A 56,899-nucleotide genomic window follows, 5' to 3' on the forward strand; every position below is an offset into this window, starting at 1 on the left:
GGACGACCAGGACATACCTACCGCGTGGCTGGCTCGGGTGTGATCGCTGCATTCCGGGCGCCTGGCGGCCACCACACCCGCCGCCAGGCCACGCCGGGCCAGCCACTCCCCCCCCCCGCGCGCATCCCGGCCGCCTCGACGGCTTCCCACAGATCCAGTGCCAGCCGCGAACCGCGCAACTCCGACCAGGCGTCCGCGTCCAGCGTCAGGACGTCGTCACCCCCCAGCTCCTCCTCGGCGATCTCGTCATCCGTGCGCTCCCGGCCCAGCCCCGCCAGCGCGCGCAGGTCCCGCGACCCACCCGACCACGTCAGCTGGCGCCGATCCCTCGACCCGCGCTCGTACTCCCACCAGCGCTCGATCGCATCCGCCTCACCCTCCACCGCGTCGGCCAGCAGCTCGAACGGCGCCCGGCCACCCGCGCGGCCCTCCTTCGCGTGCGACCCCGTCACCTCGTAGGCCAGCTTGGTGATGTAGTCCGCCAGGCTCGCGTTGCGGACGTTCAGCCCACCCGTCGCCTCGTCGAACTCGTCGGCCGGGACCACACTGTCGAACCCGCGCCGCGCCAGCGCCCGCGACCAGCGAGCCCACATGCGCGCTCCGGCGCGACCGGCGAACGCCTGCGACACCGGTCGATCCCAGCAGACCAGGACGTGCACGTGGACGAACCAACCCGGCACCCGGTGCGGACAGCAGCGCCACACCCGGCAACGCGGTGGCGTGCTCGGCGGCCGCGGTGGACCCAACAGCGCTGCTCGCGCGTGGTCGGGAAGACCTCGCGCAGGCCGCCCCAGAACCCCAGCGCGCCGTCCCCGACGGGAGCGCGCATGCCGCGCCGGGCGCAAGCGCGCAGCAGGTCCGCCCACGACTCGGCCGCTTCGCGGTAACCGTGGGCGAGGGTGACGAGTTCCGTTCGGCCGTCCGCGCGAACCCCGATAAGCACGAGCAGGCACAGCTGGTGCTCATCGAGGCGGATGTTGACGTGGATCCGGTCTGCACACAGGTACCTGTAGTCCACCGTGGACAGGTCCCGGCGGGAGAGCGCCTGCTGCTCGGTCTTCTAGGTCTCGGTCAGCTTGGTGACCGTCGAGGTCGACAGGCTCGCGGTGGAGCCGAGGAACTGCCCAGCGCGGGTGCGAAGTCCCCCGAGGACAGGGGCGTGTAGGTAGAGCAGCGGCAGCACCTCGGTGATCGTCGGGGTCCGCCGGCACCAGGTTCGAACCCTGCCGTGCCACTCGTGACTTGTCATCTCGACGAGCAAGCGGGAAGGTCGGTGCATGCTCGACCCGGAAGCACTGCGACTCCTTGGAACCGACGTCGATGTGGCACGGCTCGACGATCTGTGCCGGCGCTACGGGATCGCGTCGCTGGCGGTGTTCGGCTCCGTGGCCCGGGGGCAGGCGGAATCGGCGAGCGACCTCGACCTCCTCTACGAACTCCGGCCCGGTGCTCGGCTGGGATGGGAGATCGACGAGCTGGTCGCCGAGTTGACGGTGCTGTTCGGGCGGCCGGTGGACCTGGTGGCACGTCGCGCGCTGCATCCGCTGCTGCGCGATTCGGTCCTGGACGAGGCCAGGCCCGTTTATGCGGCGTGATCTCCTGTTGCTGCACGAGATGATCGACGCGGCGGAGGAGGCATGTCGTCTCGCGGAAGGGCGGTCGGTCGCCGATGTCGAGCAGGACCGGCAGCGCCGCGACGCACTGCTGTGGAACTTCACGGTGCTCGGAGAGGCCGCGAACGCCGTGTCGGACGAGACCAAGCAGCGGTTCCCGGAGATTCCCTGGCGCAGCCCGGTCAGCCTCCGCAACCGGCTCGTCCACGGCTATTGGTCCGTTGATGTCGAACTGCTGCACACGACGGCAATCGAGCAGCTTCCTGACTTCGTTCGCCGCGTCGGTGCCGCACTGGCGGTCCTCCGGACGGATTCCTGAGCTGGCCGGCCCTGATCAGCTGCGTGACCAACGTGTTCGCGTGGGGCGACGGGTCGGGTGCCCGATTCGGACCCAGGGCAGCGCGCGTGCCGGTCAGGTGGACGGGGCCGGTCGACCTGGGCGCAGTGACGACGACGCGGGCACGGCTTCCCGACGGTGATCTCGGCTTCGAGACACCTTCATGATCACGACAGGGTCGTGCCGGTGCCTGCATCCGGGCCCGCGTGTCACGCAGCTCAACTGCCCGCCACCGCGGGTGTCCCGGGGCCCTGGGGCGTCGCCAGGCTGCGGAGAGCCGCGACGGCGGCGTCCTGGAGCGGGGAGAAGAACTTCGTCCGTCGGTAGAACAGCCCGATCCCCTCGGCCAGGTGCGCATCGCTGATGCGGATGCTGCGGAGCCTGCCGGCGTCGACGTCATCGGCGACGACGTAGGAGGGAGCGAGACAGTTCCATCCGTTCGCGGCGACCGCCCGCTTCATGGCTTCGGCGTGGCCGAGCCGCATGACGTAGGTCAGCTCGCCCGCCCCGTGGCTGCGTAGCTGGTCGTTGAGCGTCCGGTCGAACGTGACACCGGCGGGGACGCCGACGAGCGGGAGCGCGGCGAGTTCGGCGAGAGTGATCGTGTCGCCGTCCGGCGGGCCGTCCGGTGCGGCGGCGAGCACGAGCGGGTTCTCCCACAGCCTCTCCGCGTGCAGGGCCTCGGAATCGAGTTCGTCGGACCAGGTCGCGACGGCGAAGTCGGCGTCGCCGGTCGCGACGCTGCGCAGCGCAGCCGCCGGTTCGCTGATGTGCACGGTGATCTCTGCCCCGGCCCGCTCATGGAGCAGTTCGGTGAGCAGCGGCGGCACGAGGTAGGTCCCTATCGCCATGCTCGTCGCGACGGTCAGCGAGCCGGCGAGGCCTGCGCCGAGGTTCTCGATGTCCCGACGGACCTGGGCGCTGCCGGCCAGTACATCGGCGGCCCAGGCGTGGAAGCGCCGGCCCGCTTCGGTCAGCACCAGGCGTCGACCGTCCCGGACGAACAGCGGGGCGCCGGCCGCCTTCTCCAGGGTCCGGAGCTGCGCCGACACCCAGGGCTGGGACACGTGCAGCCGTTCGGCGGCACGGGTCACGCCACCCTCGTGGACCACGGTGCAGAGCAGGTCGAGGCGGCGCAGCTGAAGCTGAAGCATAGGAGAAATCCTATCGCTCCATCACAAGACTCGTAGTGGTGTTATGTGATTCGGATCCCTAGCGTCGCTGGCACCACCACGGACGAGGAGGTCTGCGATGAACCCGCTGTTCGGCGGCAACACCCTCAAGCTCGGACTGTTCTGCACCAACGGCCCCGGTGCGTCCCAGACACTGGCTCCCGAAGCGCACGAGACCTCGTGGGACATGTCGCTGCGGACCGCCCGGGCGGCCGACCGGGCCGGTTTCGAGGCGGTCGTCCCCTTCGCCCGCTGGAAGGGCTACCCGGAGAACCGCCCCCAGCACCGCTCCGGGCGCGTGCTGGACCCGTTCACGTGGGCGGCGGGTATCGCCGCGGCCACCGAGAACATCGGCGTCTTCGCCACCTCACACGCCCCGACGTTGCATCCGATCGTCGCTGCGAAGCAGGCGGCGACCGTCGACCACATCTCCGGGGGCCGTTTCGCGCTGAACGTCGTCGGCGGTTGGAACCGCCCGGAGCTGGAGATGTTCGGGGCTCCCATGCGGGAGCACGACGAACGTTACGACCACCTCGCCGAGTGGCTGCAGGTGATCCGCAGGCTCTGGAGCGAGTCCGACGAGTTCGACTTCCACGGCCGCTTCTTCGACGTCGTCGGTGGGGTCTCGGAGCCGAAGCCGGTCCAGTCCGCCATCCCGATCATGAACGCCGGGGGCTCTCCGCGGGGCATGCGGTTCGCCGCCGAGCACGCCGACCTGTGCTTCGTGATCGTGCACTCCGAGGACGAGGACGCGATCCGCGACCAGATCCAGGGATACAAGCAGATGGCCCGCGAGGAGTTCGGCCGCGAGGTCCGGGTCTGGACCCACACCGTGGTCGTCCAGAGCGACAGTCAGGCGGAGGCCGAGGCGTACTACCGGCGGTTCTCGGTCGAACAGGAGGACGTCGAGAGCGTCGACGCCTGGATGCGGTTGCAGGGGGCGAACACCGAGGTGATGCCGCCGGCCGTCCTCCAGGCCATGCGGCAACGCTTCGCGGCGGGGGCGGGCGGGTTCCCGCTGGTCGGCACCGCGGAGACGGTCGCCGAGCGGCTCGGGACGCTCAGCCGGGCCGGGATCGAGGGAGCACTGCTGACCTGGGTGGACTACGACACCGGGATCGCCGACTTCACCCGCGACGTGCTCCCCCTGCTCGAGGAGGCCGGCCTGCGCGCACCGGTCGGCCGATCCGCGCCGTCGATCGGGCGTACGGAGCCGGCGGTGATCGGATGAGGCTCGCCCGTTTCCGCACCGCCGCCGGCGAGGCCGGGTTCGGCGTCGTCTCCGGCGGCGGTGACGACGGTGACGGCGACGAGGTCGTCCGGCTCGACCACCGGGTCGCCTCCTTCGAGTCGGCGCTCGCCGATCCTCCGGAGATCCGCCCCGACGATCCCCGGGTCCCGGCGGGCGGCCTGCGGTGGGACCCGCCGATCGGGGACCACGCCAAGATCGTGTGCGTCGGGTTCAACTACGCCGCCCACGCCTCGGAGTCCGAGCGCTCGACCGTCGACGTCCCGGACCACCCGACACTGTTCACCCGCTTCGTCGACTCGTTCGTCGGCGCCGGGACACCCGTCGTCCGGCCGGCCGGCGACGACACGCTCGACTGGGAGGGCGAGGCCGGACTGGTGATCGGCACTCCCGGGCGCCGGATCGCCGCCGAGGACGCCTGGCACCACGTCGCCGGTGTGACCTGTGTGGCCGAGAACAGCGTCCGGTCCTGGCAGCTGCACTCGAACCAGGCCACCGCGGGCAAGAACTGGCACCACAGTGGAGCGATCGGCCCGTGGGTCACGACCGTCGACGAGCTCGGCACCGGCCCGTTGCGGGTCACCACCCGCCTCAACGGGACGACGGTGCAGGACGACACCACCGACCGGCTCACCTTCGGTTTCGCCGAGCTGATCGCCTACGTCAGCACCCTCACCCCGCTGCGGGCGGGCGACCTGATCGCGACCGGCACGCCGAAGGGCATCGGTTTCCGGATGGACCCGCCCCGGTTCCTGCGGCCGGGTGACGACGTCGAGGTGCAGGTCTCGGGCGTCGGGACGCTGCGCCACGGCGTGGTCGACGAGACGGCGGCCCCGCTGGGCCGCACGACGGTGGAGGCGAGCCGATGAAGATCTGGACCGAGGACGACGTGCGCTCCGGGCCGACCCTGCCCCAGGTGATCGACTCGCTGGAGGCGGTGCTCTCGCATGAGGCGGCCGGCACCGCCTGGAACCTCGACAAGACCATGACGACCTGGCCGCACGGTGACGCCCGTGGCAGCGCGCACGCGCTGGGCGCGCTCGACCGCGAGGCCGACCTGGCGATCTTCAAGACCTGGGTGAACACCCCTGCCGGCGCGAGCGCGCTGATCACCATGTTCACCGCGGGCGACGGTGCGACCCTCGGGGTCGCCGAGGCCGGAGCGGCGGGTGCGTTGCGGACCGCGTCGATCTCCGGTGTGGCCACCCGCCGGATGGCGGACCCGGACGCCGACGAGCTCGCCGTCCTGGGGGCGGGGCGCCAGGCGTTGCGTCAGGTCGAGGCGATCGCCGCGGTCCGGCCGTTGCGTCGGGTCCGGCTGTGGAACCGCACCACGGACCGCGCGCACGCGCTGGCCGCACAGGTCCACGGCGAGCTGGGTGTCGAGGCGGTCGTCGCCGACTCGGTCGACGAGGCGACCCGCGACGTCCCGATCGTCACCCTCATCACCCGCGCACCGGAACCGTTCCTGCGGCTGGAACACCTCGCGCACGGTGCCCACCTGAACGCGGTCGGCGCCATCCTTCCCTCCCACGCCGAGTTCGACCCGGCGTTGCTCGGGGAGTCCGCACTGACCGTCGTGGACAGCGAGAGCAACGCGCGCCGCGGTTCCCGCGAGCTGCGCGAGTACTTCGGGCCGGCCCAGACCGACGACTGGGGGGCGGTGCGCCGCCTCTGTGACGTCGTCGCCGGAAAGGTGGAACGGCCCTCGCGCCCCCGCTGCACGGTGTTCAAGGGAATGGGCATGGGTTTGTCGGACCTGGCGGTCGCCCGCCTGCTCGTAGGAGGACGTTCATGAAGTTCCGCTCCGATCCCGCCACGATCCGGGGATCCATCGCACCGGTCATCACACCGTTCACCGCCGACGGCGCGCTCGACCTCGCCTCGCTGCGCGGGTTGGTGCGCTGGCAGCTCGAATCGGGCTCGCACGGTGTCTCGATCGGTGGATCGACCGGGGAGCCCTCGGCGCAGACCGTGGCGGAGCGGATCGAGGCGATCCGCACCGTCGCCGCCGAGGTCGACGACGCCGTCCCGTTCCTGCCCGGCACCGGCTCGGCGAAGCTCGACGAGACCCTCGAGATCACCGCCGCCGCCCGCGACGCCGGCGCCGACGCGGCCCTGGTGATCACGCCGTACTACGCCCGTCCGACCCAGGAGGCGCTGTACCACTGGTACCGCACGATCGCCGCGGAGTTCCCGGACCTGCCGATCGTGATCTACAACGTGCCGTCCCGGACGGCGGTCGACCTCGCCCCCGAGACCGTGGCCCGGCTGTTCACCGACTGCGACAACGTGGTCGGGATCAAGGAGACCACCAAGGACTTCGAGCACTTCTCCCGGGTGCTGCACCTGTGCGGGCGTGAGCTGCTGGTGTGGTCGGGCATCGAGCTGCTCGGTCTCCCGCTCCTGGCCCTCGGCGGGGCCGGTTTCATCTCCGCGGTGTCCAACCTGGCCCCGCAGGCGGTGGCCCGCATGTACGAGGCCTGGGAGGCGGGGGACCACGAGACCGCACGTGATCTCCACTACGGCCTGCACCCGTTGGTCGACCTGCTGTTCGTCGAGACCAACCCGGCGCCCGCGAAGTGGGTCCTGCACCAGCAGGGCCGTCTGGCGTCCGCGCACGTCCGCACGCCGCTGCTGCCGCTGAGCGACGAGGGCGTCCCGCGGGTGCGCGCCCTGCTCGACCAGGGTGCGGCGCTGCTCGAACGTTCCTGAACCCCATGCCCGCCCACCACCCCGGGCACGTACGAGAAGAGACGACGATGTCCCTGACCCCAGAACCTGTGACGACCCCGCCCCGGCGCGCCCGGACGGTGGCGCTCGCGGGGCTGATCGGTACCACCATCGAGTGGTACGACTTCTTCATCTACGGCATGGCCGCCGCACTGGTGTTCGCCCCGCAGTTCTTCCCCGGGGTGTCCCCGCTGGCCGGCACGCTGGCGGCCCTGTCCACCTTCGCGATCGGGTTCGTGGCCCGCCCGATCGGGGGTGCCCTGATGGGGCACTTCGGTGACCGCGTCGGCCGGCGGAGCATGCTCGTCCTCTCCCTGATGATCATGGGTGTCGGCACCCTCCTGATCGGTCTGCTGCCCAACTACGCCGCGATCGGCATCGCGGCGCCGATCCTGCTGGTGGTGCTGCGCTTCGCCCAGGGGATCGGTGTGGGCGGCGAGTGGGGCGGCGCCACGCTGCTCGCGCTCGAACACGCCCCACCGTCGCGCCGCACGCTGTACAGCTCGTTACCGCAGGTCGGGCTCCCGCTCGGTGTCGTGCTGGCGAGCCTGGTGTTCCTGGTCGTCCGGCTCGCCGTCGACGAGGCCGCGTTCGTCGCGTGGGGCTGGCGGATCCCGTTCCTGGTCAGCGCCGCGCTGGTGGTGTTCGGGCTGGTGCTGCGGCTGCGGTTGGACGAGAGCCCGCAGTTCACCCGGGTGCGCAGCGCGGACCAGGTACGGCGCAGCCCGCTGGGTGACGTGCTGCGCGCGCCCCGCACGCTGCTGCCCGCCTCCGGCATCAACATCGTCGCGTCCGGTCTCGCGAACATCGTGCTGGTGTTCACCCTGAGCTACGTCGCGGCCCGTCAGCTGGTCGACTCGTCGACGATGCTCGCGGTCACCGTCGTCACCGCGCTGGTCTGGGCGGGCGTCATCCCGCTGGCGGCGTTGTTGGCCGGACGGTACGGCAGGCGCCCGGTGCTGCTGGCCGGGACCGTGCTGCTCACGGCGTGGGCGTTCCCGTACTTCTGGTTGATCGACACCGGGAGCGTCGCCGGCGTCCTCACCGCCTGCGTGGTGTCCGGTATCGGGGTGGCGATCGCGTCCGGCCCGTACGGCGCCTACATCGCGGAGGCCTTCCCGACCGCGGTGCGCTACAGCGGTTCGTCGGTGGCCTACGCGATCGGCGGCGTGCTCGGCGGTGCACTGGCCCCGATCGTCGCGACGGCCCTGTTCGCGGCGACCGGCAACGGCACCGCGATCTCGGCCTACGTCACCGTCCTCGGGTTCGTGAGCATCGCCGCCATCCTCACCCTGCGCAGCCCCTTCCCGGAACCGTCGGACGAATCCGCGACGAACGAGCACCTGGGTGACACGGGGGCGATCCCCGTATCCGACGCGGCCCGCTGACCACGCAGGAGACCACCATGACCAAGGAAATCCTGACCAACGCGTTCTACATGGCGGCCCCGTCGCAGTCCTGGACCGGGTTGTGGTCACATCCCGAGTCCGACGCCGTGCGCTACAACAAGCTCGACTTCTGGGTCGATCTCGCGCGTACCGCGGAACGGGGCCTGATCGACGGCATCTTCCTCGCCGACGGGCTCGGCATCCACGACGTGTACCAGGGCTCACCGGACGCGATCATGCGCGCCGGCGGGATGTTCCCCGTCAACGACCCGATGATGGTGATCCCGGCGATGGCGGCGGCGACCTCGAACCTCTGCTTCGGCGTGACCGCCAACTCGACCTACGAGCCCCCGTACCTGCTGGCCCGCCGGTTCTCCACGCTCGACCACCTCACCGACGGCAGGGTGAGCTGGAACGTCGTCACCGGGATCCAGCCCTCCGCCGCGCGGGCGATGGGTGTCGAGCCGGTGCCGCACGACCAGCGGTACGACATCGCCGAGGAGTACATGGATCTCATGTACCGGCTCTGGGAGCAGAGCTGGGAGGACGGTGCCGCGGTCCGGGACAAGGAACGCCGCGTCTTCACCGACCCCGCCCGCGTGCACCGCGTCAGGACCGAGGGCCGGTACCCGTGCGAGGCGTTCCACCCGTGTGAACCGTCCCCGCAGCGCACGCCGTTCATCTACTCGGCCGGAGCATCGGCGCGAGGGATGCGCTTCGCCGGGACCCACGCCGAGGCCGCGTTCATGTCGGTCAGCGACAAGGAGCACGCCCGACAGCTCGTCGACGGGTACCGCACGGCCGCGGTGGACGCCGGCCGCACGGCCGAGAGCGTGAAGGTCTTCAACGCGATCACCGTCGTGGTCGCCCCGACCGAGAGCGAGGCCCGGGAGATCGAGGACCAGTGCCGCGAGTACAGCGACGGCGAGGGCAACCTCGCGATGCTGTCCGCGTTCATCGGCCAGGACCTGTCCCGGTACGGCTGGGACGAGCCGATCGAGCACGTGGAGAGCGACGCGATGCAGTCGGTGGCCGACGCCATGACCCGCCACAACGGCGGCCGGCCGGTCCGGATCCGCGACATCGCCTCGTTCAACGCTCTGGCGGGGAGCGAGGCCTACGTCGTCGGTTCGCCCACCCAGGTGTGTGACGAGCTGATCTCCTGGGTCGACGCGACCGGGATCGACGGTTTCAACCTGGTCCGCACGATCGAACCGGGCGGGCTCCGATCGTTCACCGAGCTCGTCGTGCCGGAGCTGCAGGAGCGAGGCCGCTACAAGACCGAGTACCGGCCGGGCACCTTCCGCGAGAAGATGTTCCCGGACGGCGGCCCACGCCTGCCCGCCGACCACATCGCATCCCGGTACCGGCGCACGCCCGCTCCGGTCGGCGAACCGGTCGCGCGATGAACCCCGCCGTCCGCAGCGGCAGCTGCCCCCCGTCGGTCGACTTCGACCCCTACTCGCCGGAGCTGACCGAGCCCGGGGTCTGGGACGCCTACGCCGCTGCGCACGCCGCCGGCCCGGCGGTGCGGAGCGAACGGCGTGGCGGGTTCTGGATGTTGACCCGGTACGACGACGTCCGTACCGCGTTGCGCGACCCGCAGACGTTCTCGTCCGCCTCCGGCCACCGGATCCCGACCGACGGCACCCAGCGAGCGATCCCGATCGACTTCGACCCGCCCCTGCACACCGCCTACCGCCGGCTGATGACCGGCGCTCTGTCCCCGGCACGGGTACGGGAGATGAAACCCTTCCTCGAACGCACCGTGGGCGACCTCGTCGACCGGTTCGTCACGGCAGGCGGTGGCGACTTCGTCCGCGAGGTCGCGCTGCCGCTGCCGCTGCTCGTTCTCACCGAGCTGGTCGGCTTCGACCCCACGACCGTCCGACAGTTCCGTGAGGTCACCGAGCAGATGTGGGCCGGGCTCGCCGACCACGAGGAAGAGGTCGACTTCACCGCGGCCAGGACCCGCATCTACGAGCTGATGAAGGCGGAGATCGTCGCCCACCGCGCCGGCGGGCGCGCGGGTTTCGTCACCGAACTGCTCGACGCCGAGATCGACGGCCGCCGGCTCGACGACGAGGAGATGATCAGCATCCTCGCCACCTTCGCCGTCGCCGGGCACGAGACCACCATGAACTCGGCGAGCACCCTGGTGCACCTGCTCGTCACCGAACCCGGCCAGCAGGACCGGCTGCGCGCGAACCCCGAGCTCGCACCGCGCTACGTCGAGGAGATGCTGCGCCACCGCAGCCCGGCCCAGAACTTCGCGCGCCGCACGACCTGCCCGGTCAGCGTCGGTGGGCAGGACATCGCCGAGGGCGAGGCCGTCCTGCTCTCGTTCGCCGCCGCCAACCGCGACCCCGAACGGTTCCCCGACCCGAACCGCTTCGACCCCGACCGGGACGCCCGCGGACACCTGGGCTTCGGCTGGGGCATCCACCAGTGCATGGGGGCCGCGCTGGCCCGCTCGGAACTCGCCATCCTGCTCGCCCGGCTCTGCGCACACCCACCGATCGTGGCGGCCGGCGAGGTGCGCTGGAGCAGTTTGCAGGGCGGCAACCACCTCGGCCCCACGACGCTGCCGGTCCGGTTCGAGCCGCAGCGCGACGAGAAGGGATGAAACGATGAGCTACCGCGTGGACATCGACGAGACGCTGTGCAACGGCTACGGAAACTGCGTCGTCGCCGCACCCGAGGTGTTCGATCTCGACGCGGAGTCGAACATCGCCGTCGTCCTGCCCGGGCACCCGGTCGAAAACGACGGCCCGGCACTGCGCGAGGCCGCCACGGACTGCCCGGTCCGGGCCATCGTGCTCAGCGAGACATGAGCCCGGCCCGGAGCGCGCCCGTGGTCGTGGTCGGTGCCTCTGTCGCCGGGGTGCGCGTCGTCCAGGCGCTGCGCTCGTCGGGCCACGACTCTCCGGTCGTGCTCGTCGATCGGGAGAACGGCGCACCCTACGACAAGCCTGCGCTCTCGAAGGAGGTACTCACCTCACCGGGCACCGACCCATCCGTCCTGCTCGACGACGCGGGGCTGCGCGATCTCGACGTCGACCTGCGCGTCGGCACGACGATCACCGGGATCGCTCCGGCCACCCGGCAGCTGGAGAGTTCGGACGGCGAGCGCATCGCGTTCGGCGCGCTGGTCGTCGCCACCGGGTCGGCACCCCGCCGGATCCCCCTGCTCGACGCGTTCACCGGAGTGCACTACCTCCGTACGCGTGCTGACGCCGAGGCGATCCGGGCGGCCTTCGCCCAGCGGCCGCGAGTGGTCGTCGTGGGCGGCGGGTTCGTCGGCCTGGAAGTCGCATCCAGCGCCCGCAGCCTCGGCCTGGAGGTGACCGTCGTCGAGGCGGCACACCGGCCGGCCGGTCGTGTGCTCCCAGCCGCGGTCGCCGATCATCTCGCCGCGCTGCACCGCGAACACTCGGTGCGGCTGCTCTGCGGGCGGACCGTGGTCGGCGGGCTCGGAAGCACCCGGATCGAAGGGCTGGAGCTCGACGACGGCACCCGGCTGCCCGCCGATCTCGTCGTCGTCGGGATCGGCACGGCCCCGGTCACGGACTGGCTCGGCGGGGGCGTGCCGACCACGGGCGACGGAGTCCACTGCGACCCGGGGCTCGCCGTCCACGGCCTCTCACGGACCTGGGCGGTCGGCGACGTCGCTGCCTGGCCGGACGCTGAGACCGGACACCCCCGACGCACGGAGCACTGGACCACAGCCCGCGAGCAGGCCGCGTACGTCGCGAAGGTCATCGCCGGAGGACAGGTGAGCGAGCCGTTCCGGACCACCGGCTACGTCTGGTCCGACCAGCACGGCACCCGGATCCAACACGTCGGGCGGGCCGGCCCGGGGACCGTGACCCGCAGCGAACCGACCGACACCGGACGGCTGTTCGTGCACTGTCGCGGTGACGAGGTCACCGGGGCGACAGCCTTCGACGCTCCGCGCGAGCTCCTGGCCGTCCGCCGTCTGCTCACCACGGGAAACCGGGAGGTGGCGCGGTGATCGACCGCCCGGTCGCAGTGCGCGCGGCCGTCACCCTGCACCGGTGACGCGCCCCACCGAGGAACACACCACTGCCGGAACTGCCACCGGCCGCACCAACGGAGAGGAACGCACATGACTGCCACGGACGTGTCCCACGTCGGACTCGACTCCGGCGCCCGCGCCGTCGAGACGACGGGAGAGGGGCCCGCACAACCGACCCCCTGGGCACCGTTGAGGATCACCGCAGCGGAGATCCGGGACACGATCGAGCGCCTGTCGCTGGGCCCGGCTCCCGCCAACGGTCGCCGGTCGGCGGCATTGGTCCACCCCGAGTCGACCTCCGGGCGCAGCTTCGCCCCCGGGGTGGAGGTCGTGGTCGAGGTGCTGCTACCCGGTGAGCGGACCACGCCACTGCGGCGCAACTCCAGCCTCGTCCAGATCGGGGTCGAGGGCTCCGGATCCGTCAAGGTCGCGGACACGACGCTGGAGATGGCCGCCCGCGACGTCGTGACCGTGCCCTCGATGAAGCCGCACCAGTTCGTCAACACCGGTGAACAGCGCTGGGTACGGCTGTCGTACTCCAACGCCCCCCTGCTCACGTTCCTCGGTACCCACTTCTGGGAGGAACTCGCCGAGGACTGGGCCCCCGGGGTGCCGGTCGACGGACCGATCGACATGGACGAGGACAACGAGGTCGCCGACCGCGGGAGCGCGCCCGACCACGAAGTCTCACCCACCGGGGCGCGCCTGCGCGGCTACGAGTACCTGGTCGACATCGAGCCGGTCCCGAACCGGCCGCTGCACTGGCCCTACCCGGTGATGGCCGACCTGATGTCGCAGACCCTCGGGGACGGCAAGCGCACGATCATGGCGCTGTACAACCCCGCGACCGAACGCAAGCAGGGAGCCACCGGCAGCTTCTTCGTCACGCTCTCCCGGATCCCGCAGGGGGTGCGCCAGCGTCCGGAGGGTCCCGGCCACCGGCACAGTTCGGTCGCGATCAACTATCACGTCGAGGGCACCGGGTACTCGGTCGTCGACGGTCAGCGGATCGACTTCGCGCCCGGTGACCTGCTGCTGTCCGCCCCTTCCTGGCGCGAACACGCGCACTACCCGAGCGAGACCGGGTTGACCGTCTACACGGTCCAGGACCACCCGCAGCACATCGGCATGGAGTCGCTGATCTGGCAGGAGGACCTCAACGGGCCGATCCTCGCGCTCGGTCTGGAGAAGGGGCAGACCGGCTACGTCGCGCCGCGGAACTGGGACGACGAGTGAACCGCCTCCGGGGCACACCCCGCCCGGTGTGTGCCCCGGGCCGTCGGCGTCCTCTCGCCGGCCTGCCACCGAGCGTCCGGGAGACACCTGACCGTCCCTCCGGCGGGTGACACCACGGTCCGGCTCGGTGCCCTCTCCTCGACCGGATCGCGACACCACGGGGAGGCCGGACCGCGGTCGTCCATCCGACCGGGCGCCCGCTCCGGACCGGTGACCTGCGTCCGAGCCCGGCCCGCCGCGCAGTACCCCTGTTCGGACGCTCGCCGCAGGGCCCGGGGCGACCCCGGGCACGCGCCATCCCCTTCGTGCGTGCACCCGACGACCGCCACCGGGGTCCGGTGGCGGTCGCCCCGGTGCCGGTCAGAACTCGCCGAAGTCCCCGCCGTCGTCGAACCCGCCCCCGAAGTCCTCCTCGGGCATGGGCTCGGCGGGCGGCTCCTCCGCGGCCATCGCCTCGTCACCCTCGAACCCGGTGTCGTCGGCGAAGAACGCGTCGGCGATCGCGCTGCCGATGAACGCGCCCGCCACACTCGCCAGCAGGGTCCCGGCGATCATGCCGCCCATCCCCATGCCGCGGCCGCCCGCACCTCCGCCGAGCGCGCGCTCCATGGTGCCCGGCTGCCGCATCTCGGCGCGGGTGGCCATCCGCGCCATGGCCTGCGGGTCCGTCGACGTCGTCCGCTCGGCCTCCGGGACGCTCGCCGAGACCTCGGCGAGGACCTTCTGCCGCTGCTCGGGCGTCAGCTTCGCGAACGCCTCGGCGTGCGCCTGCTCCACGGTCTCCGGCGGCGCGGTGCGCAGCATGTACCGGTATCGCTCGATCGCCGCCTGGTCGGGGTCCTGCGCAGGACGGGCCTGCGCCCGCGCCTGGTACTGCGGCGCGCCCTGCGGTCCCTGGCCCGCGGGACCTGCAAGCTTCTCTTTGAGCTTGTCGAACAGACCCATCCGCTTACGTCCTCCTCGTGAGTGACTGCCGACGAACCGGCAAACCGTGCTGAACGGACAGCACCGGCCGATCAACGCCCAGCCCTCCCACCGAGTTCCGGCCGGGCCGCCGACCGGCCGAACGTGATCACTGTCATGCCGGCGGCGTCGGCGTGGCCGGTCGATCCGGAGGTTGCGACGGCGCGCCTGCCGATTCAGTGGCGGGGTCCGAGTCGCCGGTCAGGCCGGCTGAGCCCAGGGATGGGCGGGGGCGCCCAGTGCCACGGTGGCCCGGAGCCATGCGCGGCGGCGTGCGTCGAGCAGCGGCAGGGCGCGCTCGGCGTTGCGCACATCCTCGAACCGGGACTGGGCCGCCTTCATGAAGAGCACGATCTCCGGGTTGAGGTAGCGCAGCCCGTCGTCCGCCACCCATGTCGCCTCGTCCAGGCGCATCGACTGGGACGGAACCCTCTTGTTCGTCCACAGTCCGGCGCGGAACGGTGTCAGAGGGACGTCGAGGATCCACGGTGACCGGGCGTCGGCGCGCACCCAGATGTTGCTGTCCGGGCGAATCTCGCGGAACCGGTGGTCGAACGGGCGCAACCAGCCGCTGTCCGCGTTCCACGTCGTCCAGCCGCCGTCGTCGAGGAACAGCCGCAGCCGTTCGGCGTCGGCGGCGTCGATGGACACGTCCAGATCGTCGTGCAGGCGCCGCACACCGGTGAACTTCTCCAGGGCCCAGCCGCCGACGATCCACCACGGACGGTCGAACCCGGCCATGAAGCCGGCGATCGTGTCCGGGGTCAGCGGATCCCAGCCCCCGTACCACCGGTCGAACTCGTCCGGTGGAAGCGGGCTCGCGCCCACCGGGGCGGGAAGGGGCGGCGACGCACTCATGACCCCACCGTGCAGGGCGCCGCACGACCGGGCAACCGCCTGTCGCGAACGGCCCCTCGCCGGCTCACGCGATCTGCACTCGGTGCCGGGCCACGGCGACCGCGCTGCTCCCCACCGGGACGCGCACCGAGCACGCGCGGCCCGGGCGTGGACAGGGCCGCGCGCGGGAACGCAGCAGCACCAGGTTGTCGTCGTCGGCGCGCCAGCACACCCCGGTCCCCGCGGCCGACGGCACCCGTACCGGGCGCCGCACCTGCACGTCCTCCCCGATGCCCCCGGACATCGGCAGCTGGTCACCCAGCTGATCGTGCGCGGTCGTGCCTACCTCGACTCGGACGCCGCCTTCGCCGGTCAAGGGCGATCTCGTCGTCGACCTCGTGCCCCGGCGGTCCACCTTCGAGCTGCAGCCCGTTCACCGGTCGAGCCCGTCGACGCGGAGCCGCAGGTCACCGTCGAGATCGACGCGGGTGAGCTCGCCACGTGAGCTGATGCCCAGCTTGGGATAGACGTTGGCCAGATGGTGCCCGACCGTGCGCGGGCTGATCAGCAGCTGCGCCGCGATCTCCCGGTTGGTCATGTGGTCGGCCGCGAGGCGGGCCACCCGCAGCTCCTGAGCGGTCAGGCCGGCCGCCGGTCCGGGGCCCCGGCGGGCCGCGGGCCCACCGGCCAGGTCCTGTTCGCGCAGCGACCGCTCGCGCAGCGGCCCTGCGCCGAGCTGGTCGAACACCTCCGCGGCGGCGGCGAGCTGGGTGCGGGCGTCGGCTCGGCGGCGCGCGCGGCGCAGCCACTCCCCGTACAGCAGCCTGGTGCGGGCGTGCTCGAACGGGCGCTCCGCCGACCCGGGCACGTCGAGTGCCGCGCGGTAGTGCTCCTCGGCCGCCGGTCCGCTATGGACGAGGGCACGTAGGCGGTGCACGGTCGCGTGCGCCCAACCGGCGTCGGACCGCTGCGCCCACGTCGTCACCGCCGCCAGCCGGGACTCGGCGAGGTCGATCCGCCCGACCTGCATCGCGGCCTCCGCGGTGTCGGCGGCGGCGAGCAGCGCGAACGTCGGATGGGCGGCCTCGTGGCCGGGCTCGGCCAGCGGCACCAGGTGGCGCAGCGCCTCGACCGGACGCCCGGTGAGCAGCGCGACCCGGCCGCGGGGCCAGTACGCCGAGCCGGTAAGGGCCCGCACGCCTCGCGGTATCGCGACCTCGAGTGCCCTGGCCGCGTGCTCCTCGACGACCGGCCCGTCACCGCGTCCGGCGGCCAGCAGGGCCAGGGTGGCGCGGCACTGGGTGGCCACGTGCCCCGCGCCGACCTCCTCGGCGAGATCCAGGCCGTCGGTGGCCCCTGAGTCCGCGGCGCCCCAGCGCCCCGCTGCCAGGTCGAGCACCGCGGTCTGGGAGAGCACCACCGCCAGGGCGGTGAGCTCGTGACGCCGCCGGAGCTCGGCGACCTGCACACGCAGCACCTCGCGCAGCGGGGCCTCGATGCCCCAGGCCAGGACCAGCGGCATCGGTGGCAGCAGCTCCCAGCCGACGGTGACGAGCCCGTCCGCGGTGCCCCCGGCGCCGTCCGGCGTGATCGGGGTGATCTCACCGGTCTCGTCGTAGCAGGACCACCGGGTGCGCAACAGCGGCAGCTGCTCGGCCAGCGCGGAGTCCTCGCCTGCGCCGACGGCGAGCAGCTGCCGCAGCGCCTTGTGCTGGAGGTCGGTGCGGCCGGCCGACCAGGCGGCGCGGACCGCCACCGCGCCCAGCCGGACCGTGGATCGTGCGCCGCTGACGACGCCCATGTCCCGTATCAGGACGTGGTGGGCCCGCTCCGGGATGCCGGTGGTGAACTCCAGGACACCGCGCAGCCCGTGGCTGGCCCGGGCGATGTCGGTCTCGCTCTCCAGGTGTTCGGCGTCGTCGAGCAGCTGCCGGGCGGTGCCGGCGTCGCCCGCCTCCCACGCCGCGCGGGCGGCACCGGCGAGCCGGCGAGCCGCCGCGGCCGGGGCCGGGGACAGCTCGGCCGCCCGGCGCAGCGCACCGACAGCCGTCGGCCCCGCGCCGCAGCGCAGGGACTTCCCGGCTGCGAGCTCGAGCAGCGCGGCGACGTCCTCGTCCGGTGACTCGGCGGCCGCGGCCAGGTGCCAGGCGCGTTCCTCGATCGCACCAGCGGGCAGGGCCGCGGCGAGCGCCCGGTGCGCTGCCTGCCGGTCCGGCAGCGCGGCGCCGTCGTAGATCGCGGCCGGCACCAGCGGGTGCCGGAACTCGACGCGGTTGCCCGCGGTGCGGAGCAGTCCCGAGCGCAGCACGTCGTCCCAGGTGGTGGCGCCGATGCCGCATCCGGTACCTGCCCGGCGCACGACGAGCCGGTTGCCCCGGTCCTCGGCCGCGGCCAGCAGCAGGAGGGCACGCGCCGGTGCCGTCAGCGCCTCCACCCGGGTACGGAACGCCCGCCGCAACCGGGGGCCGATCCGTAGTTCCCCCGGTGGCGGGCCGTCCGGCTCCCGGTGCAGGGTGGGCAGCTCGTGCAGTGCCAGCGGGTTGCCGCCCGCCGTGCGGGTCATCTCGTCGATCAGCTCCGGCCCGGCCCCGGGCGCCGAGGAGGCCAGGAGCGCGCGGGCGTCGTCGTCGTTCAGCCCGCCGATCTCCAGCGCCGGCAGCCCCTCCCACGGCCCCGTCGAGGGATCGGAGTGCCCGGTGAGCAGGACCAGGACCGGGTCGTTGCCGATCCGTCGCGCCACGAACCCCAGTGCGTGTGCGGTCGGCCGGTCGATCCACTGGGCGTCGTCGACGACGACGAGCACCGGCCGTTCCCGGGCCAGGTCGGAGACCAGCGACAGCACCGCCGCACCGATGAGGAAGCGGTTCGCGGTCTCCTCGCTCATCCCGAGGGCACCGCGCAGCGCCGCGGCCTGTGGCGCGGGGAGCGTGTCGAGGCGGCCCGTGACGGGCCACAGCAGCTCGTGCAACGCCGTGAAGGCGAGCCCGGCCTCCATCCGGGTGCCGCGGCACCGCAGCACAGTGGTGCCGGACGCCACGCCCACCGCGTGGTCGAGCAGCGCGGTCTTGCCGATCCCCGGCTCGCCCCACAGCACGAGTCCGGAACCCGCCCCCTGGGCTGCCCGGGTCAGGAGCCGGTCCAGGAGAGCCGTCTCGGTCTGCCGCCCGAACAGCTCCATCGTCACCGCAGCCCTTCCCGCCGGGCCACCAGGCGGTCACCCGGGCCAGTTATAACAATCGCGGTCCGGTCAGGCGTGGGCGAGGCGACCGATCGGGCGACCGATTCGGTCCGGCGCGGGGCGTCCGACACTGCCCCGGTGAGCACGTCCCGGGCCGGGGCCGGCCCGACGACCGCGTGCCGAGCGGGTCCCACCCCGCCCGGTGGCCGGGCCGGGGTCGTCGGTGACGGCGGTGCGGACGCCGCCGTCGGGCGCGTCCGCACGGTGGTGCCGGGACGCGGGACACGGACACGACGACCTGCCATCCCGTGTGGCACCGGAAGGACACGACGACCCGTGACGACACCGACGACCACCCCGCCGAGCGCCTGGCCGAGCCTGCGGGTGGCGGACTGGACCGCCACCCGCGACACCCTGCACATGTGGACCCAGATCGTGGGCAAGGTCCGGATGGCCCATGCCCCACTGGTCAACCACTGGTGGCAGGTGGCCCTTTACGTGACCCCGCGCGGGCTGACCACCTCTGCTGTGCCCTACGGAACCGGTGCCTTCGAGATCGAGTTCGACTTCCTCGGCCACCGGCTGGAGATCCGCAGCAGCGACGGCGGTGCCCGGACCGTCGCGCTGCAACCGATGCCGGTCGCCGAGTTCTACACCCGGGTCATGGCCGCGCTCGACGAGCTCGGCATCGACGCGCCGATCCGGCCCCACCCCAACGAGGTCGACCCGGCGATCCCGTTCGCCTCCGACCACACCCACGACTCCTACGACGGCACAGCGGCCGCCCTGTTCTGGCGGCAGCTGCTGCAGGCCAACCGGGTCATCGGGGAGTTCCGGTCGCACTTCGTCGGCAAGGTCAGCCCGGTGCACTTCTTCTGGGGCGGGATGGACCTGGCCTGCACCCGCTTCTCCGGCCGTCCGGCCCCGCCGCACCCGGGAGGGGCTCCCAACTGCGGGGACTGGGTGATGGTCGAGGGGTACTCCCGGGAGCTGTCGAGCTGCGGATTCTGGCCCGGTGGCGGTGACGAGGGTGCGTTCTACTCCTACGCCTACCCCGGCCCCGAGGGCTTCGCCGACCGCCCGATCGGTCCGGACGGTGCGTTCTGGAGCACCGAGTTCGGCCAGTTCCTGCTGCCCTACGAGGTCGCCCGCGCCGCGCCGGACCCCGACCGCGCGGTCGCCGAGTTCCTGCACAGCACCTACGAGGCGGCTGCGGACCTCGCGCACTGGGACCGGGCCGGGCTCGAGGACGACCCGTTCCGGTGGACGAGGGCCGGCACGCCCTGAGCGTCCACCGGCCGCGGGTTGACCGTGCCGCAGCGGCACGGTGTGCGATGGACACCGCCCCCGCCAGCGCTGCCGGCCGGGCCCCGCTCCGCCCACCGCACCGAGAGGACACGACATGACTGCCGCGGACACCACCCCCGGGACGCAGCCGAGGTTGGTCGAGGTCGAGGAGTTCTTCGCCGATCCGGGCTTCATCGTGCCCTCGCTCTCGCCGGACGGCAGCCGCATCGCCTACCTCGCCCCGCACCGGGGGCGGCGCAACATCTGGGTGCGCGGTGTCGAGCAGAGCCACGACGACGCCGTCCCGGTCACCGCCGACACCCGGCGCGGGATCACCACCTACTACTGGACAGACGACCCGCGCTGGCTGCTCTACCTGCAGGACACCGACGGCAACGAGGACTGGCACCTCTACCGGGTCGACCTGGACGACCCGTCGGCCGCCGCGGTCGACCTGACCCCGCTCGGCCCGGGATCACGCGTCTTCGGTGTCGAGCCGCTGCCCTCGGTGCCGGGCAACGTCCTGGTCACGATGAACCCGCAGGTCGAGCGGATCGACGTGCACCGGGTCGACGTCGCCACCGGTGAGGTCGTGCTGCACCATCACGAGGCCGACCCGCTGGCCGCGACGCTGCTCGACCGCAGTGGCGCGCCGGCCTTCCGGGTCGAGACCGAGGAGGACGGCACCGTCGTCATCTCCGGGATCGACCGCGCCACCGGAGCCCCCCGGCTGCTGCGCCGGATGGGCGGCGCGGAGTACCCGCTGAGCGTGCAACCCCAGCAGGTCACCCCGGACGGCGACGGACTGCTCGTCGGCTCCTACCGCGACGGGGACGATCTGCAGCTGGTCCGGATCGACCGGGAGACCGGCGACGAGACGGTGGTCGCCGCCGTCGAGGGCCGCAGCCTGGACATCATGGGGATCATGGCCCCCGGGGTCCTGCCGCCCGCGGTGTACACCCACCGGGGCACCGGCGAGCCGATCGCGGCCCGGTTCGTGGACGACCGGCCGCACATCGAGGTGCTGGACCCCGAGTTCGCCGCGGTGTACGCGGAGCTGGCCACCCTGTCCGACGGGGTGCTCGGCACCGTCTCCTCCGACATGTCCGGCCGGCGCTGGATCGCCACCTTCACCCACGACCGCGAGCCCGGGGTGAGCTGGTTCTACGACCACGCCACCGGCGAACGCCGCCGGCTGTTCCAGCCCTTCCCGGACCTGGATCCCGCCGACATGGCCCCGATGCGGGCCGTCCGGTTCCCCGCCCGCGACGGCCTGGAGCTGCGCGGCTACCTCACCTTGCCGGTGGGCGTGGAACCGCGGAACCTGCCGACCGTGCTGCTGGTGCACGGCGGCCCCTGGTCGCAGGACTACTGGATCTACAACCCCGAGGTGCAACTGCTGGCCAACCGCGGCTACGCGGTGCTGCAGGTCAACTACCGCGGCTCGCTCGGGTACGGGCGCCGGTACCTGACGGCGGCGGTCGGCGAGTACGGCCGGGCCATGCAGGACGACCTCTACGACGGCCTCGACTGGGCGGTGGCGCAGGGCTACACCGACCCGGACCGGGTCGCGATCTCCGGTGTCTCCTACGGCGGGTACGCCGCGCTGCGCGCGATCACGGTCACGCCGGACCGGTTCGCCGCCGCGGTCGACTACGTCGGCGTCTCCGACCTGGTCGCCGCGCTGCGCGCGCTGCCGCCGTTCACCCGGCGCTACAACGCCAACAGCTGGTACCGCTACCTCGGCGACCCGGACGTGCCCGAGCAGGAGGCCGAGCTCACCGCCCGCTCACCGATCACCATGGTGGACCGGATCCGGACGCCGCTGCTGGTCGCCCAGGGTGCCAACGACGTCCGGGTGCCGCAGGCGCAGTCCGACCGGATCGTGGCGTCGCTGCGCGAGCGGGGGGTCCCGGTGGAGTACCTGCTCGCGCAGGACGAGGGGCACGGGTTCGAGAACGAGGACAACCGGCTCCGTCTCTACCGGGCCATCGAGCGACACCTGGCCACGCATCTGGGTGGGAGGTCTGCGCCTACGCCACGACACTCGCCGCCCGGAACGTCTCACCCGGCATCGGCCGATGGAGCCGCCAGGTGATCGCGATCGGCTTGCTGCCCCGGTGCGAGACGTAGTCACAGGTGCCGAGGCAGAGGAACGGTGCCCCCTCGCCGATGTCGTCGCGTGGTGCGCTGCGGACGAACAGCAGCACATGACTGCCCTGCTGCCGGTGGGTGAGATAGCGGCGCCCGGTCCCGCTCTGTGGGGACGTGGCGTTCTGCGACTCCCAGTGGAACAGCTCGGGCGTCACGGCGTAGTCGCGGTACATGGTGGTGGGGGAGAAGTCCCGCTCGCTCTTGTGCAGGTTGACCAGTAGCGCGTCCACGCGGGGGCGGTCCGCCCAGACGACTCCGCTCGCGTGGCCGATGGCCTTGCGTTCCATCGATGCCCAGTCGAGTCCGGCGAGGATCTCTTCCCGCCGGTAGTGGGCGTGGCTGCGTAGCGGCAGTGTCTCCAGCCCGCTGCCCAGCGCTTGTGGCAGGTGCCGGGCCCCGTCCAGGGTGTACGCGACGAGCTCACGGATCTCCGCGCAGACGGCCGGGTGCTGGCGCAGGTGATCCAGACCGGCCTGGTAGTCGTCGAACCCGTTGCGGTCCGGCCACAGCTGGAAGAACAGCATCCTGGCGATACGTTGCCCGTGCGTGGTCAGCTCGGTGTAAGCGGGACCGCCGGGGTCGGCGAGCCGGGTGTAGACGTGTGCCCGCTCCGGGTCGTCGACGTGGGTCAGGGTGGCGAGCCTGCGCAGGAGGGCGGTCTCGTCCGGGCCGGGTGCGGGCGCAGGGAGGCCGGCGTCGCGGCGCAGCACCGTCCACGAACCTTTGCCGCGGTACACGTCGGACAGCTCATTGCCGGATTCGTGCAGGTAGCGGCCCAGCGCGGACTCACGGTGCGACCGGACATCCTCGGTCAGGGCCCGGCGGGAGAACCGGAACCGGGCGCGCACGTTGTCGAGGACGATCTCGCGGGCGACAGCGTCGAGCACCATCGCTGACCCGGAGGGCAGGAAGGGAAAGCCCTCCTCGACGTCGCGTACCACCCCGGCCCGGCTGCTTCCGGTCACCGCCCGGTAGCGCAGGTCGAACCGGAACTCGCGCCGGTGCTGGCCGATGAAGTCGAGGACGGTCAGGACGGCCTTGCCCGGTGCCCGTCGCAGACCTCGGCCGAGCTGCTGGAGGAACACCGTCGCGCTCTGGGTGGGGCGCAGGAGCAGAACGGTGTCGACGGAGGGAACGTCGAGGCCCTCGTTGAACACGTCGACGGTGAACAGGCAGTTCAGCTCTCGGTCGCGCAACCGGCGCAGCGCACTGTCCCGGTCGGACGGAGCTGTCCGGCCGGTGACCGCCGCGCTGGGGATGCCGGCCGCGGTGAAGACGCGGGCCATGTACTGCGCGTGCGCCACCGATACACAGAACCCGAGCGCCCGCATGGCGGTGACCTCGGTGACCTTCGCCCTGGTCTCCCGGATGACCTTCGCGGCGCGGGCGTCGTTGCCGGTGTAGATCCCGTCCAGGGCGGTGGGGTCGTAGCGCCCCCGCTTCCATTCGACACCACGGAGATCGACGTCGTCGGCGACGCCGAAGTAGTGGAACGGGACGAGCAGGTCGGCAGAAAGGGCGTCCCACAGACGGAGCTCGGTGGCACAGCGGCCGTCGAAGAACCGTTCCCGGACGTCCACCCCGTCCGACCGCTCCGGGGTCGCGGTCAGGCCGAGCAGCTCGGCGGGCCGCAGGTGATCCAGCACGGCACGGTAGGTGGACGCCTCGGCGTGGTGGAACTCGTCGATGACGACGACGTCGAAGCGGTCCGGCGGGATGTTCTGCACGCCGTACGCGGCCAGCGACTGCACGCTGGCGAAGACGTGGTTCCAGCGCTGCGGGCGGACCCCGCCGACGAACAGTTCCCCGAACGCGCCGTCGGCGAGCACGGCTCGGTACGTGCGCCGGGACTGTTCCAGGATCTCCACGCGGTGCGCGACGAACAGCAGGCGCGGGTGCTGCTCCTGCAGCCTCCGGTAGTCCAGCGCGGCCACGACCGTCTTACCGGTCCCGGTCGCGGCGATGACGAGATTGCGGTGCCGATCGTGCACCGTCCGCTCCGCGTCGAGGGCCTCGAGGATCTGTTTCTGGTGTGGGTAGGGCCGTACCTCCAGGCCGCTCAGCGGGGTGCTGTCGTCCCGGTCCCGGCCGAGTGCTTCGGCGAGCCGGGCGGAGTCCGCGGGAACCGCGGGGTCGTAGGGTACGAACTCCGCAGCCGCCCAGTAACTGTCGAATGTGGACGCGAACTTGCGGATCAGGTCGGGTGTGGCGACCGAGGAGAGCCGGACGTTCCACTCCAGGCCGTCGACGAGAGCGGAGCGGGACAGGTTGGAGCTCCCGACGAATGCAGTGTCGAAACCGGAGTCGCGCCGGAACAACCAGGCCTTGGCATGCAGGCGCGTCGTCGCGCTCGCGTAACTGATCTTGAGCTGGGCTCCGTGCCTGCGGACGAGCTCGTCGACGGCGCGCTGTTCGGTCGCCCCCATGTAGGTCGTGGTGATGACGCGGAACGGGACCCCGCGCTCGTGGAGCAGGTCGAGCTCGCGCTCCAGGAGCCGGATCCCGTGCCACCGGATGAATGCACACAACAGGTCGACCCGATCGGTGCTGGTCAGCTCCGACTGCAACGCCGTGTGCAGCTTCGGCTCACCGGCGGCGTTGGTCAGCAACGCCGCCTCCGACAGCGGGGTGATCGGAGCCCGGACCTCCCAGTGCCCGACGGCGACCGATCTCGTCAGCGCGATCAGTTGCTCGAGTTCATCGTGGACGGTGTCCTCTGCTGTCCGCTCAGCTTCCTCGACCAGCCGGTTGACCAGGGCGACCCGCTGCTGGGGCGACCGGTCGGCGAGTGCGCGCTCGACCACGGACGCAACGTGCCGGGCCAGGACGTGGGGTTGCTCGGCGGCCCCGACCGGGGCCCAGCGGGGTTCGAGGCCGGCGCCGGCTGCGTTGAGTGCGACGTCCAGGCCGGTGGTGTGCAGGGTCTCGTGCGCCCCGGCGCGGAGCGGTTCGGTCACGGGGTCCGGCTCCGTTTCAGGTTGATCTACGCAGCTCGCGTCGACGAGGCGGCTGTTCTCGGCAGTGTGGGGTCCGCAGGAGTGTGCCTTGCGTGACGGGAACGTTACTCATGCGGATGGTGCGACCAGGGAGCAAGCGCCCCGTTCGTCCCGAGTGATGCAGATCACTCTCTCGGCGAGCAGAAGTTGCCTGAACTCGACTCAACTTTGGGAACAGGATCCGGCTCACCTTCGTTGCTACGGGCGACAGCGCCGCCGGCACCAGCGGCGGCGAAAGACATCTCGTACACCGGAGGTGACTGTGATGAGTGTTCCCGCTGTTCGTTCGTCCCGTCCGGCGGAGCGATGGAACCCGTTCGCCGAGTTCGAGGAGCTCCACGGCCAGCTGGACCGGTTGCTCCGCTCCACCGTCGCCGGCCCGGACGCCGGGTGGCGCGGGTGGGCGCCACCGGTCGACGTCTCCGAGACCGACGACGCCTACGTGGTGGAGGCCGAGCTGCCCGGCGTCGCCCGGGAGGACATCGACGTCGACCTCACCGGCCGGGAGCTGACGATCACCGGTGAGCGCAAGGAGGTCGAGCGGCGCGGCTGGTTCCGGCACCGGAGCCGCCGGGTGGGCGAGTTCCACTACGCGGTGACGCTGCCGCACGAGGTCGACGCGGACCGGATCGAGGCCACCCTCGCCGACGGAGTGCTGACCGTGCGCGCCCCGAAGGCCACCACGGCCAGGTCCCGGCGGATCACCGTCAGCGGCGGCTGACCGCAGCCGCCCTTCTCCGCCCTTCGGGGCGCCCCCGATGTCCCTGACCGCCCGAGAGGAGTCGAACATGCCCGGGCTGCCGCTCACCGCCGACCTCGCGAACCTTCCCGAACCGCCCAGTGGGTGGCCGATCGGGTCGTACGCCACCTATGCCGAGGCCCAACGCGCCGTCGACCACCTGGCCGACGAGGACTTCCCGGTGGAGGACGTGACCATCGTCGGGGTCGAGCCGATGATCGTCGAACGGGTGACCGGGCGGCTGACCTGGCCGCGGGTGCTGGCCGGTGGCGCAGCGAGCGGTGCCTGGTTCGGTCTGCTGATCGGGCTGCTGCTGGCCCTGTTCACCCCGGGCGACGTCGTCGGTCCGGTCGTGTTCGGTCTGCTCGTGGGCGCCGCGTCGGCGACGGCGTTCGCGGCCGTCGGGTACGGCGCGCTGAAGGGGCAGCGCGACTTCGCCTCCAACATCCAGCTCGTCGCCGGCCGCTACGACGTCCTGTGCCAGCCCCGCAACGCCGAACGCGGCCGGGACCTGCTGGCCCGCCTCTCGCTGGCCGGTCCGCAGAGCGGGACCGACGAGCAACGGTCGTGACCCCGGTCCCGGGGCTGCCCGGACCCCTCGGCGAGCGGGCGCACCCGGGACGGGGCGTGCACGTAGCGGTTGAGAACCAGGAGGGATCACGATGCGAGGCCGTCTCAACGACCTCAAGACAGTGCTGTTGCTGGGGCTGCTGACCGGGCTGACCCTGGCCATCGGATACGGCCTCGGTGGCACGACGGGCCTCGTGCTGGCCACGCTCCTGTCACTGGGGATGAACGGTGCGGCGTACTTCTGGTCCGATCGCCTGGCACTGCGTTCGATGCAGGCCCGGCCGGTCGGCCCGGGGGAGGCCCCGGAACTCCACGCCATGGTGCGGGAGCTGGCCGCGGCGGCCGGCCTGCCGATGCCGAGGGTCTACATCAGCCCGCTGGCACAGCCGAACGCGTTCGCCACCGGACGTGGCCCGGCTCATGCCGCGGTCTGCGTGACCGAGGGGATCCTGCGCCTGCTCACCCCGCGTGAGCTGCGGGCCGTGCTGGCGCACGAGGTGGCCCATGTCGCGAACCGGGACATCCTCACCTCCAGTGTCGCCGCGGCCCTGGCCGGCATCATCACCTCGGTGGCCAACCTGGCCCTGTTCCTCCCCGCCGACGACGAGGAGGGAGCCCCGAACCCGCTCGCCGGGCTGCTGATGGTCCTGCTCGCCCCGATCGCGGCGACGTTGATCCAGCTCGCGATCAGCCGTAGCCGCGAGTACGGCGCCGACGCCGACGGTGCGCAGCTCAGCGGCGACCCGCTCGCGCTCGCGAGCGCCCTGGAGAAGATCGAGCGGGGCGCGCAGGCGCTGCCGCTGCCTGCCGACGGCTCCTCGACGGCGCACGCCCATCTGATGATCGCCAACCCGCTGGCGGGGGAGGGCCTGGGCGCCCTGTTCCGCACCCATCCGGCCACCTCGGACCGGATCCGGCGACTGCGGCGTCTGCACCGGGGCCACGCCCGCACCGCGGGTCGCCCGCGGCTCACCGGCGGGCCCGGTGCCGGCCTCCCGGGCGCCTGGGCCAGGTGAGGGCACCAGCGGTCGGGGGCCGTGCTAGGTTCGATCCCGGTTGAACATCAGCTGTCGCGGGGTAGCCGTGTCCGCTGGTGTTCACTCCTCCCACAGCTACTCGTACACCTCTGCGACCCGGCTCGTCGGTATGCGGAAGGTGTGGGTGGTGCGCTGTGAGTGTGGGACCGCACGAGGGGGCGCTGGCTGTCTCGACCCCTCGGGACGATGTTTACCTGATCACGGTCCGAGGGGTGCTGGACCGGGTTCTCAGCACGCGCCTGCTGCGGATGGTCGATACCCGGGTCCGGGTGGTGCGGGACGCCGGCGGTTGCCTGACCAGGCATCTGCTCATCGACATGTCGCCGGTCGTGGCGGTCGGCCGCGGCGCACTGGAACTGCTCGAGCACGCCCGGCACAGCACCGGCGTGCACGGTGTGACGCTGCATCTCACGGCCCCCGACCCGGAGATGTGGCGGCCCTCGGCGCGGGCCAGGGAGATCATCACCTCGATCGGGACGTTTCCGTCGGTGGCGCTCGCGTTGCGGGCGTTGTGAGCGCCGGGACGGACGGGCTGACCACCGTCACGCTGACCGGGGGAGCGTTGATCATCGCCCCGCACGGGACGCTGGACGGCCAGGCGGTCGCGGTGGGCCTGGCCCGGGACGGGCTGCCCCCGGGGATCATGGTCCTGGTGGTCGACCTGCACCGGGTCACCCGGGTCACCGAGTGCGCGGTGGACGGTGTGGTCGCTCTGGCGCGGACCGCCCACGCGGCCGGGATCCGCACGAACGTGATCGGTTACGACGAGCACCTGCTCGCGCCGTTCCGTGCCCGCCGGTCGTCGTTCTCGGTCTGGAACACATCGGGCGCGACCGCCCGCCGGCCGCGACAGCACCGTGGGTAGCCGGCGGTTCCTCCCGGTCGTCCTGCTGGTGCTGCTGATGGCGGCCTGCGCGGGGCCGGAGGTGCCACCCGTCGCCGTGCCGTCGTTCGTCCAGGACGCGAGCCCCGACGGTGGTGCCACGGCGCCGGCCGATCCGTTCGGGTGCCCGCAGCTGCTGCCGCACGGGGAGGTGGAGGCGCTGCTGGCCCTGCCGATCGGTGCGCTGACCATGCGCCAGATCCGGTACCCGGCCGACCCCGAGATCGGCCGCACCTCCCGTGTCGGGTGCCGGTACCAGCGGGTCGGTGCGGACGCGGCGTTGCAGGCGACGATGACCATCGGCCAGTTCCGCGACGCCGCGACCGCGCGCGCCCAGTGGGAGCTCAACAGCCGGGCCCAGCGGCAGGGCAGACCGAGCCACGACCAGATGCTCGGTGCCGTCCCCGCGGTCCTCGTCGAACAGGACGACGGGCTCGAACTGATCGCGGTGCACGGGCCGTGCACGGTCACGGTGTCACTGGCCGGTACGGCGGTCGCGGTCCCCGGCACCGAGCCCCTCGAATTGATCATCGACCTGGCTCGGCGCGCACTTGCCCGGCTCCCGGCAGCGGGGTAGATCGATTGTCGAGGCAGGGACACGTCGCATAGGAGGTTCGACCACACGTGGTCAGCGAGTACGACTGGCAGACCGACAAGGAGGCCTTCCTCGGGAAGGACACGCGCGTCGGCGACGACACCGTCGACAGTGAGCTGCGTCGGCGTCGGGGTGAGTTCGGTCCGTTGGCGGCCGAGTTCGCCCAGCTGGCGGCCCGGCTCTTCTCCGCGGGCACCGCGGCCGACGTGCTGGAGACGATCCTGCAGGCGGCGGCATCGTTGTTCCCGGAGGCAGACCTGGTCAGCATCGCTCTGCACACCGAGGACAGGCTCACCACACCCGTCGCCACCCATGACCTGGCCGCCCGGGTGGACGCGCTGCAGTTCGCGCACGGTGAGGGCCCGTACTTCGACGCCACCCGCCTCGACGGGACGGGGACCGCGGCCGACGACGATCTCTCGGTCTCGACCCAGTGGCCCCGGTTCGGTCCGGCCGCGGCCGGGCTGGGTGTGCGCAGCGTGGTCGCACTGGGACTGCTGCCCGGTGCGGGCGGGGCCCGCCCGGGCGCCCTCACCTTCTACGCGTACGAACCACGGATCCTCGCCACGCTCGACCGCGACATCGGGTTGTTGCTCGCCGCGCACGCCGGAGCCGCCCTCTCCGCGATCAGCTCGGTGGAGGCGGCCGACCTGCGGGTGGCCAACCTGGAGCGGGCGCTGCTCAGCCGGGACGTGATCGGCCAGGCCAAGGGCATGCTGATGGAACGGCGCGGCATCTCCGCCGAGGAGGCGTTCGACATCCTGCGGGCGAGTTCGCAGCGACTGAACATCAAGCTGAGCCGGATCGCCGAGGCGGTCATCACCCACCGGTTCGACCCCTGACGGCGTCACCGGGGCCGCCGGCCGCTGTCGCGGCGACGGACCGGCCGGTCTCGCGTCGTACGGTGGCGTACGGGATGCTCCGGGGCAGCCGACCGAGCCGAGGTGCACCATGACCGACGTGGCCGACAGCCCCGCGCCGGGAGGTGCCGTGCTCGTCCCCGGGATGCCCGAGACCGGTGGTGTCCACTGCGAGACGACCACCCTCGGCGCGCTGCTCGGCCACACCGGCGTCGAACTCTCCGAGGCGATGCTGTTCGGGCTCGGCGCCGGACTGTCCTTCATCTACTGGGACTCGAAGCGCCAACCCGTGCCGTTCCTGGGCGGGCGGGTGAAGCCGTTCGAGCTGACCCGGAACCTGGCCCGCCGGCTCGGTCTCGACCTGCAGGTGCGGGAGACGACCTCCGCCCACCGGGCCTGGGAACAGGCGCGCACCCCGATCGACGCGGGCGTGCCGGTCGGGTTGCAGCTCGACAGCCACCACCTGGAGTACTTCGGGTCGGCGGTGCACTTCGCCGGGCACGTTGTCGCGCTGTACGGCTACGACGCCACCACCGCCTACCTTCTCGACACCGCGCAGCAGGGCGGGCGGGTCAGCACCGGCCTGCAGAGCCTGGCCAGGGCGCGCGCGGCGCGCGGGCCCATGTCGGCTCCGCACCGGTCGTTCACGTTCTCCACGCCGTCCGGACCGCCCGACGTACGGCGGGCGATCGTCCCCTCGCTCGTCGAGTGCGCCGAAGCCTTCCTGTCACCGCCGATCGCGAACATCGGGTGCCGCGGCATCGCGACGACGGCGAGACGCATCGTGTCCTGGCTCGGCCGCGTCGACGACCCGCGACGGGACCTGCCGACGATCGCGATGCTGATGGAACGAGGCGGCACCGGGGGCGCGCTGTTCCGCAACCTCTACCGGGACTTCCTGGGCGAGTGCCTGCCGTTGCTCGACGGTGCGGGCACCAGGAGCGGTGTCGAGCAGGCCCGGGACTTGTTCGAGGAGTCGGGACGGTCGTGGACCCGGGTCGCCGGCCACGTCGAGAGCGCCGGGGCTACCGGGGACCTGCGGGAGCTGACCGAGGCAGCGGCCCTGCTCGCCCGGATCGCCGAGGTGGAGACCGGCGCGATGACGGTCCTGCGTGCCCTCTGACGGTCGCCGGCCCGGTGGTGGCGTCCGGCATGACCGCGCCGCACCGGAAGTGGCGTGGGTCACCCGACGTGGAGTGTGCCGCTGCGGCATGACCTGTACTGGCCGTACCCGAGCAGCAGTGGACGACGAGGACAGGACGGTCATGTTCGACGCACAGCACGGAGCCGGGCGGGACGGGCCCGGGCCGCACTCCCGCACCACGGGGCGATCCCGCACCGGGAGCGAACCGCCCAGGGTGAGCGTGGTCGTCCCGGTCCGCAACGAGGCGAAGAACCTCGAGGTCGTCCTGCCGGCGCTCGCCGCGGTCCGCCCCGCGGTGCACGAGATCATCGTCGTCGACGGACACTCCGCGGACGGCTCGCTCGACGTCGCCCGACGCGTGCTGCCCTGGGTGCGCGCCGTCACCCAGACCCGGCGTGGCAAGGGCAACGCGCTCGCCTGCGGCTTCGCCGAGGCGACCGGCGACATCGTGGTCATGTTCGACGCCGACGGTTCCGCCGATCCCGCGGAGATCCCTGCGTTCGTCGCCGCGATCGATGCGGGCGCCGACCTCGCCAAGGGCAGCCGGTTCACCGCGGGCGGCCGCAGCGACGACATCACCCTGCTGCGCAGGATCGGCAACCGCGGTCTCAACATCGTCGCCAACGTGCTGTTCGGCACCTCGTTCACCGATCTCTGCTACGGCTACAACGCCTTCCGGGCCGAGTTGCTGCCCGTCCTGGACCTCCCGGCGACGGACGCCCCGGCCCCGCCGGAGGGCATGCTGTGGGGTGACGGCTTCGAGATCGAGACGGTGCTCAACTGCCGGATCGCGGCCGCCGGTCTCGCGGTCACCGAGGTCCCGTCGGTCGAGCGCCGGCGGATGTTCGGCGAGACCAACCTGCGCACCTTCGTCGACGGCGCCCGGGTGCTGCGCACCCTGTTCGCCGAGCGCCGCCGCAGTGCCGTCACGGCCCCGGTGACGCCGCCGACCGCCCCCGCCGAGCCGACGGTCCTTCCGCAGCCCCGCCGTCCGGACGCGCCGAGCGCACCCGTCGAACAGCCGGCCGCGGGCCGCCGACAGGCCGGGGCCCGCCGTGCACTCACCTGAACCCGGTGCGGTCGACCGCGCGGTGCGGATCGGTCCGTCCGCGGTCGACCCGGCCCGGCCGTTCGGTGCCCACCTGCGGATGAGCTGGTGGAAGCCGTTCGTCCTGCTCGTGACGCTGCCGGTGGTCCTCGTGCTCACCCAGTGGCTGGCCTTCCAGCTCGTCGGTGTCGTCGTGGGCAGCGACGATCCGCTGTCCACCGAGTTCACCCCGGAGAAGTCCCTCGCGGCGAACCTGGCCATCGGCATCACCGGCGTCGTCGCGGTCCTGCTGCTGGTGTGGATGACCGGGGTGCCGTGGCGCGCCCTGTTCAGCCTCCGGCGGGCGTTCGACGGGCGGCGACTGGCGCACTACGCGATCGGCGCGGCGCTGCTGGTGGGCGCGGCGATGGCGGTCGTCGCGGTCGTCGCGCCCGGGTCCACGGGCTGGACCTCCTTCGCGATCACCGGCACGACCGTCGCGTTCCTCGCCGTCACCCTCCTCACCACCCCGGTCCAGGCGGCCGGTGAGGAACTGCTGTTCCGCAGCGTGCTGCTGCCGGCGGCCGCGAGCTGGCTGCGTGCGGTCCGGCCGGCCCTGGCACTCGGACTCGTAATCTCCTCGCTGGGCTTCGCCGCGGTGCACGGTTCGACCGATCCGTGGCTGGCCGGCTACTTCGCGGTGGTGGGGTTCAGCACCGGCCTGATGATGATCATCAGCGGCGGGACGGAGGCGCCGATCGCCTTCCACGTCGTCAACAACGTGCTCGCCGGTGTCCTCAACAACGTGCTCGCCGGCGGCGGAACCAGCACCATCGACCGGGCGACCGACACCGGTGGTCCGTCGCTGCTGATCCTCGCCGCCGCCAACGTCGCCATGGTCGCCCTGGTCGGGATGTACGAGGGACGTGCACACCGGGAGCGGACCGCCGGTTGACCACCGTCCCCGGCCGCTCAGCGCGGGGTGCGGATGCCGTCGATGATGTGGGTCCAGTTGTCGGCGCCGTGCCCGTCGTCGATGACCCGCCGGTAGTGCGCCTGCACCGCACGGGGGAGCGCGAGATCGATCCCCGCCTCCTCGCTCGCGGCCACGACGTGGTCGGCGGTGGCGCCCATCATGGTCGCCGTGCTCAGGTCGCCGGGGTGACGCCCGGCGTCCATCGCGGTCCAGGGCGCGCTGCGCCGGGCGCTCAACACCGCCCTCGGCCCGCTGGGGGAGTGGGGCCGGGACCGGATCGCCCGGGAGCAGCGCGCGCTGGTGGATCATCCCGACGCCCCGCTGATGCCCAGGCCCTGACCCCGGGACGGCCCGGCCCGGGGCGTCACCACCGGTGCACGCGGCCGCCGGTCCATGACCGTGTCACGTCACAGTTGTCCGTCATGACCGGGGTTGGGCACTCTCGGGACGTGAACTACGGACACCCGCTGAGGTTCGGGCTGCGCCCGGTGGTCGGACCCGGTTCCGGGCCCGAGGAGACGGCCCGATGGGCGGCCCCGGTGCAGGAGCTGGGTCTGGACCTGCTGATCGTCCCGGCCGGGCCCGACGGCGAGGAGGGTGTGGCCGAGCCGCTGACCCTCGCCTCCTGGATCGCGGCGGTGACCGGCCCGGTCGGGCTGGCCGTGGAGGTGGACCGGGTGCCGCTCCCGGCGATGCTCGCCCGGGCCGTGGCGAGCCTGGACCAGCTCACCGGGGGCCGGGTCGCGCTCACGCTGCGCCGTCCCGACGCGGCGCTCGGCGAGGTGATCGACGTCGTCCGTGAGCTGTGGAACGTCCTGGACGACGGCCCCGCCCGTTACGACGGCCGGGTCCACCGGCTCGCCGGCGCACAGCGGGCCGCGCCCGCCCACGACGTCGTGATCGGGGTGGACGCCCGCGACCCGGACGGGTTCGCGCTGGTCGGCCGGCAGGCCGACGAGTGGTCGACGACCGACGCCGCCCCGGCCGCGCTGGCGGTGGGCAACGCCGCCGTCGACGCCGCCGCGCGCGCGGCGGGCCGTGACCCCCGGGAGATCGGCAGGCGGCTCACGATCGGCGGGAGCTTCGGCGAACGCTCCGGGCCCTTCACCGGCACCGCCGCGGACTGGGTGGGCGACCTGCTGCCACTGGTCGTCGAGCACGGGGTGGGGACGGTCGTGCTGCACACCGCCGACCACGACGACGCGAAGCGGTTCGCGACCGAGGTCGCACCGGCGCTGCGGGCGGCGGCGGACGCGGCGCTCCCGCCGGGCTGGTCGGACACCCGGGTCCGGCGCTCGGCCGCACTCGCCCGGCGCCGCCCCGGCATCGACTACGACGGCGTCCCCGAGGGCCTGGCGGAGGTCGTCGAACCGGGGGACCTGGCCTACGCCAGGCTGCGCGGCGGGTACCTGCGGGGCGGCTCACCGGGCATCGTGCTGCGCGCGGCCACCGAGGACCAGGTGGTGGCGGCGCTGGCGTTCGCCCGCAGGCACCCGCATCTCCCGTTGTCGCGGCGCAGCGCCGGGCACGGCATCTCCGGGCGGTCCACCAACGACGGCGGGATCGTCATCGACCTCTCGTTGATGAACGCGATCGAGGTGCTCGACGAGACGACGCGGCGGGTGCGGATCGGGCCGGGTGCGCGGTGGGCCGAGGTGGCGACCGCGCTCGCCCCGTACGGCTGGGCGCTGAGCTCGGGTGACTACGGCGGCGTCGGGGTCGGCGGGCTGGCCACCGCCGGTGGCATCGGCTTTCTCGCCCGCGCACACGGCCTGACGATCGACCGGCTGCGGCGCGTGCGGATGGTGCTGGCCGACGGCTCGGTCGTCGACGCCGACGACGAACGGAATCCGGACCTGTTCTGGGCGGTCCGGGGCGCCGGCGCGAACTTCGGGATCGTCACCTCCTTCGAGTTCGAGGTCGACGAGGTCGGCCCGGTCGCCTTCGCCCAGCTCACCCAGGACGCGCACGACCTGGAGCGCTACCTCGTCGAGTGGGGCCGGGTGGTCGAGCAGTCCCCGCGCGACCTGACGAGCTTCCTGATCGTGCCGCCGCCCCGGGGCAGGCGGCCCGCGCTGGCGCTGAGCCACACCATGGTCGAGGCCGCCGACGAGGAGACCGTGCTGGCCCGGCTCGCGCCGCTGGCCGCGATCTCCCCGATGTACGCCCAGCAGGTCGTCGTCACCTCCTACGCCTCCGTCATGAACAACGCCGCCGACCAGACACCTGTCTCGCGCGGGGAGCCGGTCTCCCGCAGCGGCCTGCTGCGGCACCTGAGCCCGCAGTTCGCCGCGGTCGCCGCGCAGGTGATCCGCAGCGGGGCGATCGGCTGGTTCCAGCTCCGCTCGGTCGGTGGTGCGGTCGCCGACGTCCCCGCCGACGCCACCGCCTACGCCCACCGCGACGCGAACTTCTCGCTCGTGGTGATGGGCGCCGACGACGCCGCGGTCGACGCCCAGTGGGACCGGCTGCGCCCCTTCCTCGACGGGCTCTACCTCTCGTTCGAGTCGAGCCTGCGCCCCGGGCGCCTCGCCGACGCCTGGCCGCCGCGGACCCTCGCCCGGCTGCGGGAGCTCAAGGCCCGCCACGACCCCGACGGTGTGTTCAGGGACAACTTCGACCTCGCCGATCCGACATTCGACACCCGAGGACGTGCACTGTGACCGACTACGGCCACGACCTGTGGTTCGGCAGCTTCGTCACCCCGGTGGCACAGCCACCGGGAGCGCCGGTCGAGGCGGCCGTGCTCTCCGAGCGCGCCGGGCTCGATCTCGTCAGCTTCCAGGACCACCCCTACCAGGCCGCGTTCGGCGACACCTGGACCCTCATGTCCTGGGCCGCCGCCCGGACCGAACGCATCCGGATCAGCGGGAACGTCCTGTCCCTCCCGCTGCGGCCCCCGGCGGTGCTGGCCCGTGCCGCCGCGACCCTGGACCGGCTCAGTGGTGGACGGGTCGAGATGGGCATCGGTGCCGGGGCGTTCTGGGACGGTATCGCCGCGATGGGCGGCACCCGGCTCGAACCCGGCCAGGCCGTGCGGGCGCTGGAAGAGGCGATCGCCGTGCTCCGGGGACTGTGGGCCACCGACGAGCCCGGCCGGTTGACGGTCGAGGGCGAGTTCCATCCGGTCAGCGGCGTCCGGCGGGGGCCGGCACCGGCGCACCCGATCCCGATCAACATCGGCGCGTACAAGCCGCGGATGCTCCGGCTGATCGGCCGGGCCGCCGACGGCTGGCTGCCGTCACTGGGTTACCTGCCCGACGGCCCGTCGTCACTGGCCGCGATGAACGAGCTGATCGACGACGCCGCATCCGCCGCGGGCCGCGACCCGGCCGCGGTCACCCGCATCCTCAACCTGAACGGCACCTTCGGCGGCGGTGCCGGACTGTTCCGGGGGACCCCCGAGGTCTGGGCGGAGCAGGTCGCGGACCTCGCCCTGCAGTACGGGATGTCCGGGTTCGTCCTCGCCTCCGACGATCCCGGCGACCTGAGCCGCTTCGGACGCGAGGTCGCCCCGCGGGCCCGCGAGATCGTCGCAGCCGAGCGTGCGGCATGACCCTGCTCGACGAGGGTCTCGTGCGGGCGGGCGCGTCACCGCCCGCGATGCGATCCGAGCCGGCCGGTCGGTCGGCGGAGATCGCGGTCCTCGACCGGTTGCTGACGCGGACCCGTGCCGGGGCCGGGGGAGCGATCGTGCTCTGGGGCGAGCCGGGCATCGGGAAGTCCGTCCTGCTCGCGCACGTCCACGACCGGGCGCAGGGCTTCCTGCGGCTCCACCACCGGGCCGCCCGGCCCGAGTCCGACCTGCTCCTCGCGGGGATCCACGGGCTCCTCCGTCCGTTCACCGACCGCCCGGTGGCCCCCGCCGCCACCGGGTACGCCGCCGCGGAGGTCGCACCGGACAGGCGGGACGAGTCCGCGGACCGGTTGCGGACCGGAACCGCCGCACTGTCACTGTTCTGCCGGCTCGCCGAGGACCGGCCCGTCCTCGTCGTGCTGGACGACGCCCAGTGGCTCGACCGGGCCAGCGCGGACTGCCTGGGTTTCGTCGCCCGCCGGGTGCAGGACCATCCGGTGCTGGTCGTGCTCGCCGACCAGAGCGACCCGTCCGGGCGCCCCTGGGAGGGCGTGACCGCACTCCAGGTGCGGGAGCTGGCCGAGGGACCCGCCCGGCAGCTCGTGACCATCGTCGACCCGTCCGCGGGAGCGCGGGAGGTGGACGAGACCGTGCGGGCGGCCGGCGGTAATCCGCTCGCCCTGCACGAGACCGCCGCGACGTCTCCCGGTGGCCGGCAGCACGTGCCGGCGGGACGGCCTTCGGCCGGTCCGCGGATGCGGCGGGCCTTCCGGGCCGGGCTCGACGCGCTGGGCGCACCGGCCCGGTTGCTGACCGTGCTCGCGGCCGCGGAGGATGACGGTGACCTGCTCACCGTGCGCCGCGCCGCCGGCGCCTCGGGGGCCGACGGCGCTGCCTGGGACGAGGCGGTCCGGGCCGGACTGCTGCACGTCGACGGGTGCCGGGTCGGGTTCCGGCATCCCGTCGTGCGCCACGCCGTGTACGACAGCTGTGACGCCGAGCTGCGCCGCCACGCCCACCGCGCCCTCGCCGCGGCCGTGCCGGAGGACTCCGAGGCGCGGGCCTGGCATCTCGCAGCTGCTGCCGACGACCGCGACGAGGCCATCGCGACCCTGCTCGAACACGCCGCCGGGCGCGCGCGGCTGCGCGGCGCGACGACCACGGCGGCCCGGGCTCTGCAGCGCGCCGCCGAGCTCTCACCGAGCCGGGCGGAGGCGTCCCGGCGGATCGGCGAGGCCGCCTTCACCGCATGGGACGCCGGCCGCGTGGGAACCGCGGCGCACCTGCTCGAGGAGGCGGAACGGTTGTCCCCGTCGCCGCAGGCCGGCCCGCACGGCCGCGGACTGCGCGGGATCCTCGAACTGGCCCGGGGCATGCCCGAACGGGCGCACCAGCACCTCACCGCGGACCTGGACCGGGCTCCGGACCGGGACACCGCGCTGGAGCTGGGCCTGCTGGCCGCTCGCGCGGGCTGGTCCGCGGGCCGTCGCGACCTGCAGGACGCCGCGCTGGAGCGACTGCACGGACCTGATCTCGGGGCCGATCCCGCCCTGCTGGCCACGTGGCGCGACGATCCCGCGTCGCCGGCGCCGGTCCCGAGCCGCGACGATCTCGCCGCCCGGATCCGGGCGGCGCCACCGGGGTTGCTCCCACCGCCCCCGCTCGTGCTCGTCTGGGACGTTGCCGAACCGGCGCGCGAGGTGCTGCAGAGCCGGGCGCCGCGGTTGCGGCGCTGCTCCGCGCGCTCCCGGCTCGCCGACGTCCTGGTCCGGAGCGCGCTGCTCGACGCACTGGCCGGGCGGGTGCAGGAGGCGGAGTCGTCCGCGGTGGAGGCGCTCGCGCTCGCCGAGGACCTCGACGCCGACCACATCGCGTCCGAGGCCCGCAACTGCCTGGGCCGGCTCGCTGCCGTGGGCGGCGAGCGGCACCGGGTCGCCGAGACCGTCGAGCGGGTCCTGGCGACGTCGCTCCCGCAGGGCTTCCGGGCGCTCACCGCGGTCGCCTACTGGAACCGCGGAACGGCGGCGCTGCTGCAGGACCACCCCGAGGAGGCCCTCGACGACCTGGGCCGGCTCGCCGAGCCGGGGCACGCCGCGAGCCATCCGACGATCGCGCTGCTGGCCTGTCTGGACACCGCCGAGGCGGCGGTACAGCTCGAACGGTTCGAGATCGCGCAGGAGCGGGCCCGGGTGCTCGACGCCTGGGCCCGCCACACCGGTGCGCCGTGGGCCCGGTGCACCGCCCACGTCGTCCGGGGGATGCTCGGCGGCCCCGACGGGGAGGCCGCCTTCCGGGCCGCGCTCGACGTGCCCGGGGCCGCGGCGCAACCGCTCGTGCACGCCCGCGCCCGGCTGCTCTACGGCGAGTGGTTGCGTCGTGGGCGGCGGCGGACCGAGGCCCGCACCCTGCTCGCGGCGGCGGCCGAGGCGTTCGGCAGGCTCGGCGCCGAGCCGCTGCGCCGGCGCGCGCTGCACGAGCACGATCTCACCGGCCTGCCCGGGCGCAGCGCGGGCGGGACCGGACGGGGACTGCTCACCGAGCAGGAACGCCGGGTCGCCCGGCTGGCCGCCGAGCAGATGACGAACCGCGAGATCGCCGCCCGGTTGCGGATCAGTCACCGCACCGTCGGGCACCATCTCGGCAACGTGTTCGCCAAGCTCGGTATCAGCACCCGCACCGAGCTGCGGTCGAACGGTGAACGGTCCCCCGCTCGGGGAGCGGGGGACCGCCGGTTCAGCCCTGACCGATGAAGCGCAGCAGCGGCTCGTTCACCTCGTCGGCGTGCGTCCACAACAGACCGTGCGGGGCGTCCGGGATCTCCACGTACTCCGCCTGCGGCAGCAGCTCGCGGAACGGGCGGGCGGTCGCGTCCACCGGCAGGATCCGGTCACCGGTCCCGTGCAGGATGAACACCGGCTTGCCGCTCTCCCGGACCGCCGCCACGTCGCCCCGGAAGTCCTCGATCCACGAGGACACGACGGCGTACGCGGCGACCGGTGCCGACTTCGTCGCGGTGTTCCAGTTGGCGGTCACGACCTCCTGGGCGATGCGCTTCCCGAGGGTCTCGTCGAGGTTGTAGAAGTCGTTGTAGAACTGGGTGAACCAGGAGAACCGGTCCTCCTTCGCGGTCGCCTCGATACCGTCGAAGACGTCCTTGGGCAGCCCGGTCGGGTTGTCGTCGGTCCGGACCAGGTACGGCTCCAGCGATGCGAGGAACGCCAGCTTCGCGACCCGCTCGTGACCGTGCCTGCTCACGTAGCGGGCCAGCTCACCGGTGCCCATCGAGAAGCCGACGAGCACGACGTCGCGCAGGTCCAGCGTGGTCAGGATGGTGTTCAGGTCGTCGGCGAAGGTGTCGTAGTCGTACCCGCTGCCGACCTTGGTCGAATCACCGAAACCCCGGCGGTCGTAGGTGATGACGCGGTTGCCGGCGGCGATGAGCGCTCGCTCCTGGCGCTCCCAGCTCGCCCCGTCGAGCGGGTAGCCGTGGATCAGGACGACCGGCCTGCCGCTGCCGCGGTCGGTGTACGCGATCTCGATGGGGGCGCTGTTCTCTGCGCCCACGGTGATGGTTGCCATGGTGGTGTCCTCGCTGGCGTGTGGGAGTCGTACCGGACGTGCACCGAGAACACCGTCGCGCACCGTGCTGTTCCGCTCTTTCCGCGCTGCCCCGGTGCGGGCTCGGGTGACCGGGTACACGCGGTGCGGGGTCGCGTGGCCGGTCCGGTCGCTGCGTCGGGACCGCCTCGGTGCCGACGACGGTAGGGAAGTCGTGGTGGGCGGCGCATCGGTCACCGCATCCGTCGCGGCCGGGCGGGTTCGTCGCCGGCCGCGACCGCGGCGCCGGCTCGCTGCACACCGCCGAGCTCCCGGCACCGGCTCAGGGGTGCGGCCCGCCCCCGGAGCCGGTCCAGCGCAGCTCCGCCGGGAGGTGCCCCATGTCGTTGTAGAGCAACAGCGTCGGTGCCGCGCCCGGTGGGAGGGTCGTCGCCCGGGCCGAGGGGATCGGCGCCGGGTACGCGGTGGCCGTTGCCGGGGGTCGGCACCCGGCCGGCCGGCCGGATTCGTGACGGTCGCCCACCCTGCGGGAGGCGGATCGTCCCGCCTGTGTCTTCCGACACGATCGCCTGGCCCGGTCGCCCGCACGTGCGTGGTGAACCCCGGAGATGCACGCGGCCGCTCGCCCGGCCGGCCCGGATCTGCCAGGGGATTCACCGCGCCACCGGCCACGTCGTCGTCGCAGCTGAACAGAGATGTCTACCGGTAACAGGTCGCCGATGCCCACGGGTGGCAGGTGAGCGATTGGGGCGATCGGATCCGCGATCTAGTCTCCGGCCAGGATCCGACAGAGGGAACCGACATGCGATCGCTGTTCGCCGACACGCGGTTCCGGAGACTGTTCACCGCGCAGGTGGTGGCACTCGCCGGTACCGGCCTCACCACGGTCGCGCTCGGGCTGCTGGCCTACGACCTGGCGGGGGAGCGGGCCGCGCTGGTCCTGGGCTCGGTGCTGACCGTCAAGATGGTCGCCTACGTACTCGTCGCCCCGGTGGTGGGGGCGCTCGCCGACCGGGTGCCGCGGCGCGGGCTGATGCTCGCCGCGAACCTCGTGCGCGCCGCGGTCGTTCTGATGATGCCGGGCGTCACCGCGATCTGGCAGGTGTTCGTCCTGATCGGTGCGCTGCAGATCGCCTCGGCGACGTTCACCCCGGTCTTCCAGTCCGTGCTGCCCGACATCGTCACCGACGAGCAGGAGTACACGCGGGCGCTGTCGGCGTCACAGCTGGCGAGCAGCCTGGAGACGGTGCTGAGCCCGCTGCTGGCGGCCGCGGCACTGCTGGCCACCGGGTACTCGTCGCTGTTCGTCGGGACGGCGGCCGGGTTCGCGCTCTCGGCGTTGCTGGTGGCGGTGACGGTGCTGCCGCCGGTCCCGCACCGCGCGCACGGTGGGTTCGGCACCCGACTGCTGCTGGGGGCGCGGTTGCTCCGGGCGGTCCCGCAGCTGCGTGCGCTGCTCGCGCTGAACGCGGTGGTGGCGACGGTCGGAGTGATCTCACTGGTCACCACGGTCAACGTGGTCCGGGACCTGCTCGGTGGGACGGACGCCCAGATCGGGCTGCTGCTCGCGGTGTCGGGAGCGGGCACCGCCGTGGCGGCGGGCAGCTCGCCGTGGCTCGCCCGGCGGACAACGGTGCGCACGGCGATGCTGGCGGGGGGCGGCATCTCGGTCTGTGCCGCGGCCGCCACGGTGCTGCTCGGGGTGTTCCCGTCGTGGCCGGCGGCGGTCCTCGCGTGGGTGCTCGGCGGCCTCGGCCCCGGGTGGATCGTGGTCAACACCGGCCGGCTGCTGCGTGCCTCCGCCGGGCCCGGGCAACGGCCGGCGCTGTTCAGTGCGCAGTTCTCGCTGTCGCACGCGTGCTGGTTGATCACCTACCCGCTGACCGGATGGCTCACCGTGACGGTCGGCTTCACCGGCACGTGGCTCGTCCTCACCGGGCTGGCGGCGGCCGGGACCGGTGCGGCCGTCGCGATGTGGCCGCGGTTCGGCGGCGATCTCGTCCGGCACCGGCACGACGACGGTGCGGACCGCGAGCACGTGGCACGGTCACGACGGACCCGGTGGGGCTGGACCCACTCCCACCGGGCCGTCGTCGACGAGCACCATCCGCACGGGCCGGTGCCGGCCTGAGGCAGCCCCCCGCGGGTGGCTCAGCCGCTGATCCGGTACTGCGCGATCTTGCGGTAGAGGGTGGAGCGGGCGAGCCCCAGCGCGGACGCGGCGGCCACCCGGTTCCCGTTGCTGTCACGCAGGGCGGCCACGATCGCGTCGCGTTCGGCCAGGTCGACCGTCCGCAACGCGGTGCGCGGCGCACTCTGACAGAACTCGGGCAGGTCGGTCGCGGCCAGCTCACCGACCGGGCGCCTGCGCAGTGCGGCCTCGAGTGCCGACCGGAGCTCACCGACGTTGCCGGGCCAGTCGTAGCGGGCGAGCGTCCGCAACGCGTCCGGGGCCGGCCGGACGTCGCGCCCGGGGGCGAGCTCGGCAAGCAGCTCACGTACCAGGTCGGGGAGGTCACCGGCGCGGCTGCGCAGCGGAGGGACCGTCACCGACCGCCGGAACCGGGCGAGCAGCGCGTCGTGGCCCGGCCCGTACCGGGCGGTCTCGGCGGCGGTCGCGGCGAACCGGACGCCCGGCCGGTCGAGCAGCGCGAGCATCCGGCGGGCACCGTCGTCGTCCAGCCGGTCGACGTCGTGCAGCACGACCAGGCGCGACGACCCGGCCGCGAGTTCAGGTGCCCGGTCGGTGGGCCCGATCGTTACGACGCCGTCGGTGCCGTGCACGGCGCGGTCGAGATCGCCCAGCAGCCGACGGCGGCCGCTCCCCGCCTCACCGACGACGAGGACCGGGGTGCCGGTCCGCAGCGCCTCCGCGACGCTCGTCCGGGCCGCCCGCAGCGCCGGGCTGCGTGCCGCGCCCGCCGGGGCGGGAGCCGGGTCGTCGGCGTCGGTACGGGGCGCCGGGAACCCGTCTGCCTCGCGGAGCACCGCGACCTCCCCGGCCAGGCCGGCGACCGTGCCACCGACCGACACGACGCTGCCCCGCAACCGGACCCGGGCGCCCGACGGGAGGTCGATCCGGTCGTCCACCCCGGGGCCGCCGACCATGAGGAACCGCGCGTGGTCCTGCAGCGCGACGAGATCACCCGGTTCGAGCAGCGTCCGCATGGCGGAGTTCGCCAGCACCGTCCGCCGCCCGACCGCCAGCACCGCCCGCCGCGTGCGCGCGTCGACCCGGGTGTAGAGATCGAACAGCGCCTGCTGATCGGGGTCCCGGTCGCGCAGCAGGTTGTCCCGGATCCGGGCGGCGGCCGACCGGACCAGCGAGTGCAGCACCGGCGAGGAGTGCTCGGCCCGGCAGCTGATGTCGATCACGCCCTCGATCCGCCCGCTGAACGGGTCGTGCACCGGGGCCCCCGCACAGGCGTAGCCGTGCAGGCGCTCGACGAAGTGCTCCGCGCCGACGATGTGCACCGACTCGCCGCTCTCCAGGACCGTGCCGACCCCGTTCGTGCCGACCGCGTCCTCGGCGTAGCCGAAGCGCTCGGCGAAGTTGTTCAGGTCGGCGTCGCGGGCGATCGCAGGTGCGGTGTCGCGCCGGACCAGCAGCCGGGCCCGGGCGTCGGTGAGTGCGATGCACACCGGGATGTCGGCGACCTGCTCGGCGAGCTGCTCGACCACCGGGCGGGCGCACCGGACCAGCCGGGACTGCACGTCCAGATCGGGGTGGTACTGGTTGGCGATGACACCCGGATCGACGCCGCGGGCGGCGCTGCGCCGCCAGGACGCGACGACGTGCCGCGGCACGTCCGGCAACTCGGCGTCCGGTTGCTCCAGCAACGTCGAGCGGGCCGCGTCGAGCATCCTGCGCCGGCGGACGAGATCACCCAACGCCGCACCTCCCTGTGCTCCCCATCACATCATGCGGGCCCGGTCAAGGAATCCGCCTGTCCGAGATTGGGACACCTCCCGGGCCGATCGCCCGGCCTAGCGTCGGCGACGTCCCGCCACAGTCGATCCGGGAGGTTCCGACATGACCGATGCCGCCACCATCGAGCGCGACCGGCAGGCCGGGGACGACGGTCCGGGCGGTGCGGACCACGTCGACGTCCTGATCGTCGGGGCCGGGGTGTCCGGCATCGGCGCTGCGCACCGGCTGCGCGAGCAGTACCCGGACCGCACCTTCACCATCCTGGAGGCGCAGGACGCCCGCGGCGGGACGTGGTGGACCCACCGGTTCCCCGGGGCCCGTTCGGACAGCGACCTGTTCACCTACGGCTACCGGCACAAGCCGTGGCGCGGCCCGTCGATCGCCGCCGGCGAGGAGATCCTCAACTACCTCGACGAGGTCATCGAGGAGGACGAACTCGCCGGACACATCCGCTACCACCACCGGGTCACGTCGCTGGACTGGTCGAGCGCGGACCGGCGCTGGACCGCGGAGGTCATGCGGATCGACACCGGGGAGCGGCTGCGCCTCACCGCGGGCTTCCTCTGGATGTGCCAGGGCTACTACAACCATGACGAGCCCTACACGCCGCAGTGGCCGGGGATGGACCGTTTCGCGGGCCGGATCGTGCACCCGCAGGCGTGGCCGGACGACCTGGACCACGAGGGCAAGCGGGTGCTCGTCATCGGCTCGGGCGCGACGGCGGCGACCGTCGTCCCGGCGATGGCCCGGACCGCCGAGCACGTGACGATGCTGCAGCGCTCACCGTCGTACTGGTTCCCGGCACCGCGGGTGCACGAGCTCGCGACCCTGCTGGAACCGCTGGACCTCCCGCCCGACTGGACCCACGAGATCCTCCGCCGCCAGTACGTCCAGCAGCTCGACTGGCTGGCGACGACCGGCCGTGACGACCCCGACCAGTTGCACGAGTTCCTGATCGAGTCGATCCGCCCGTTGCTGCCCGAGGGCACCGACGTCGAGAAGCACTTCACCCCGCGCTACCGGCCGTGGCAGCAGCGGATCGCGTTCGTGCCCGACGGTGACTTCTTCGAGCGGATGCGCGCCGGCCGGGCCTCGGTCGCCACCGACACGATCGACGAGTTCGTCGAGAAGGGCGTGCGGCTCTCCTCCGGCGAGGTGATCGAGGCCGACATCGTGGTCACCGCGACCGGGTTCGACCTCTCGGTGTTCGGCGACATCCCGTTCCGGGTGGACGACGAGCCGGTCGACTTCACGCAGCGCGTGACCTGGCGCGGGATCATGATCAGCGGCGTACCGAACATGGCGTATGCCTTCGGCTACTTCCGGCACAGCTGGACGCTGCGGCTGGATCTGGTCAACGACGTCATCGGGCGGATCTTCGACCGGATGACCGAGCGCGGTGCGAGCGTCGTCGTCCCGGAGCTGCGCCCGCAGGACGCCGACATGGAACTGCGACCGTGGGTGGAGCTGGACAACTTCGGGCCCGGCTACGTCCAGCGCTGCCGGGACCGGATGTTCCGGCAGGGCGACCGGGACCCGTGGACCCACATGCACGAGCACGACCACGAGCGTGTCGTCCTGCCCGAGGCCGACGTCGAGGACGGTCTGCAGTACCGCTGAGCAGGCCCGGGCCCCACCGTTTCCGAACCACCCCGACCGCGTCCCAGGAGGACCCGTGCCCCGCATCCCCGTCCGCACCGGCGTCACGCTCAACTACGAGAGCAGCGGCGACGGCGAGCCACTGCTGCTGATCATGGGAACGTCCGGTTCGATCCAGCTCTGGGGGGAGCTGACCGGCCGGCTGGAGCAGACCCACCGGGTGATCACGTTCGACAACCGCGGCCTGGGCGGCAGTGACCGCGGGACGGGTCCGATCAGCGTCGGCGCGCTCGCCGAGGACGCCTCGGCCCTGCTGGAGGCGCTGGAGGTGCCGTCGGCGCACGTGCTCGGCTGGTCCCTGGGCTCGGCGGTCGCCCAGGAGCTCGCACTCGCCCACCCGGAGCAGGTCCGGTCCACCGTGCTGTACGCGACCTGGGCCCGCGCCGACGGGTTCCAGCGTGCGGTGCTCAGCGCGCTGCGCACCCCGTACGTGCACCGGGACATGGAGGCGGCGCTGGCCGCGTCCGGGATCGCGTTCTCACCGCAGTTGCTCGACCATCCCGACTTCGGTGCGCTGCTGGAGCCGATGCTGCCGGCGTTCCCGCAGAACGAGGCACAGATGCAGGTCACCGTCGAGCAGTGGGACGCCGACCTGGCACACGACACCCTGGACCGGCTCGGCGCGATCACCGCGCCGAGCCTGGTCGTGGTGGGGGAGCAGGATCTGCTGACCCCGCCGTGGCAGGCCCGCAAGGTCGCCGACGCGATCCCCGGGGCCCGCTTCGAGCTGGTGACCGGCGCCGGGTCCAGCCACGGTCTGCACATCGAACGCCCCGAGGATCTGACGAAGATCGTCACTGGGTTCCTGGGGGAGCACGCCGGGGCCTGATCGCGCTCACCCCAGGTGGGTGCGGAAGAACTCGAGCTGCGCGGCGCTGGAGGTCGCGAAGTTGTCGCCGGTGTAGGCCTCGAAGTGCCCACCGGGCAGGAGCGTGAGCCGCTTCGGCTCGCGCGCCTGCTGGTAGCCGGCGAGCGCCAGGTCGGCCGGGGTCAGGTGATCCTCGGCGGCGACCGTCAGCAGCAGCGGGGTCGGGCTGATCAGCGGCAGATAGGCACCGGGCTCGTACTGGGTGAACATCTCCACGCTGCGCAGCGTCACCGCGTTCTCCCAGGTCTTCGCGCGCTCCCGGATCGGGCCGAGGAAGAAGTCGTGGGTGTCGGCGGTCGGCAGTGCGCACGGCTCGCCGGGATCGTCGACCCAGGTGACCGGGATGGTCGCCGGTTCCGCACCCTGGTAGCGCGCGACCCGGTCGGCGTCGAACGCGGCGCGCAGGCCGGCGATGTGGTCGGCCCGGACCAGCCGGCGAGCGTTCTCGTTGCCGCTGATCAGCGGGACCTGCGACGACACGGCCCTGACCCGCCGGTCGATCGCCGCGACGACCAGGACGTGCGCACCCGAGTAGCTCGACCCCCAGACCCCGATCCGGTCGCCGTCCACCCCGTCGAGCCCGGAGGCGAAGGTGATCGCGCAGCGGTAGTCCTCGATCTGGCGCCAGGGATCGATCTCACCGCGCGGCTCGCCGTCGCTCTCCCCGAGGTTGCGGTTGTCGTAGACCAGCACCCCCAGTCCGCCACCGGCGAAGACCTCGGCGAAGTCGTCGAGGTGCATCTCCTTCGTGGCCGAGAACCCGTGCGCCATCACCACCAGCGGGTACGGGCGCGGCTCGCCGTCGGGCTCGTACAGCCACCCGCGCAGGGTGGTGCCGTCGGCCTGGAACTCCACGTCGCGTCGCGACATCGTCGTCACTCCTCGCGTACCGAACTGTTCGGACGCCGCGAGTGTCGGTGTTCGGCAGGCGCGGTGGCGTGTACCCGGGCGACAGGTCGTTGTACGGGCCCGCCAGGTGCTTCCGTGCGGGCGGCGCGGGTGCCAGGGTTCTCGACACCGGCCCGAGTGCCGGGCCCGCGGTGGGGAGGTCGGCACGTGCCAACGAGTGGACCGGACCGGTGGAGCGTGCACGGCCGCGCCGACGACGACATGTCGGACCGCTGGGGTGAGATCGTCACGGCGACGCACCTGCCGTGGAGCGTGCAGGCCGGGACGACCCGGCCCGGTGGGTCGTTCCGTGCCCGCGTCCGGCGACGGTGGGTCGACGACCTCGCGCTGGTGGACACCGAGTGCGATCGGACCCGCGGCGTGCGGTCGCGCACCCAGATCGCGGCCACCGACGGGGAGTTCGTGGTGGTCCTGTTCGTCCGGGACGGAACGGAGACCGTGTGGCAGGACAACGGGACGGCCCGCCTCGGCCCCGGGGACGCCGTGGTCTGGGACAGCACGGCGACGGCGCGGTTCGCCGCCGCCGGCAGGCTGGTGAAACGCAGCCTGCTGATCCCCCGCGCCGCGCTGGCCGAGGTGGGCGGCCGGGCCTGGTCCGCCGACCCGGGCGTCGCTGGACCGGAGGGCCCCGGCGGTCCGCCTGCTCACGCAGTACCTGGATGCGCTGGCGGACGCGCTCCCGGTGCTCGGTCCGGCGGCGACGGTCGCCGCCCGCAACGCGACGCTCGAGCTGTTCGCCGGGGTGGTGCAACCGGCGGATCGCGCGGGAACCCGGAGCGGCCGGGCTGCCGACCCCGTGCTGCGCGCCGCCATGGAGCGCTACATCGACCGGCACCTCACCGGCCCCGCGATCACCCCGGCCGGGATCGCCCGCGCGCACGGGGTGTCGGAGCGCACCGTGCACCGGGTTTTCAGTGCCGACGGCACGACCCTCGGCGGGGTGGTCCGCAACCGGCGGCTGGTGCGGGCCCGCCACGACCTGGTGACCGGCGGCGAGCCGATCGTGGCGATCGCACACCGATGGGGCTTCTTCGACAGCAGCCACTTCCACCGGGCGTTCACCGCGCGGTACGGGTTGTCCCCGGGCGGCTACCGCGCGTCGCTCGGCGGGACCCGCACCTGAACGGCTCGCCGCGTCCCCGCTCGTACGCCCACGCCGAGCTGCGCAGCGCCGGCCCGTCCGGCGGCGATCCGGTGGCGGCGATCGCGATACGCCGGGGGTTCCCCGGCCCGGGGCGGTTCACGGTTCGGCACCGCGCCGCGTCCGGCTGCCCGCCGGGGCGGACCCTGCGTTCCTGACGCCCGCGTGTCGGCGTCGCCCGCCCCGGGTACCCGGGGCCGGTGAAGCCAGGTCTGCGCGCTCTCGTGACCAACGACGACGGCATCGACTCACCCGGTCCGGCGGTGCTCGCGGAGGCGGCGGGGGCGGCCGGGTTGGACGTCGTCGTCGCCGTGCCCGATCGCCAGTACTCCGGGGCGTCGGCCGCGCTGACCGCGGTGCAGGAGCACGGCCGCACGGTGACCGAACCGCGCCCTCCGGTCGGCGGCGCACCCGCGTACGCGGTGCACGCCGCGCCGGCCCACATCGTGGTGGCCGCGGCGCACGGCTGGCTCGACCCGCCGCCCGACCTGGTGCTGTCCGGGGTCAACCGGGGCGCCAACGTGGGCCGTGCCGTGCTGCACTCAGGCACCGTGGGGGCCGCGCTGACCGCGGGTCTGTACGGCGGCCGGGGGCTGGCGGTCTCGCTGGACGTCGCCCTCGACTCCGACCGGCCCGAGCACTGGGACGCGGTGTCCCCGCACCTGCCGTCGGTGCTGCGGATGCTGTGCGCCGGCCCGGCGGGGACGACGCTCTCGCTGAACGTGCCGGACCGGCCCGCCGCCGAGCACCGGGAGCTGCGTACGGCCCCGCTCGACCCGCGCGGCTCGGTGCAGACGGTCGTCGCGGAGACCGGGAACGAGGGCCTGCTGCTGCGCGAGGTCGGCACCGACGCGCCCCCGGAACCGGGCAGCGACCGCGCCCTGCTCGCCGCCGGGCACCCGACGCTGACCGCGCTCGCCGGCGTCCGTGAGACGTCCGTCCCGGCCTGGGGCGACCGGTGAGCGGCGAGGGCCGGAACGCTCCGGACGGTGTCGTGGCAGGGGCCGCGGGAGATGTCGTGGGAGGTGTCGTGGGAGGTGTCACCGTGTTCGCCCCGTCGCCGATCGTCACGGTGACCGTCGAGGACCGGGCCGGTTCCCCCGAGCTGCACGTGCACGCCGGCGGGCAGGGGGTCTGGCAGGCCCGCATGCTGACCTCGCTGGGCATCCCCGTGCTGTTGTGCGCGGCGCTCGGCGGCGAGACCGGCAGGCTGCTGGAGAAGCTGGTCGCGGTGGACGGTGTCGAGCTGCGCACCGTCACGGCGGCCGCCCGCAACGGTGGCTACGTGCACGATCGGCGTGACGGTGCCGAGCGGGTGGAGATCGCGCACGAGCAGGCGGCGCCGCTGGACCGGCACGAGCTCGACGGCCTCTACGAGCTGACCCTCACGGCGGGGCTGGAGTCCGGGACGGTGCTGCTGTCCGGGCCGCAGTCGGCGTCGGTGGTGCCCGCGTCGCTGTACCGCAGGCTCGCGCACGATCTGCGCGCGAACGGCGTCCGGGTGGCCGCCGACCTGTCGGGGGAGCTGCTTGAGGCCGTCCTGGAGTCCGGTGTGGACCTGCTGAAGGTGTCCGACGCCGAGCTGGTCGAACACGACCGGGCCCGCTCGGGCGACGTCGACGACCTCGTGCAGGCGGTGTACGAGCTGCACGCCGGTGGTGCGCGCCGGGTGGTGGTGAGCCGGGCCGAGGAACCGGCACTCGCCTACGACGGTGAGCAGCTCCTCACCGTCACCCCGCCGCCGGTCGGGGCGGCCGATCCGCGCGGCGCCGGGGACTCGCAGACCGCCGGGATGACCGCCCGGCTCGCCGAGGACGCGGACTGGGAGACGCTGCTGCGGACCGGCGCGGCGTGCGGGGCGCTGAACGTGGTCCGGCACGGCCTGGGAACCGGCAGCGCCGCGACCGTCGAGGTCCTCACCGAGCGGGTGGTGCTCGCCCCGCTGGACCGGTCCTCGCCAGGCGCGCCGTCGCACCGTCGGTGAGCCGCCCCGCGATCACCCCGCCAGATCGCGGACGACCGCGGCCAGCCACTTCTTCAGCAGCACGGTCTCCGGGGCGTCCAGGGCGGGGTTGTCGTCGGGCAGGCTCGCCAGGACGGTCGCGGCGGCATCGCCGAGGGAACGTTCCGTGGTCGGCCGTGGCCCGGGCCTGCCCCCGGTGACGGCGTCCAGGGTGGCTTCGCGGACGTCCACCGACAGGGCCGGATCGGGTTCGCCGGTGATCTGGTGCAGGGTGACGCCGACGTTCGCGGCGAGTACGTGGTCCGCTGCGCGCTCCGGGGTGGTGACGAGCCGGCCGCGTCGCCCCGCCTCCCGGGTCAGGTCCAGCAGGAGCTTGGTCGTCCGGTCCTGCGCCGCCGGCCGCCTGCCGGGCGTGACCTGGCCGTACATGAGTGCGTAGAAGCCGGGGTGGGCGAGCCCGAAGGCGACGTGCGCGTCCCACCCGTCGCGGATGTCCTGGATCGGGTCGCCCGTGGGCTCCCGGGACTCCTTGAGCGCCACGTACTGCTCGAAGCCGTGTTCGACGACGGCGTCGAGCAGGCCTTCCTTGCTGCCGAAGAAGTGGTACAGGGTCGGCAACCGGACCCCGGCGGCGTCGCAGATCGCCCGCAACGGCACCGGCTCGCCGGGAGACGCGGCGATGAGATCGGCAGCGGCCCGAAGCAGCCGGTCCCGCGTGTTGCCGCCACGCCCGTCAACCACCCTGTCACTGTACGTGGTCCCGGCCGGGCGGCCGACCCGCCGGACGCGTGGCCGGGCGCGCGGACCCTCGCCCGCGCACCCGGCCACCGCTCAGCCCTCGCGGATGGTCATGGACGCGATCCGTGAACCGTCGAGCTGGAAGGTGAAGCTGCTGCGCCCGTTGGCGTGCGTGCTCCGCCAGTCCCCGACGACGGTCACCGCTCCGTCGGCCGCGCGGACCTCCTCCGGTGTCAGGACGCCTCGCGAGCCGATGAACTCCCGGTCGCTCCAGGCCGCGATCTCGTCGCGACCGGTGAACGTACGCCCCCAGTCGTCGACGACGCCGCCGTCGATGAACGCGTCCAGGAAGCCCTCCCGGTCGTGCCGGTTCACCGTCGCGACGAACGCCGCGACGACCGGGTCGTCGATCGTCGTTCCCGTGGTGCTCATGGTCGCTCCCCTCAGCGGGTGGTGTACCCGCCGTTGGCGAAGATGGTCTGGCCGGTGATCCACCAGCCGTCGGTGGCGAGGAACCGGACGATGGGCGCGATGTCCTCGATCCGGGTCAGCTGGTTGCCCATCGCCATCGACTTGTGGAACTCGACCCGCTCCGGGGTCTCCTGCGGGTAGAAGAACGGTGTGTCCATCGGGCCGGGGCCGACCGCGGTGACCGAGATGCCACGGTCCGCGAACTCCTTCGCCGCGGCCCGGGTGAAGTGCTCCACCGGGGACTTTCCGCCTGCGTAGGTGGAATACCCGTCGGTGAACGCCGCGAGCAGCGACGTCACGATGGTGATCACCTTCCCGTTGTCGGCGAGCCGCAGGCCCGCCTCCTTGATGAAGAAGTACGCAGCCTTCGCGTTGATGTCGAACATCGAGTCGTACTCGGACTCGCTGGTCTCGACGATCGGCTTGCGGAGCACCTTGCCGACCGTGTTGACCGCGACGTCGATCCGCCCGATGGCGGCCTCGGCGTCGGCGAACAACCGCTCGACGTTCGCCGGGACCGTGAGGTCCCCGCTCAGCACCACACCGCTGCGCCCGGCGGCCTCGACCGCCTTCAGCGTGTCCTCGGCCTCCCCGCGCGAGGACTCCGAGTTGTAGTGGATCGCCACGTTCGCCCCGGCCTCCGCGGCCTGGCGGCTGATCAGTCCGCCGAGGTTCTTCCCGCCGGCGGCGACCAGCACGTTCTTGTCCTGCAGCGTGTGCACGGTCATGAGTCCTCCTATATCGACTGACTACGCCACCATAACAAAGATATAGAACGGTTGCGAGCCGACATCGACGGCGAGTGGGGTCGTGCACGTCAGGGGCCGGATCGGCCGTTCACGGCGAAAGCGTTGCTCTCGGGGCGCGCTGGTGCTGGGCTCGTCCGATGAACCCGGTCCGGATCTGCTGGGCGCTGGCGGCCGTCCTGCTGTTCGCCTTCGTCGTGTTCGAGGGCGTGAAGTACGGCGCGGTGGCGGTCACCGTGGTGGTCGTCTTCGGCCTGCTGCCGGACGTCTCGCTGATCGGGGCCTTCCGGGAGCGCGGGCTGCTGCGCCCCGAGCGGGTCCGGTTCTACAACCTGATGCACCGGCCGTGGATCGCGGTGGTGCTCATGACGGTCGGCGCGACGGTCCCGCTGCCGCCGCTGGGCCTCGGCCTGCGCGGCGGGCTGGAGATCTTCCTCGCCGGGCTCGCCTGGCTCACCCACATCGCGGTGGACCGGGCTGCCGGGTTCGGCCTGCGCGAACCGGACGGCCGGATCCGCCCGGTCGGCGTTCGCCCGGCGCCTGCTCCGCCCGAGTGAGCCCGGTTGCCGCTCCACCTGGGTGAGTCCCGGCTGCCGCTCCACCCGGGTGAGTCCCGGTTGCCGCTCCACCCGAGTGGGCCCCGGTTTGCCGCTCGGCCCGAGTGGACCGCTCGGCGGCGGCGACCGGGCACGGCGTGCGTCGCGCCGAACCTGCGGTGGCCGCTCCTCCGGCGGCGGGTTCGTCCACCTCGTCGATCCGCTGTGCGAGCGCTGTTATATGAGCGCTGTTGCATGAGCGCTGTTATGTTAGTGCTGTTACATTGGCGCTGTGGCATCCAGCGATCCGACCCGGACGCCGGGCCGGTTGGCACCGCTGCGGGCACTGCTAGCCGACCTGGACGCACAGATCGCGCAGGTCTACAAAGCACGTGGACTGCACCGGGTCCGTCCCCGCTACGCCTATCCGCTGATCCGCCTCGCGCACGCCGGCCCGTCCTCCGTACGGGAGCTCGCCGAGTCGCTGGGACACACCCACTCGGCGGTCAGCCAGACGCTGGCGGCTCTGCGGCGGGAGGGTCTCGTGACCTCCGAGCCGGGGCCGGACGCCCGGACCCGTCGGATCGCGCTCACCGAGCGGGGGCGTGCGCTCGTGCCCTTCCTGGAGGCGGAGTGGAGAGCGACCGAGGCGGCCGTCGCCGAACTCGACGACGAGTGCCTGCCCACCTCGCTCGGTGCCGCGGTGGAGGCGATGCGTACCGCCCTGGCCCGGCGCGGTCTGCAGGATCGGATCGCCGACCGACTCGGTGACCTGAGCCCCCCGCCTGCCGGCTGATGCGGACCGGACTGATCGACCTCCGGCCGCTGCGGACACCGGCCTTCCGTGCGGCCTGGATCGGCGGCACCGCGCACGGTTTCGGCCAGCAGGCCGCCGGGGTGGCGGTACTGCAGCAGACCTGGGACCTCACCCGCAGCCCGCTGTGGACCGGCGCGCTGGGTGTGGCCACCGCGGTGCCGCTGCTGCTGGTCGGTCCCGTGGGTGGCACCCTGGCCGACACCGTCGACCGGCGCCTGCTGATCCGGATCGCGTCCGGGGGACAGCTGCTCGTGGCGCTCGGGTTGGTCGCTCAGGTGGTTGCTGCCAGCGCGTCGATCGCGCTGCTGTTCGGGTTGGTCGGTCTGCTCGCCGCCGGCGCGGGTCTCGGGGCGCCGGCTCGCCGGACGTTGCCGGCGCGGCTGCTCCCCGCCGGCCAGGTGCCTGCCGGGATCGCCCTGACGACGGTCTCGTTCCAGGTCTCGATGCTGGCCGGCCCGGCCGTCGGCGGGGCACTGGTCGGGATCTGGTCAGCCGCAGCCGCGTACGGGCTGTTGGTCGCGGCGACGGCGGTGGCGTTGCTGACGACGATCCGGCTACCCGGCCAGCCCGTCGAGGCCGCCAGCACCGGGCGTCGCTCCGGATGGGGGATCCTGCTGCGCCGACCGACCCTGCGCGGCGCGTTCGCGACCGATCTCGCGGCCTGCCTGCTCGCCTTCCCCGTCTCGCTGTTCCCACTGGTCAACGAGCTGCTCCACGGTGGCGACCCGCGCGTGCTCGGGGGCATGCTCAGTGCGCTCGCCGTCGGCGGGCTGACCGCGGGACTGTTCTCCGGGGCCGGCACCCGCATCCGCCGGGCCGGGATGGTCCAGCTGGTCGCCGCCGCCACCTGGGGTCTGGCGGTCGCCGGTTTCGGCATGGCGGTGTCGTTGTGGATCGCGCTGGCCTGCCTGGTCGTCGCGGGAGCCGCGGACGCGCTGTCGGTGATCGCGCGTGGCTCGCTCGTCCAGATGGAGACCCCGGACACGTACCGGGGGCGGGTGTCGTCGGCCGAGCTGGTCGTCGGGATCGCCGGTCCGGAGCTGGGGAACCTCCGTGGTGGGGTGGTGGCTGCGCTGACCTCGGGGCCCTTCGCGCTGGTCAGCGGGGGGCTCGCGGCGACCGCCGTGATCGGCGGGGTGGCGCTGCGGAACCGGGCGCTGCGGGAGTACACGCTCCCTGCCCGTTCATGATCCCTGTCATGGGAGCGCAGCTCGTTCCGAGGAGCTCGGGGACTCCCAAGACGGGGATCATGAACGATTGCGAGGGTCAGCCGGGCATGCCGGGCATCATCGGCATCGCGGGGAGCACCGGCTGGGACGCGAACAGGTCGAGGTACATCCCGCCGGACACGAACAGTCCGAGCACCCCGAGCACCAGTCCGCCGAGGGCGACCGGGCGGACCCAGGGGGAGGTGCCCGGACGCTTCGCCGGACCGAGCAGCAGCACCGCGGTGATCACCACGGCGATCAGGGCGATCACGCCGTTGACGCCGGCCGCGACGTTCCACGGGGCACCGTAGAACGCGTCGATGGAGTCACCCGGCATGCCGGTCGCGGCCTCGATCTGCCCGACCAGCTCCTCCCGGGAGCGCAGCATGTCGGTCAGGGAGGTGCCGGTCAGGGACGCGAGCCCGAGGCCCGCACCGACCACGGCACCGGCACCCGCCGCCGCGCCACCGGGGGTGGTGGCGCCCCGGTCCGCGTCGCCGGACAGGTCTCCGGAGGCGGCCGCAACACCGCCCGAGCCCGAGCCCGAGCCACCCCCCGAGCCCGAGCTACCGCCCGAGCCCGAGCCGGCGCCCGAGCCCGAGCTACCGCCCGAGCCTGAGCCGGTGCCCGGCCCGGCCGGCACCGCGGCGGCCGGCGCCGCACCGGTCGTCTCAGCACCGGTCGTCTCAGCGCCGGCCGGGTCGGAGTCGGCGCCGGCAGCGCCCTCGGAGGTCGCGGCGCCCGTCGGGTCCGTGTCGTTCGCGACCGGAGCGGTCTCCGTGTCGTGGGTCGTCTCGGAAGCCATCCCGGCACGGTACGTCAGGCAACGACGCCCGCCTCGACCCCCCTCACCTCGGCAAACGAGCAGGCACATTCCGGTCACCCCGGCGGAGACCGGACCAACCGGCCGGTCAGGTGTTGCGGGGGAATCCGAGGTCGATTCCGGTGTGGGTGGGGTCGGGCCAGCGGGTGGTGACGACTTTGCCGCGGGTGTAGAAGTGGATGCCTTCGGTGCCGTGGGCGTGGGTGTCGCCGAACAGCGAGTTCTTCCAGCCGCCGAAGCTGTAGTAGGCCATGGGGACGGGGACGGGCACGTTGATGCCGATCATGCCGACCTCGACCTCGTTCTGGAAGCGGCGGGCGGCGGCGCCGCTGTTGGTGAACAGTGCGGTGCCGTTGCCGTAGGGGTTGGTGTTGATGAGTTCGACGGCTTCGGGGTAGGTGTCGACGCGGAGCACCGACAGGACGGGGCCGAAGATTTCGTCGGTGTAGACGGTCATGTCGGTGGTGACGTGGTCGAGCAGGGTGGGGCCGACGAAGAAGCCGCCGTCGGTGCCCGGGGCGGGATCGGCGTCGAACGTGGCGGTGCGGCCGTCGACGACGACGGTGGCGCCGGCGTGTTCACCGGCGTCGATGTAGCCGGTGACGCGGTCCTGCGCGGCGCGGGTGACCAGTGGGCCCATGTCGCAGGAGCGGCGTCCGTCGCCGGTGCGTAGTGCCCGGGCGCGTTGGGCGATCTTGTCGACGAGGGTGTCGGCGATGCCGCCGACGGCGATGAGCGCGGAGACGGCCATGCAGCGTTCGCCCGCGGAGCCGAATCCGGCGTTGACGGCCTGGTCGGCGGCGTGGTCGAGGTCGGCGTCAGGGAGGACGACCATGTGGTTCTTGGCGCCGCCGAGTGCTTGGACGCGTTTGCCGTGCGTGGTGGCGGTGGTGTGGATGTGGCGGGCGACGGGGGTGGAGCCGACGAAGCTGACGGCTGTC

At 72.9% G+C, this 56,899-nt stretch carries 52 protein-coding genes and 2 pseudogenes (1 of these 54 cut by a window edge); 37 read left to right on the plus strand and 17 right to left on the minus strand.

Features of this window, described 5'->3' with window-relative positions; translation table 11 throughout:
• Window positions 1-17: 17 nt before the first annotated feature.
• Window positions 18-593: a hypothetical protein gene (locus tag AB0J24_RS24195; protein ID WP_358685302.1), complete on the minus strand. Its 576-nt coding sequence runs from the start codon at window positions 591-593 to the stop codon at window positions 18-20.
• 140 nt (window positions 594-733) lie between these two features.
• Window positions 734-1,213: pseudogene (locus AB0J24_RS24200) on the minus strand (transposase); the annotation flags it as partial.
• A gap of 64 nt (window positions 1,214-1,277) precedes the next feature.
• On the opposite strand from AB0J24_RS24200, the gene AB0J24_RS24205 reads away from it, so the two are divergent.
• Together AB0J24_RS24205 and AB0J24_RS24210 are read left to right on the plus strand one after the other, a co-directional pair.
• A complete protein-coding gene (locus AB0J24_RS24205) occupies window positions 1,278-1,595 on the plus strand; it encodes a nucleotidyltransferase family protein (RefSeq protein WP_358685169.1) in 318 nt (105 codons plus the stop codon).
• 7 nt (window positions 1,596-1,602) lie between these two features.
• Complete coding sequence (locus AB0J24_RS24210; RefSeq protein ID WP_358685172.1) at window positions 1,603-1,932, plus strand: HepT-like ribonuclease domain-containing protein; 330 nt, start codon at window positions 1,603-1,605, stop codon at window positions 1,930-1,932.
• 236 nt (window positions 1,933-2,168) lie between these two features.
• Here the strand turns inward: AB0J24_RS24210 and AB0J24_RS24215 are convergent, their stop codons facing one another.
• Window positions 2,169-3,104 carry a LysR family transcriptional regulator gene (locus AB0J24_RS24215; protein WP_358685175.1) on the minus strand — a complete coding sequence of 312 codons (936 nt, stop codon included), beginning with the start codon at window positions 3,102-3,104 and terminating at the stop codon, window positions 2,169-2,171.
• Window positions 3,105-3,201: 97 nt separating this feature from the next.
• Between AB0J24_RS24215 and AB0J24_RS24220 the strand changes: the two genes are divergently transcribed.
• The 10 genes from AB0J24_RS24220 to AB0J24_RS24265 all read left to right on the plus strand — a co-directional run bounded on the left by AB0J24_RS24220 (window position 3,202) and on the right by AB0J24_RS24265 (window position 13,767).
• Window positions 3,202-4,353 (plus strand): LLM class flavin-dependent oxidoreductase, encoded by a 1,152-nt coding sequence (locus AB0J24_RS24220; protein ID WP_358685177.1) that lies wholly within the window; start codon window positions 3,202-3,204, stop codon window positions 4,351-4,353.
• A complete protein-coding gene (locus AB0J24_RS24225) occupies window positions 4,350-5,240 on the plus strand; it encodes a fumarylacetoacetate hydrolase family protein (RefSeq protein ID WP_358685180.1) in 891 nt (296 codons plus the stop codon). The genes AB0J24_RS24220 and AB0J24_RS24225 overlap by 4 nt, the downstream gene beginning before the upstream one ends.
• Entirely contained in the window at window positions 5,237-6,169 is a 933-nt protein-coding gene (locus AB0J24_RS24230) for an ornithine cyclodeaminase family protein (RefSeq protein WP_358685182.1), read from the plus strand. Before AB0J24_RS24225 ends, AB0J24_RS24230 begins: the two co-directional genes overlap by 4 nt.
• Complete coding sequence (dapA, locus tag AB0J24_RS24235; RefSeq protein WP_358685185.1) at window positions 6,166-7,086, plus strand: 4-hydroxy-tetrahydrodipicolinate synthase; 921 nt, start codon at window positions 6,166-6,168, stop codon at window positions 7,084-7,086. The genes AB0J24_RS24230 and dapA overlap by 4 nt, the downstream gene beginning before the upstream one ends.
• Before the next feature lie 68 nt (window positions 7,087-7,154).
• Window positions 7,155-8,492 (plus strand): MFS transporter, encoded by a 1,338-nt coding sequence (locus AB0J24_RS24240; protein ID WP_358685187.1) that lies wholly within the window; start codon window positions 7,155-7,157, stop codon window positions 8,490-8,492.
• A gap of 17 nt (window positions 8,493-8,509) precedes the next feature.
• Window positions 8,510-9,901, plus strand: coding sequence for an LLM class flavin-dependent oxidoreductase (locus AB0J24_RS24245; protein WP_358685189.1), 1,392 nt, complete (start codon window positions 8,510-8,512; stop codon window positions 9,899-9,901).
• Window positions 9,898-11,118, plus strand: a complete 1,221-nt coding sequence (locus tag AB0J24_RS24250; RefSeq protein ID WP_358685191.1) for a cytochrome P450 — start codon at window positions 9,898-9,900, stop codon at window positions 11,116-11,118. Before AB0J24_RS24245 ends, AB0J24_RS24250 begins: the two co-directional genes overlap by 4 nt.
• Before the next feature lie 4 nt (window positions 11,119-11,122).
• Window positions 11,123-11,326 (plus strand): ferredoxin, encoded by a 204-nt coding sequence (locus AB0J24_RS24255; protein WP_358685193.1) that lies wholly within the window; start codon window positions 11,123-11,125, stop codon window positions 11,324-11,326.
• A gap of 26 nt (window positions 11,327-11,352) precedes the next feature.
• A complete protein-coding gene (locus tag AB0J24_RS24260; RefSeq protein ID WP_358685195.1) occupies window positions 11,353-12,507 on the plus strand; it encodes an FAD-dependent oxidoreductase in 1,155 nt (384 codons plus the stop codon).
• Window positions 12,508-12,621: 114 nt separating this feature from the next.
• Window positions 12,622-13,767 carry a cupin domain-containing protein gene (locus AB0J24_RS24265; RefSeq protein ID WP_358685197.1) on the plus strand — a complete coding sequence of 382 codons (1,146 nt, stop codon included), beginning with the start codon at window positions 12,622-12,624 and terminating at the stop codon, window positions 13,765-13,767.
• Window positions 13,768-14,127: 360 nt separating this feature from the next.
• Here AB0J24_RS24265 and AB0J24_RS24270 read toward each other — a convergent pair whose 3' ends face one another.
• The 4 genes from AB0J24_RS24270 to AB0J24_RS24285 form a co-directional block, all read right to left on the minus strand.
• On the minus strand, window positions 14,128-14,712 hold the full coding sequence (locus AB0J24_RS24270) for a hypothetical protein (protein WP_358685199.1): 585 nt from the start codon (window positions 14,710-14,712) through the stop codon (window positions 14,128-14,130).
• 219 nt (window positions 14,713-14,931) lie between these two features.
• Entirely contained in the window at window positions 14,932-15,588 is a 657-nt protein-coding gene (locus AB0J24_RS24275; RefSeq protein ID WP_358685201.1) for a hypothetical protein, read from the minus strand.
• Between the two features lie 64 nt (window positions 15,589-15,652).
• Window positions 15,653-15,943, minus strand: a complete 291-nt coding sequence (locus tag AB0J24_RS24280) for a hypothetical protein (protein ID WP_358685203.1) — start codon at window positions 15,941-15,943, stop codon at window positions 15,653-15,655.
• 57 nt (window positions 15,944-16,000) lie between these two features.
• Window positions 16,001-18,745, minus strand: a complete 2,745-nt coding sequence (locus tag AB0J24_RS24285) for an AAA family ATPase (RefSeq protein ID WP_358685296.1) — start codon at window positions 18,743-18,745, stop codon at window positions 16,001-16,003.
• Between the two features lie 336 nt (window positions 18,746-19,081).
• Here AB0J24_RS24285 and AB0J24_RS24290 point away from each other — a divergent pair, with 336 nt between their 5' ends.
• Both AB0J24_RS24290 and AB0J24_RS24295 read left to right on the plus strand, forming a co-directional pair.
• Window positions 19,082-20,032 carry a DUF5996 family protein gene (locus AB0J24_RS24290; RefSeq protein WP_358685205.1) on the plus strand — a complete coding sequence of 317 codons (951 nt, stop codon included), beginning with the start codon at window positions 19,082-19,084 and terminating at the stop codon, window positions 20,030-20,032.
• Window positions 20,033-20,147: 115 nt separating this feature from the next.
• Complete coding sequence (locus AB0J24_RS24295) at window positions 20,148-22,130, plus strand: S9 family peptidase (RefSeq protein ID WP_358685207.1); 1,983 nt, start codon at window positions 20,148-20,150, stop codon at window positions 22,128-22,130.
• Here the strand turns inward: AB0J24_RS24295 and AB0J24_RS24300 are convergent.
• Complete coding sequence (locus AB0J24_RS24300; RefSeq protein WP_358685209.1) at window positions 22,066-25,143, minus strand: DUF3427 domain-containing protein; 3,078 nt, start codon at window positions 25,141-25,143, stop codon at window positions 22,066-22,068. The two genes, AB0J24_RS24295 and AB0J24_RS24300, sit on opposite strands and share 65 nt — an antisense overlap.
• A gap of 304 nt (window positions 25,144-25,447) precedes the next feature.
• On the opposite strand from AB0J24_RS24300, the gene AB0J24_RS24305 reads away from it, so the two are divergent.
• From AB0J24_RS24305 to AB0J24_RS24350, 10 genes are all read left to right on the plus strand, one after another.
• On the plus strand, window positions 25,448-25,903 hold the full coding sequence (locus AB0J24_RS24305; protein WP_358685211.1) for an Hsp20/alpha crystallin family protein: 456 nt from the start codon (window positions 25,448-25,450) through the stop codon (window positions 25,901-25,903).
• Between the two features lie 67 nt (window positions 25,904-25,970).
• Entirely contained in the window at window positions 25,971-26,492 is a 522-nt protein-coding gene (locus AB0J24_RS24310; protein ID WP_358685213.1) for a general stress protein, read from the plus strand.
• 91 nt (window positions 26,493-26,583) lie between these two features.
• Window positions 26,584-27,507 carry a M48 family metalloprotease gene (locus AB0J24_RS24315; protein ID WP_358685215.1) on the plus strand — a complete coding sequence of 308 codons (924 nt, stop codon included), beginning with the start codon at window positions 26,584-26,586 and terminating at the stop codon, window positions 27,505-27,507.
• A gap of 161 nt (window positions 27,508-27,668) precedes the next feature.
• The gene (locus tag AB0J24_RS24320; RefSeq protein ID WP_358685299.1) at window positions 27,669-28,043 is read left to right on the plus strand and encodes an STAS domain-containing protein; all 375 of its coding nucleotides are present in this window, start codon (window positions 27,669-27,671) and stop codon (window positions 28,041-28,043) included.
• Complete coding sequence (locus AB0J24_RS24325; RefSeq protein WP_358685216.1) at window positions 28,040-28,393, plus strand: hypothetical protein; 354 nt, start codon at window positions 28,040-28,042, stop codon at window positions 28,391-28,393. Before AB0J24_RS24320 ends, AB0J24_RS24325 begins: the two co-directional genes overlap by 4 nt.
• Entirely contained in the window at window positions 28,386-28,988 is a 603-nt protein-coding gene (locus AB0J24_RS24330) for a hypothetical protein (protein ID WP_358685218.1), read from the plus strand. Before AB0J24_RS24325 ends, AB0J24_RS24330 begins: the two co-directional genes overlap by 8 nt.
• A 47-nt stretch (window positions 28,989-29,035) precedes the next feature.
• Window positions 29,036-29,848: an ANTAR domain-containing protein gene (locus tag AB0J24_RS24335; protein WP_358685221.1), complete on the plus strand. Its 813-nt coding sequence runs from the start codon at window positions 29,036-29,038 to the stop codon at window positions 29,846-29,848.
• Between the two features lie 109 nt (window positions 29,849-29,957).
• Window positions 29,958-30,989 carry a BtrH N-terminal domain-containing protein gene (locus tag AB0J24_RS24340; protein ID WP_358685224.1) on the plus strand — a complete coding sequence of 344 codons (1,032 nt, stop codon included), beginning with the start codon at window positions 29,958-29,960 and terminating at the stop codon, window positions 30,987-30,989.
• 235 nt (window positions 30,990-31,224) lie between these two features.
• Complete coding sequence (locus AB0J24_RS24345) at window positions 31,225-32,079, plus strand: glycosyltransferase family 2 protein (RefSeq protein ID WP_358685227.1); 855 nt, start codon at window positions 31,225-31,227, stop codon at window positions 32,077-32,079.
• Entirely contained in the window at window positions 32,066-32,992 is a 927-nt protein-coding gene (locus AB0J24_RS24350; RefSeq protein ID WP_358685229.1) for a CPBP family intramembrane glutamic endopeptidase, read from the plus strand. The genes AB0J24_RS24345 and AB0J24_RS24350 overlap by 14 nt, the downstream gene beginning before the upstream one ends.
• Before the next feature lie 17 nt (window positions 32,993-33,009).
• On the opposite strand, the gene AB0J24_RS24355 is transcribed toward AB0J24_RS24350, so the two are convergent.
• Complete coding sequence (locus AB0J24_RS24355) at window positions 33,010-33,249, minus strand: hypothetical protein (protein WP_358685231.1); 240 nt, start codon at window positions 33,247-33,249, stop codon at window positions 33,010-33,012.
• Window positions 33,250-33,462: 213 nt separating this feature from the next.
• Between AB0J24_RS24355 and AB0J24_RS24360 the strand changes: the two genes are divergently transcribed.
• Genes AB0J24_RS24360 through AB0J24_RS24370 form a run of 3 tightly spaced genes read left to right on the plus strand, consistent with a single transcriptional unit; the run spans window position 33,463 to window position 39,340 of the window.
• Window positions 33,463-35,676 carry an FAD-binding protein gene (locus tag AB0J24_RS24360; RefSeq protein WP_358685234.1) on the plus strand — a complete coding sequence of 738 codons (2,214 nt, stop codon included), beginning with the start codon at window positions 33,463-33,465 and terminating at the stop codon, window positions 35,674-35,676.
• Complete coding sequence (locus tag AB0J24_RS24365; RefSeq protein ID WP_358685236.1) at window positions 35,673-36,569, plus strand: LLM class flavin-dependent oxidoreductase; 897 nt, start codon at window positions 35,673-35,675, stop codon at window positions 36,567-36,569. Before AB0J24_RS24360 ends, AB0J24_RS24365 begins: the two co-directional genes overlap by 4 nt.
• On the plus strand, window positions 36,566-39,340 hold the full coding sequence (locus AB0J24_RS24370) for an AAA family ATPase (RefSeq protein ID WP_358685239.1): 2,775 nt from the start codon (window positions 36,566-36,568) through the stop codon (window positions 39,338-39,340). Before AB0J24_RS24365 ends, AB0J24_RS24370 begins: the two co-directional genes overlap by 4 nt.
• On the opposite strand, the gene AB0J24_RS24375 is transcribed toward AB0J24_RS24370, so the two are convergent.
• Window positions 39,324-40,169, minus strand: a complete 846-nt coding sequence (locus tag AB0J24_RS24375) for an alpha/beta hydrolase (RefSeq protein ID WP_358685241.1) — start codon at window positions 40,167-40,169, stop codon at window positions 39,324-39,326. The genes AB0J24_RS24370 and AB0J24_RS24375 overlap by 17 nt on opposite strands.
• Before the next feature lie 781 nt (window positions 40,170-40,950).
• Here AB0J24_RS24375 and AB0J24_RS24380 point away from each other — a divergent pair.
• Window positions 40,951-42,279: an MFS transporter gene (locus AB0J24_RS24380; RefSeq protein ID WP_358685244.1), complete on the plus strand. Its 1,329-nt coding sequence runs from the start codon at window positions 40,951-40,953 to the stop codon at window positions 42,277-42,279.
• A 20-nt stretch (window positions 42,280-42,299) separates the two neighbouring features.
• Here the strand turns inward: AB0J24_RS24380 and AB0J24_RS24385 are convergent, their stop codons facing one another.
• A complete protein-coding gene (locus AB0J24_RS24385) occupies window positions 42,300-44,039 on the minus strand; it encodes a helix-turn-helix domain-containing protein (protein ID WP_358685246.1) in 1,740 nt (579 codons plus the stop codon).
• A gap of 142 nt (window positions 44,040-44,181) precedes the next feature.
• Here AB0J24_RS24385 and AB0J24_RS24390 point away from each other — a divergent pair, with 142 nt between their 5' ends.
• Both AB0J24_RS24390 and AB0J24_RS24395 read left to right on the plus strand, forming a co-directional pair.
• Complete coding sequence (locus AB0J24_RS24390) at window positions 44,182-45,699, plus strand: NAD(P)/FAD-dependent oxidoreductase (RefSeq protein ID WP_358685248.1); 1,518 nt, start codon at window positions 44,182-44,184, stop codon at window positions 45,697-45,699.
• A gap of 55 nt (window positions 45,700-45,754) precedes the next feature.
• The gene (locus tag AB0J24_RS24395; protein WP_358685251.1) at window positions 45,755-46,567 is read left to right on the plus strand and encodes an alpha/beta fold hydrolase; all 813 of its coding nucleotides are present in this window, start codon (window positions 45,755-45,757) and stop codon (window positions 46,565-46,567) included.
• Window positions 46,568-46,573: 6 nt separating this feature from the next.
• Here AB0J24_RS24395 and AB0J24_RS24400 read toward each other — a convergent pair whose 3' ends face one another.
• Window positions 46,574-47,476: an alpha/beta hydrolase gene (locus AB0J24_RS24400; RefSeq protein WP_358685254.1), complete on the minus strand. Its 903-nt coding sequence runs from the start codon at window positions 47,474-47,476 to the stop codon at window positions 46,574-46,576.
• 240 nt (window positions 47,477-47,716) lie between these two features.
• Between AB0J24_RS24400 and AB0J24_RS24405 the strand changes: the two are divergent.
• The 4 genes and pseudogenes from AB0J24_RS24405 to AB0J24_RS24420 form a co-directional block, all read left to right on the plus strand.
• Window positions 47,717-48,142 (plus strand): annotated as a pseudogene (locus AB0J24_RS24405) (hypothetical protein); the annotation flags it as partial.
• A 55-nt stretch (window positions 48,143-48,197) separates the two neighbouring features.
• Window positions 48,198-48,638, plus strand: coding sequence for a helix-turn-helix transcriptional regulator (locus tag AB0J24_RS24410; protein WP_358685257.1), 441 nt, complete (start codon window positions 48,198-48,200; stop codon window positions 48,636-48,638).
• A 218-nt stretch (window positions 48,639-48,856) separates the two neighbouring features.
• A complete protein-coding gene (locus tag AB0J24_RS24415) occupies window positions 48,857-49,618 on the plus strand; it encodes a 5'/3'-nucleotidase SurE (RefSeq protein ID WP_358685259.1) in 762 nt (253 codons plus the stop codon).
• A gap of 68 nt (window positions 49,619-49,686) precedes the next feature.
• Entirely contained in the window at window positions 49,687-50,640 is a 954-nt protein-coding gene (locus AB0J24_RS24420) for a PfkB family carbohydrate kinase (RefSeq protein ID WP_358685262.1), read from the plus strand.
• Window positions 50,641-50,652: 12 nt separating this feature from the next.
• Here AB0J24_RS24420 and AB0J24_RS24425 read toward each other — a convergent pair whose 3' ends face one another.
• The 3 genes from AB0J24_RS24425 to AB0J24_RS24435 form a co-directional block, all read right to left on the minus strand.
• Window positions 50,653-51,360, minus strand: a complete 708-nt coding sequence (locus tag AB0J24_RS24425) for a TetR/AcrR family transcriptional regulator (protein ID WP_358685264.1) — start codon at window positions 51,358-51,360, stop codon at window positions 50,653-50,655.
• Between the two features lie 90 nt (window positions 51,361-51,450).
• The gene (locus AB0J24_RS24430) at window positions 51,451-51,789 is read right to left on the minus strand and encodes a nuclear transport factor 2 family protein (RefSeq protein ID WP_358685266.1); all 339 of its coding nucleotides are present in this window, start codon (window positions 51,787-51,789) and stop codon (window positions 51,451-51,453) included.
• A gap of 11 nt (window positions 51,790-51,800) precedes the next feature.
• A complete protein-coding gene (locus AB0J24_RS24435; RefSeq protein WP_358685269.1) occupies window positions 51,801-52,556 on the minus strand; it encodes an SDR family oxidoreductase in 756 nt (251 codons plus the stop codon).
• Between the two features lie 158 nt (window positions 52,557-52,714).
• Here AB0J24_RS24435 and AB0J24_RS24440 point away from each other — a divergent pair, with 158 nt between their 5' ends.
• The 3 genes from AB0J24_RS24440 to AB0J24_RS24450 all read left to right on the plus strand — a co-directional run bounded on the left by AB0J24_RS24440 (window position 52,715) and on the right by AB0J24_RS24450 (window position 55,117).
• Window positions 52,715-53,131, plus strand: coding sequence for a DUF4260 family protein (locus tag AB0J24_RS24440; protein WP_358685271.1), 417 nt, complete (start codon window positions 52,715-52,717; stop codon window positions 53,129-53,131).
• Window positions 53,132-53,402: 271 nt separating this feature from the next.
• Window positions 53,403-53,906, plus strand: a complete 504-nt coding sequence (locus AB0J24_RS24445; RefSeq protein WP_358685273.1) for a MarR family transcriptional regulator — start codon at window positions 53,403-53,405, stop codon at window positions 53,904-53,906.
• Window positions 53,906-55,117 carry an MFS transporter gene (locus AB0J24_RS24450; RefSeq protein ID WP_358685275.1) on the plus strand — a complete coding sequence of 404 codons (1,212 nt, stop codon included), beginning with the start codon at window positions 53,906-53,908 and terminating at the stop codon, window positions 55,115-55,117. Before AB0J24_RS24445 ends, AB0J24_RS24450 begins: the two co-directional genes overlap by 1 nt.
• A gap of 76 nt (window positions 55,118-55,193) precedes the next feature.
• Here AB0J24_RS24450 and AB0J24_RS24455 read toward each other — a convergent pair whose 3' ends face one another.
• Together AB0J24_RS24455 and AB0J24_RS24460 are read right to left on the minus strand one after the other, a co-directional pair.
• Entirely contained in the window at window positions 55,194-55,940 is a 747-nt protein-coding gene (locus tag AB0J24_RS24455) for a hypothetical protein (protein WP_358685277.1), read from the minus strand.
• Window positions 55,941-56,046: 106 nt separating this feature from the next.
• A protein-coding gene (locus AB0J24_RS24460) for a CoA-acylating methylmalonate-semialdehyde dehydrogenase (protein WP_358685279.1) crosses the window boundary here: on the minus strand, window positions 56,047-56,899 show its 3' portion. 677 nt of this gene lie beyond the right edge of the window; the window shows 853 of its 1,530 coding nt (coding positions 678-1,530); the start codon falls outside the window, past its right edge; the stop codon is at window positions 56,047-56,049.

The organism is Pseudonocardia sp. NPDC049635, assembly GCF_040659795.1.
Classification (GTDB): Bacteria; Actinomycetota; Actinomycetes; order Mycobacteriales; family Pseudonocardiaceae; genus Pseudonocardia.

Coding starts and splice junctions, on each gene's coding strand:
- AB0J24_RS24195 (WP_358685302.1), bottom strand. CDS start 593: ATGTGGGCTCGCTGGTCGCGGGCGCTGGCGCGGCGCGGGTTCGACAGT.
- AB0J24_RS24205 (WP_358685169.1), top strand. CDS start 1,278: ATGCTCGACCCGGAAGCACTGCGACTCCTTGGAACCGACGTCGATGTG.
- AB0J24_RS24215 (WP_358685175.1), bottom strand. CDS start 3,104: ATGCTTCAGCTTCAGCTGCGCCGCCTCGACCTGCTCTGCACCGTGGTC.
- AB0J24_RS24220 (WP_358685177.1), top strand. CDS start 3,202: ATGAACCCGCTGTTCGGCGGCAACACCCTCAAGCTCGGACTGTTCTGC.
- AB0J24_RS24225 (WP_358685180.1), top strand. CDS start 4,350: ATGAGGCTCGCCCGTTTCCGCACCGCCGCCGGCGAGGCCGGGTTCGGC.
- AB0J24_RS24230 (WP_358685182.1), top strand. CDS start 5,237: ATGAAGATCTGGACCGAGGACGACGTGCGCTCCGGGCCGACCCTGCCC.
- dapA (WP_358685185.1), top strand. CDS start 6,166: ATGAAGTTCCGCTCCGATCCCGCCACGATCCGGGGATCCATCGCACCG.
- AB0J24_RS24245 (WP_358685189.1), top strand. CDS start 8,510: ATGACCAAGGAAATCCTGACCAACGCGTTCTACATGGCGGCCCCGTCG.
- AB0J24_RS24250 (WP_358685191.1), top strand. CDS start 9,898: ATGAACCCCGCCGTCCGCAGCGGCAGCTGCCCCCCGTCGGTCGACTTC.
- AB0J24_RS24255 (WP_358685193.1), top strand. CDS start 11,123: ATGAGCTACCGCGTGGACATCGACGAGACGCTGTGCAACGGCTACGGA.
- AB0J24_RS24265 (WP_358685197.1), top strand. CDS start 12,622: ATGACTGCCACGGACGTGTCCCACGTCGGACTCGACTCCGGCGCCCGC.
- AB0J24_RS24270 (WP_358685199.1), bottom strand. CDS start 14,712: ATGGGTCTGTTCGACAAGCTCAAAGAGAAGCTTGCAGGTCCCGCGGGC.
- AB0J24_RS24275 (WP_358685201.1), bottom strand. CDS start 15,588: ATGAGTGCGTCGCCGCCCCTTCCCGCCCCGGTGGGCGCGAGCCCGCTT.
- AB0J24_RS24285 (WP_358685296.1), bottom strand. CDS start 18,745: ATGGAGCTGTTCGGGCGGCAGACCGAGACGGCTCTCCTGGACCGGCTC.
- AB0J24_RS24295 (WP_358685207.1), top strand. CDS start 20,148: ATGACTGCCGCGGACACCACCCCCGGGACGCAGCCGAGGTTGGTCGAG.
- AB0J24_RS24305 (WP_358685211.1), top strand. CDS start 25,448: ATGAGTGTTCCCGCTGTTCGTTCGTCCCGTCCGGCGGAGCGATGGAAC.
- AB0J24_RS24310 (WP_358685213.1), top strand. CDS start 25,971: ATGCCCGGGCTGCCGCTCACCGCCGACCTCGCGAACCTTCCCGAACCG.
- AB0J24_RS24315 (WP_358685215.1), top strand. CDS start 26,584: ATGCGAGGCCGTCTCAACGACCTCAAGACAGTGCTGTTGCTGGGGCTG.
- AB0J24_RS24340 (WP_358685224.1), top strand. CDS start 29,958: ATGACCGACGTGGCCGACAGCCCCGCGCCGGGAGGTGCCGTGCTCGTC.
- AB0J24_RS24370 (WP_358685239.1), top strand. CDS start 36,566: ATGACCCTGCTCGACGAGGGTCTCGTGCGGGCGGGCGCGTCACCGCCC.
- AB0J24_RS24375 (WP_358685241.1), bottom strand. CDS start 40,169: ATGGCAACCATCACCGTGGGCGCAGAGAACAGCGCCCCCATCGAGATC.
- AB0J24_RS24380 (WP_358685244.1), top strand. CDS start 40,951: ATGCGATCGCTGTTCGCCGACACGCGGTTCCGGAGACTGTTCACCGCG.
- AB0J24_RS24390 (WP_358685248.1), top strand. CDS start 44,182: ATGACCGATGCCGCCACCATCGAGCGCGACCGGCAGGCCGGGGACGAC.
- AB0J24_RS24400 (WP_358685254.1), bottom strand. CDS start 47,476: ATGTCGCGACGCGACGTGGAGTTCCAGGCCGACGGCACCACCCTGCGC.
- AB0J24_RS24430 (WP_358685266.1), bottom strand. CDS start 51,789: ATGAGCACCACGGGAACGACGATCGACGACCCGGTCGTCGCGGCGTTC.
- AB0J24_RS24435 (WP_358685269.1), bottom strand. CDS start 52,556: ATGACCGTGCACACGCTGCAGGACAAGAACGTGCTGGTCGCCGCCGGC.
- AB0J24_RS24440 (WP_358685271.1), top strand. CDS start 52,715: ATGAACCCGGTCCGGATCTGCTGGGCGCTGGCGGCCGTCCTGCTGTTC.
- AB0J24_RS24450 (WP_358685275.1), top strand. CDS start 53,906: ATGCGGACCGGACTGATCGACCTCCGGCCGCTGCGGACACCGGCCTTC.
- AB0J24_RS24455 (WP_358685277.1), bottom strand. CDS start 55,940: ATGGCTTCCGAGACGACCCACGACACGGAGACCGCTCCGGTCGCGAAC.